General features: G+C 43.4%; 65 protein-coding genes and 1 pseudogene (2 of these 66 only partly in view). 64 read left to right on the top strand and 2 right to left on the bottom strand.

The window, feature by feature from the left end; all coding sequences use genetic code 11:
* The 13 genes and pseudogenes from B9L23_RS13540 to B9L23_RS13490 all read left to right on the top strand — a co-directional run.
* Positions 1-447: the 3' portion of a flagellar brake protein gene (locus tag B9L23_RS13540; RefSeq protein WP_089097857.1), read on the top strand. Its footprint begins 246 nt before the window's first position; 447 of the gene's 693 nt are visible here — the last part of the coding sequence; its start codon lies beyond the left edge, outside the window; the stop codon is at positions 445-447.
* A 38-nt stretch (positions 448-485) separates the two neighbouring features.
* Positions 486-665: a YpfB family protein gene (locus tag B9L23_RS13535; protein ID WP_041269932.1), complete on the top strand. Its 180-nt coding sequence runs from the start codon at positions 486-488 to the stop codon at positions 663-665.
* Between the two features lie 298 nt (positions 666-963).
* Positions 964-1155 (top strand): hypothetical protein, encoded by a 192-nt coding sequence (locus B9L23_RS21160; RefSeq protein ID WP_245842425.1) that lies wholly within the window; start codon positions 964-966, stop codon positions 1153-1155.
* Positions 1156-1220: 65 nt separating this feature from the next.
* The gene (locus B9L23_RS13530; protein WP_245842423.1) at positions 1221-1805 is read left to right on the top strand and encodes an IS200/IS605 family accessory protein TnpB-related protein; all 585 of its coding nucleotides are present in this window, start codon (positions 1221-1223) and stop codon (positions 1803-1805) included.
* Between the two features lie 218 nt (positions 1806-2023).
* Complete coding sequence (gene cmk, locus B9L23_RS13525) at positions 2024-2698, top strand: (d)CMP kinase (protein WP_081189598.1); 675 nt, start codon at positions 2024-2026, stop codon at positions 2696-2698.
* A complete protein-coding gene (locus B9L23_RS13520; protein ID WP_041269700.1) occupies positions 2695-3282 on the top strand; it encodes a lysophospholipid acyltransferase family protein in 588 nt (195 codons plus the stop codon). The genes cmk and B9L23_RS13520 overlap by 4 nt, the downstream gene beginning before the upstream one ends.
* A gap of 153 nt (positions 3283-3435) precedes the next feature.
* A complete protein-coding gene (rpsA, locus tag B9L23_RS13515; protein ID WP_015864304.1) occupies positions 3436-4599 on the top strand; it encodes a 30S ribosomal protein S1 in 1164 nt (387 codons plus the stop codon).
* A 13-nt stretch (positions 4600-4612) separates the two neighbouring features.
* Positions 4613-5662, top strand: coding sequence for a type 2 isopentenyl-diphosphate Delta-isomerase (gene fni / locus B9L23_RS13510; protein WP_081189600.1), 1050 nt, complete (start codon positions 4613-4615; stop codon positions 5660-5662).
* A 361-nt stretch (positions 5663-6023) separates the two neighbouring features.
* Complete coding sequence (locus tag B9L23_RS13505) at positions 6024-7646, top strand: spore germination protein (RefSeq protein WP_089097856.1); 1623 nt, start codon at positions 6024-6026, stop codon at positions 7644-7646.
* 2 nt (positions 7647-7648) lie between these two features.
* Positions 7649-8752 (top strand): GerAB/ArcD/ProY family transporter, encoded by a 1104-nt coding sequence (locus B9L23_RS13500; RefSeq protein WP_211278829.1) that lies wholly within the window; start codon positions 7649-7651, stop codon positions 8750-8752.
* Between the two features lie 33 nt (positions 8753-8785).
* Positions 8786-9988: a Ger(x)C family spore germination protein gene (locus B9L23_RS13495; protein ID WP_081189981.1), complete on the top strand. Its 1203-nt coding sequence runs from the start codon at positions 8786-8788 to the stop codon at positions 9986-9988.
* Positions 9984-10142, top strand: a pseudogene (locus B9L23_RS20125) (spore germination protein); the annotation flags it as partial. The gene B9L23_RS13495 and the pseudogene B9L23_RS20125, both read left to right, overlap by 5 nt.
* A gap of 102 nt (positions 10143-10244) precedes the next feature.
* On the top strand, positions 10245-11348 hold the full coding sequence (locus tag B9L23_RS13490; RefSeq protein WP_171698720.1) for a GerAB/ArcD/ProY family transporter: 1104 nt from the start codon (positions 10245-10247) through the stop codon (positions 11346-11348).
* A gap of 512 nt (positions 11349-11860) precedes the next feature.
* Here the strand turns inward: B9L23_RS13490 and B9L23_RS13480 are convergent.
* A complete protein-coding gene (locus B9L23_RS13480) occupies positions 11861-11995 on the bottom strand; it encodes a YpzI family protein (RefSeq protein ID WP_015864298.1) in 135 nt (44 codons plus the stop codon).
* Positions 11996-12116: 121 nt separating this feature from the next.
* On the opposite strand from B9L23_RS13480, the gene B9L23_RS13475 reads away from it, so the two are divergent.
* From B9L23_RS13475 to ypjB, 37 genes are all read left to right on the top strand, one after another.
* Complete coding sequence (locus B9L23_RS13475; RefSeq protein WP_089097855.1) at positions 12117-12713, top strand: YphA family membrane protein; 597 nt, start codon at positions 12117-12119, stop codon at positions 12711-12713.
* On the top strand, positions 12710-13597 hold the full coding sequence (locus tag B9L23_RS13470) for a YIEGIA family protein (RefSeq protein WP_089097854.1): 888 nt from the start codon (positions 12710-12712) through the stop codon (positions 13595-13597). Before B9L23_RS13475 ends, B9L23_RS13470 begins: the two co-directional genes overlap by 4 nt.
* 6 nt (positions 13598-13603) lie before the next feature.
* A complete protein-coding gene (locus B9L23_RS13465; protein ID WP_015864295.1) occupies positions 13604-13789 on the top strand; it encodes a capping complex subunit for YIEGIA in 186 nt (61 codons plus the stop codon).
* A 101-nt stretch (positions 13790-13890) separates the two neighbouring features.
* Entirely contained in the window at positions 13891-15201 is a 1311-nt protein-coding gene (gene der / locus B9L23_RS13460; protein WP_089097853.1) for a ribosome biogenesis GTPase Der, read from the top strand.
* Positions 15202-15376: 175 nt separating this feature from the next.
* The gene (locus B9L23_RS13455) at positions 15377-16414 is read left to right on the top strand and encodes an NAD(P)H-dependent glycerol-3-phosphate dehydrogenase (protein ID WP_041269699.1); all 1038 of its coding nucleotides are present in this window, start codon (positions 15377-15379) and stop codon (positions 16412-16414) included.
* Positions 16415-16614: 200 nt separating this feature from the next.
* The gene (locus B9L23_RS13450; protein ID WP_015864292.1) at positions 16615-16818 is read left to right on the top strand and encodes a DUF2768 domain-containing protein; all 204 of its coding nucleotides are present in this window, start codon (positions 16615-16617) and stop codon (positions 16816-16818) included.
* Between the two features lie 24 nt (positions 16819-16842).
* Positions 16843-17565 carry a hypothetical protein gene (locus B9L23_RS13445; protein ID WP_089097852.1) on the top strand — a complete coding sequence of 241 codons (723 nt, stop codon included), beginning with the start codon at positions 16843-16845 and terminating at the stop codon, positions 17563-17565.
* A 156-nt stretch (positions 17566-17721) separates the two neighbouring features.
* Positions 17722-19200, top strand: coding sequence for a stage IV sporulation protein A (gene spoIVA, locus B9L23_RS13440; RefSeq protein WP_062677576.1), 1479 nt, complete (start codon positions 17722-17724; stop codon positions 19198-19200).
* 316 nt (positions 19201-19516) lie between these two features.
* Complete coding sequence (locus tag B9L23_RS13435; protein WP_015864289.1) at positions 19517-19789, top strand: HU family DNA-binding protein; 273 nt, start codon at positions 19517-19519, stop codon at positions 19787-19789.
* Positions 19790-19924: 135 nt separating this feature from the next.
* Entirely contained in the window at positions 19925-20491 is a 567-nt protein-coding gene (gene folE / locus B9L23_RS13430; RefSeq protein ID WP_015864288.1) for a GTP cyclohydrolase I FolE, read from the top strand.
* Positions 20492-20524: 33 nt separating this feature from the next.
* A complete protein-coding gene (mtrB, locus tag B9L23_RS13425) occupies positions 20525-20749 on the top strand; it encodes a trp RNA-binding attenuation protein MtrB (RefSeq protein WP_015864287.1) in 225 nt (74 codons plus the stop codon).
* A gap of 69 nt (positions 20750-20818) precedes the next feature.
* Positions 20819-21655 (top strand): heptaprenyl diphosphate synthase component 1, encoded by an 837-nt coding sequence (locus B9L23_RS13420; protein ID WP_015864286.1) that lies wholly within the window; start codon positions 20819-20821, stop codon positions 21653-21655.
* A gap of 4 nt (positions 21656-21659) precedes the next feature.
* Entirely contained in the window at positions 21660-22364 is a 705-nt protein-coding gene (gene menG / locus B9L23_RS13415; RefSeq protein ID WP_015864285.1) for a demethylmenaquinone methyltransferase, read from the top strand.
* 17 nt (positions 22365-22381) lie between these two features.
* Positions 22382-23344 (top strand): heptaprenyl diphosphate synthase component II, encoded by a 963-nt coding sequence (gene hepT, locus B9L23_RS13410; protein WP_015864284.1) that lies wholly within the window; start codon positions 22382-22384, stop codon positions 23342-23344.
* A gap of 101 nt (positions 23345-23445) precedes the next feature.
* Positions 23446-23892 (top strand): nucleoside-diphosphate kinase, encoded by a 447-nt coding sequence (gene ndk / locus B9L23_RS13405; protein ID WP_062677611.1) that lies wholly within the window; start codon positions 23446-23448, stop codon positions 23890-23892.
* Between the two features lie 129 nt (positions 23893-24021).
* The gene (locus B9L23_RS13400; RefSeq protein ID WP_089097850.1) at positions 24022-24795 is read left to right on the top strand and encodes a CheR family methyltransferase; all 774 of its coding nucleotides are present in this window, start codon (positions 24022-24024) and stop codon (positions 24793-24795) included.
* 118 nt (positions 24796-24913) lie between these two features.
* Positions 24914-26080 (top strand): chorismate synthase, encoded by a 1167-nt coding sequence (gene aroC / locus B9L23_RS13395; protein ID WP_015864281.1) that lies wholly within the window; start codon positions 24914-24916, stop codon positions 26078-26080.
* 2 nt (positions 26081-26082) lie between these two features.
* On the top strand, positions 26083-27210 hold the full coding sequence (aroB, locus tag B9L23_RS13390) for a 3-dehydroquinate synthase (RefSeq protein WP_089097849.1): 1128 nt from the start codon (positions 26083-26085) through the stop codon (positions 27208-27210).
* Positions 27176-27556: a chorismate mutase gene (gene aroH, locus B9L23_RS13385; RefSeq protein ID WP_062752725.1), complete on the top strand. Its 381-nt coding sequence runs from the start codon at positions 27176-27178 to the stop codon at positions 27554-27556. Before aroB ends, aroH begins: the two co-directional genes overlap by 35 nt.
* A 194-nt stretch (positions 27557-27750) precedes the next feature.
* Positions 27751-29277, top strand: coding sequence for an anthranilate synthase component I (trpE, locus tag B9L23_RS13380; protein ID WP_081189538.1), 1527 nt, complete (start codon positions 27751-27753; stop codon positions 29275-29277).
* Entirely contained in the window at positions 29270-30289 is a 1020-nt protein-coding gene (gene trpD / locus B9L23_RS13375; protein ID WP_089097848.1) for an anthranilate phosphoribosyltransferase, read from the top strand. The genes trpE and trpD overlap by 8 nt, the downstream gene beginning before the upstream one ends.
* The gene (gene trpC, locus B9L23_RS13370; RefSeq protein WP_062752719.1) at positions 30282-31058 is read left to right on the top strand and encodes an indole-3-glycerol phosphate synthase TrpC; all 777 of its coding nucleotides are present in this window, start codon (positions 30282-30284) and stop codon (positions 31056-31058) included. The genes trpD and trpC overlap by 8 nt, the downstream gene beginning before the upstream one ends.
* On the top strand, positions 31045-31683 hold the full coding sequence (locus B9L23_RS13365; RefSeq protein ID WP_015864275.1) for a phosphoribosylanthranilate isomerase: 639 nt from the start codon (positions 31045-31047) through the stop codon (positions 31681-31683). The genes trpC and B9L23_RS13365 overlap by 14 nt, the downstream gene beginning before the upstream one ends.
* On the top strand, positions 31676-32890 hold the full coding sequence (gene trpB / locus B9L23_RS13360; protein ID WP_062677570.1) for a tryptophan synthase subunit beta: 1215 nt from the start codon (positions 31676-31678) through the stop codon (positions 32888-32890). The genes B9L23_RS13365 and trpB overlap by 8 nt, the downstream gene beginning before the upstream one ends.
* A complete protein-coding gene (gene trpA, locus B9L23_RS13355; RefSeq protein WP_062752715.1) occupies positions 32844-33659 on the top strand; it encodes a tryptophan synthase subunit alpha in 816 nt (271 codons plus the stop codon). The genes trpB and trpA overlap by 47 nt, the downstream gene beginning before the upstream one ends.
* A gap of 38 nt (positions 33660-33697) precedes the next feature.
* Positions 33698-34795 (top strand): histidinol-phosphate transaminase, encoded by a 1098-nt coding sequence (hisC, locus tag B9L23_RS13350; protein ID WP_015864272.1) that lies wholly within the window; start codon positions 33698-33700, stop codon positions 34793-34795.
* 56 nt (positions 34796-34851) lie between these two features.
* Positions 34852-35955 carry a prephenate dehydrogenase gene (locus B9L23_RS13345; RefSeq protein WP_062752714.1) on the top strand — a complete coding sequence of 368 codons (1104 nt, stop codon included), beginning with the start codon at positions 34852-34854 and terminating at the stop codon, positions 35953-35955.
* Between the two features lie 15 nt (positions 35956-35970).
* A complete protein-coding gene (aroA, locus tag B9L23_RS13340; protein ID WP_015864270.1) occupies positions 35971-37257 on the top strand; it encodes a 3-phosphoshikimate 1-carboxyvinyltransferase in 1287 nt (428 codons plus the stop codon).
* An 88-nt stretch (positions 37258-37345) separates the two neighbouring features.
* On the top strand, positions 37346-38248 hold the full coding sequence (locus tag B9L23_RS13335) for a hypothetical protein (protein ID WP_089097847.1): 903 nt from the start codon (positions 37346-37348) through the stop codon (positions 38246-38248).
* Positions 38249-38264: 16 nt separating this feature from the next.
* Positions 38265-39521 carry a tetratricopeptide repeat protein gene (locus B9L23_RS13330; protein ID WP_169712572.1) on the top strand — a complete coding sequence of 419 codons (1257 nt, stop codon included), beginning with the start codon at positions 38265-38267 and terminating at the stop codon, positions 39519-39521.
* Between the two features lie 56 nt (positions 39522-39577).
* Positions 39578-40111: a ReoY family proteolytic degradation factor gene (locus B9L23_RS13325; protein WP_015864268.1), complete on the top strand. Its 534-nt coding sequence runs from the start codon at positions 39578-39580 to the stop codon at positions 40109-40111.
* A gap of 86 nt (positions 40112-40197) precedes the next feature.
* A complete protein-coding gene (locus B9L23_RS13320) occupies positions 40198-40653 on the top strand; it encodes a YpiF family protein (RefSeq protein ID WP_089097845.1) in 456 nt (151 codons plus the stop codon).
* A 149-nt stretch (positions 40654-40802) separates the two neighbouring features.
* On the top strand, positions 40803-41309 hold the full coding sequence (locus B9L23_RS13315; RefSeq protein ID WP_062752708.1) for a QcrA and Rieske domain-containing protein: 507 nt from the start codon (positions 40803-40805) through the stop codon (positions 41307-41309).
* A 3-nt stretch (positions 41310-41312) separates the two neighbouring features.
* Positions 41313-41987 (top strand): menaquinol-cytochrome c reductase cytochrome b subunit, encoded by a 675-nt coding sequence (gene qcrB / locus B9L23_RS13310; protein WP_015864265.1) that lies wholly within the window; start codon positions 41313-41315, stop codon positions 41985-41987.
* Positions 41988-42034: 47 nt separating this feature from the next.
* Positions 42035-42802 (top strand): menaquinol-cytochrome c reductase cytochrome b/c subunit, encoded by a 768-nt coding sequence (locus B9L23_RS13305; protein WP_081189441.1) that lies wholly within the window; start codon positions 42035-42037, stop codon positions 42800-42802.
* A 78-nt stretch (positions 42803-42880) separates the two neighbouring features.
* A complete protein-coding gene (gene lhaT, locus B9L23_RS13300; RefSeq protein ID WP_089097844.1) occupies positions 42881-43474 on the top strand; it encodes a lipoprotein heptaprenylglyceryl N-acetyltransferase LhaT in 594 nt (197 codons plus the stop codon).
* A gap of 58 nt (positions 43475-43532) precedes the next feature.
* The gene (gene ypjB, locus B9L23_RS13295) at positions 43533-44321 is read left to right on the top strand and encodes a sporulation protein YpjB (RefSeq protein WP_089097843.1); all 789 of its coding nucleotides are present in this window, start codon (positions 43533-43535) and stop codon (positions 44319-44321) included.
* A gap of 28 nt (positions 44322-44349) precedes the next feature.
* Here ypjB and B9L23_RS13290 read toward each other — a convergent pair whose 3' ends face one another.
* Positions 44350-45219, bottom strand: coding sequence for a YitT family protein (locus tag B9L23_RS13290; protein WP_081189443.1), 870 nt, complete (start codon positions 45217-45219; stop codon positions 44350-44352).
* Between the two features lie 143 nt (positions 45220-45362).
* Here B9L23_RS13290 and B9L23_RS13285 point away from each other — a divergent pair, with 143 nt between their 5' ends.
* From B9L23_RS13285 to B9L23_RS13220, 14 genes are all read left to right on the top strand, one after another.
* Positions 45363-45701, top strand: coding sequence for a nucleotide pyrophosphohydrolase (locus tag B9L23_RS13285; RefSeq protein ID WP_015864260.1), 339 nt, complete (start codon positions 45363-45365; stop codon positions 45699-45701).
* Complete coding sequence (dapB, locus tag B9L23_RS13280; RefSeq protein WP_015864259.1) at positions 45701-46501, top strand: 4-hydroxy-tetrahydrodipicolinate reductase; 801 nt, start codon at positions 45701-45703, stop codon at positions 46499-46501. Before B9L23_RS13285 ends, dapB begins: the two co-directional genes overlap by 1 nt.
* Before the next feature lie 26 nt (positions 46502-46527).
* Complete coding sequence (gene mgsA, locus B9L23_RS13275) at positions 46528-46950, top strand: methylglyoxal synthase (protein WP_081189444.1); 423 nt, start codon at positions 46528-46530, stop codon at positions 46948-46950.
* Complete coding sequence (bshB1, locus tag B9L23_RS13270; RefSeq protein ID WP_081189445.1) at positions 46940-47650, top strand: bacillithiol biosynthesis deacetylase BshB1; 711 nt, start codon at positions 46940-46942, stop codon at positions 47648-47650. Before mgsA ends, bshB1 begins: the two co-directional genes overlap by 11 nt.
* Before the next feature lie 2 nt (positions 47651-47652).
* Entirely contained in the window at positions 47653-48780 is a 1128-nt protein-coding gene (bshA, locus tag B9L23_RS13265; RefSeq protein WP_015864256.1) for an N-acetyl-alpha-D-glucosaminyl L-malate synthase BshA, read from the top strand.
* Between the two features lie 4 nt (positions 48781-48784).
* On the top strand, positions 48785-49999 hold the full coding sequence (locus B9L23_RS13260; RefSeq protein ID WP_062752700.1) for a CCA tRNA nucleotidyltransferase: 1215 nt from the start codon (positions 48785-48787) through the stop codon (positions 49997-49999).
* Positions 49957-50946: a bifunctional biotin--[acetyl-CoA-carboxylase] synthetase/biotin operon repressor gene (locus B9L23_RS13255; RefSeq protein ID WP_015864254.1), complete on the top strand. Its 990-nt coding sequence runs from the start codon at positions 49957-49959 to the stop codon at positions 50944-50946. Before B9L23_RS13260 ends, B9L23_RS13255 begins: the two co-directional genes overlap by 43 nt.
* Before the next feature lie 263 nt (positions 50947-51209).
* Positions 51210-52049: a 3-methyl-2-oxobutanoate hydroxymethyltransferase gene (gene panB, locus B9L23_RS13250; RefSeq protein WP_089097842.1), complete on the top strand. Its 840-nt coding sequence runs from the start codon at positions 51210-51212 to the stop codon at positions 52047-52049.
* A complete protein-coding gene (gene panC, locus B9L23_RS13245) occupies positions 52046-52894 on the top strand; it encodes a pantoate--beta-alanine ligase (RefSeq protein ID WP_015864252.1) in 849 nt (282 codons plus the stop codon). The genes panB and panC overlap by 4 nt, the downstream gene beginning before the upstream one ends.
* Positions 52895-52936: 42 nt before the next feature.
* Positions 52937-53320: an aspartate 1-decarboxylase gene (gene panD, locus B9L23_RS13240; protein ID WP_015864251.1), complete on the top strand. Its 384-nt coding sequence runs from the start codon at positions 52937-52939 to the stop codon at positions 53318-53320.
* Positions 53321-53391: 71 nt separating this feature from the next.
* A complete protein-coding gene (gene dinG / locus B9L23_RS13235) occupies positions 53392-56157 on the top strand; it encodes an ATP-dependent DNA helicase DinG (protein WP_089097841.1) in 2766 nt (921 codons plus the stop codon).
* A 271-nt stretch (positions 56158-56428) separates the two neighbouring features.
* Entirely contained in the window at positions 56429-56599 is a 171-nt protein-coding gene (locus B9L23_RS13230) for a YpmA family protein (RefSeq protein ID WP_073967870.1), read from the top strand.
* A gap of 12 nt (positions 56600-56611) precedes the next feature.
* Positions 56612-57088 carry a cell wall elongation regulator TseB-like domain-containing protein gene (locus B9L23_RS13225; protein WP_171698697.1) on the top strand — a complete coding sequence of 159 codons (477 nt, stop codon included), beginning with the start codon at positions 56612-56614 and terminating at the stop codon, positions 57086-57088.
* Between the two features lie 21 nt (positions 57089-57109).
* Positions 57110-57671 carry the start of a pyridoxal phosphate-dependent aminotransferase gene (locus B9L23_RS13220; protein ID WP_089097839.1) on the top strand. Its footprint extends 629 nt past the window's final position, so only the first 562 of its 1191 coding nucleotides appear in the window; it begins with the start codon at positions 57110-57112; its stop codon lies beyond the right edge, outside the window.

Below are 57671 nucleotides of genomic sequence, written 5' to 3'. Positions count from 1 at the left end.
GTTGTTCTTTCCTATCCAGGAGTAGATAAGTTAGTGCGCATTCAGCGTCGTCGATATGTAAGAGTGGAAGCGAATACGGATGTGGCGATTCATCCTCTCCATCAAGAATTTATGCCGTTTACAACGATGACGACTGATATTAGCGCTGGCGGAGCCGCGATCGTATTGCCAGAGCATAAGCAAAAGCAGCTGCTTCCTGGAATGGTGGTAGAGGCATGGTTTGTACTTGCTATGAAATCAGGAGAATATCATTATTTAAAAGTGAAAGCAAAAATCGCTCGTATATTTCAAGCGGAAAACAGTGATATATATAAAGCGTCCTTACAATTTTTGGATGTATCTCCGCAAGATCGCGTACGATTGATTCGATATAGTTTTGAACAGCAGTTAGAGATAAGAAAAAGAGAGGAAGATATTGCGAATAAATGGCGAAAAAGCGTGGAATAATGGCTATATAAAAAACGGAAAGCGGGCTGTTGGTTCCAATGAAACGAGTGGAATCTATTTTACTAAAGCTTGTTATTATTCAGTTTGTTTTTTTAATCATTGCTCAATGGCTCATTTTATATACTCCACTTAGCCCTTATTTAGGAAAAATTTATGAATATGAAGGCGTTAGCAGACAAGAAAAGACAAAAACAATCGAAACAATCATCGACCGCTAGCGGCCTATATGGTAAAATGGCATCGAAGCACGCAGGAGTTTCCTGCTTTTTTCTTTGATAAAAAAATATGTAGATAACGGGTAGGAGGAATAAGCAGTTTGTTAAACATCTATAAAAATATATGAAATCATGTAAATATCTCCTGTTATTGAACGTGGAGAGGCGGATGTTCTCCATCTTTTCCATCATCTCCTGTCTGATGATAAAAAATCTTCCCCCTTCCTCACGTAAAGAGGAGATGAAGAAGATTTAGCGAATATATGTTCTTAAGGATCCAAACAAGGGGGAAGGCAAGGGGATGAAAACGGTTCGGGAGATGAAAATCGTTTCTCATGATGAAACACAACTTTACTCATTAGACGAGTTGATGCGCGTCTTTGGTTCCGCGAAGCTCTATGAAGAAGAGGTATCAGGGAACTTGCCTATGATGAACCGATTCAAGCGGAACGAATCGCTGGGATTGACATCAACATTGACCGCATCGCCGTAAGCATCGTTTCGAAACAAGGAAATTTCATTAAATCAAAGGTGTTTTACTGTCATGAACTTGAATATGTGAAATCGAATAAACGAAACAATCTCATTGGAGAAACCGTACGAGATGTGTATGACTGGCTGCTTCAAGAGAATGTGGGGGCGGTGGTCATCGAAAACATTCAACTAAGACAGCGGCACGATACGGACAAACGATTCAATCGCTTCACCCATCATTTTAAAAAGAAAAAGCTGACAGAAACGATCATTCGCCCGGGCTTAAGGCTTGGGTTTTGCATCAAAATTGTGAATCCGGTGTACACCAGTGTTATCGGACGTTTCAAATATATGAAAAAGTATGGGTTATCCGTTCATGAAAGCGCCGCTTTGGTGATTGGCAGGCGGGGATTAGGGTATCAGGAACGGTTGCCAAAAGAACTCATGGACATCATAAAAACGAAAGTGAAACGCCATTGGATTGCCATGTTAGGGTCGATGGAAGAATCCTACAAGCAATCGAAAAGCGGCAAGAAACAACGCCAATATATCGCAATGATGTTATGCAAAATCGAGAATTTCAAACAAGAACATGAATGGTCATTATGGAACATCTTGCACAAATGTTGTTGGCTGAACCAGTACCAAATTCAACTAAAGGAGGTGTAAACCTGGTTGCTAAAATCATTGTCGTGTACTGACCAATGGAAGGAATGGTGCACGACAGATGCCGTCGCTAACCGCGATCCACGGGTTGTCTTTCACAGCAGGTGAATGACAAGGGAAATTCCCTTCCTGATGGAACTCAGGTGTTTCCTGAGCGGCAAGCAGTTTTACTGGTTCCATCGCGATGAATCGATTTTTATAGATTTTAGTAACCAGGAATTATGAGCAAAAAAATCAGCATTGCCATTGATGGACCAGCTGCAGCGGGGAAAAGCACTGTTGCGAAAATTATAGCGAAACGGCTTTCTTATATTTATATTGATACTGGCGCGATGTACCGGGCACTAACGTACGTGGCGCTGCAACAAAAAGTTGCGCTTGATGACGAACAAGCATTAATTTCTTTGTTAAAAAATACATATATTGAATTAAAATCATCTGAACAAGGGCAGCTTGTATTTGTCAATGGAGAAGACGTTACAAACATTATTCGCAGTGAAGAAGTAACCAATGCAGTATCGCTAGTCGCAAAACACCCGTCAGTGCGGGAAGAAATGGTGGCGCGCCAACGCGCTCTCGCAAAAAATGGCGGTGTCGTAATGGATGGCCGTGATATTGGCACATATGTTCTTCCGAATGCAGAAGTAAAAATCTTTTTGAAAGCATCTGTGGAAGAAAGAGCAAAGCGTCGTCATGCGGAAAACATTGCTAGAGGATTTCCATCTGACTTAGAAACGTTGAAAAAGGAAATTGCACGCCGTGATCAAATCGATTCGGAGCGTGAAGTAGCACCGCTTAAGAAAGCGGAAGATGCGATAGAAATTGATACTACGTCACTGTCGATTGAAGAAGTGGTGGATCGCATTATGGAAATTGTAAACGAAAGGATTGGGTGACGGTGGATTTTTATTCGTTTGCCAAGGGAGTTGTAAAAAGCATTTTAACCCCTCTTTACCGTATTGAGGTGATAGGGGCGGAGAAGTTTCCGAAAGAAGGAGGAGTACTTCTTTGCGCAAACCATATTAGCAATCTCGATCCGCCAATCCTTGGAATTACTGCTCCAAGACCGATTCATTTTATGGCGAAAGAGGAATTGTTTCGTGTTCCGCTCTTAAAAAACTTAATTACGACTTTGCATGCGTTTCCGGTAAAAAGAGGAATGAGCGATCGCCAAGCATTGCGAACCGGCTTAGAAGTGTTAAAACAAGGGCATGTGTTAGGCATTTTCCCAGAGGGAACACGAAGCAAAGATGGAAAATTAAAAAAAGGGCTGCCTGGCGTCGGTTTTTTTGCGCTTCGAACAAGTGCCGCTGTTGTTCCATGCGCCATTATTGGTTCATATCGTCCGTTTGTGCCGCTTAAGGTTGTTTACGGATCACCGATTGATATGACGCCACTAAGAGAGAAAAAAGCATCACCGGAAGAAGCGACAGCTTATATTATGCAACATATCCAAGCGTTATTAGATCAGTATCGATAAGCATTCAGTTACATGTCTATTGAGAAAATATGGTATACTAAATAGAAAAACGGTCCTATTGTACATCATGGTTTGGATTGATATAGCGATGATGTAGGTGGTGCTTTCTTATGGAGGAAGCACGGACCGTCAGTCGATTAAGGAGGGTTTAACATGGCAGAGGATATGAATTTAGAAGTGAATGTATATAAGGTAGGTGATATCGTCCGAGGCAAAGTGGTAAAGCTAGAAGATAAACAAGTGCTTGTCGATATTGAAGGAAGCAAACAAAGCGGGATTATTCCAATTAGTGAATTATCTAGTTTGCATATTGAAAAAACAAGTGATGCTGTCTCTGTCGGCGATGAAGTGACGGCGAAAGTCAAAAAAGTAGAAGAAGGCGAAAACGAAGAGGATGGATTGTTAATTTTATCAAAAAAAGCGGTAGACGCAGACCGCGCTTGGGAAGAGTTAGAGAGAAAATTTGCCAGCGGAGAAACGTTTGATGTCGTCGTAAAAGACATCGTCAAAGGCGGGCTTGTTGCTGATGTAGGAGTGCGTGGATTTATACCCGCTTCTCTTGTAGAACCTCACTATGTTGAAGACTTTTCTGATTATAAAGGGAAGACGCTTGCAGTAAAAGTGGTAGAGCTTAACCGTGAAAAAAATCGCATCATTTTATCACATCGTGCTGTTGTGGAAGAAGAGCAAGAACGCAAGCACAAGGAGGCGCTTAGCCGTTTAGAGCCGGGACAAGTGCTTGAGGGAACCGTACGCCGCGTCACCGACTTTGGCGTGTTTGTTGATGTTGGCGGCTTTGATGGACTTGTACATATTTCGCAGCTTTCCCATACACGTGTCGCCCATCCGTCTGAAGTCGTAAAAGAAGGAGAAACCGTAAAAGTAAAAGTGCTTGCGGTTGACGAAGAAAATGGCCGCGTCTCCCTTTCGATCAAAGAAGCAATGCCGGGCCCTTGGGAAGGGATTGCTGAAAAAGTCGCCCCTGGCGATATCGTCACTGGCAAGGTAAAACGGCTTGTACCGTTTGGCGCGTTCGTTGAAATTTTCCCAGGCGTCGAAGGTCTTGTCCACATTTCACAAATCTCTAATAAGCGCATCGGCACCCCTCATGAAGTGCTAAAAGAAGGAGAAGAAGTAAAAGCGAAAGTGCTTGATGTAAACGAAGCGGAGCGCCGCATTTCGTTAAGTATGCGCGAGCTGATCGAAGAAGAAACAGCACCCGAAGAAGATTATAGCCAATATACAAAGCCGTCTAATGAAGTAAGAGGTTTTCAAATTGGCGAAGTCCTCGGGGAACAGCTGAAAAAATTAAAATAACGAGGATGAAGCAATGAGCAGAGCAAAGCGGAAAATCGAACATATTCAGCATGCGCTCTCTACTGCCGATCAAGGTGCAAGCGGATTTGATGACATTACGTTTGTTCATCAAAGTTTACCTGATGTACGCATGAACGATATTCACTTGCATACTGCTTTAGGCGAACTTTCGTTAAGTTCGCCTTTCTTTATCAATGCGATGACCGGCGGCGGAGGAAAACAAACGTTTGAAATTAATAAAGGATTAGCGGAGGCGGCAAAACATTGCCGAATAGCGATGGCCGTTGGTTCGCAAACATCGGCGCTAAGAGACAATAAACAGCGAGGAACGTTTGAGATTGTACGAAAAGTAAATAAAAACGGCATTATTTTTGCGAATATTGGCAGTGAAGCAACTGTCGATGATGCGAAGCGTGCTGTAGATATGATTGAGGCGGACGGTCTGCAAATTCATTTAAATGTGGTGCAAGAGCTTGTGATGCCGGAAGGAGATCGTGATTTTACGGGAGTACTGCTTCGCATCGAACAAATTGTTCAAGCCGTTCAAGTCCCTGTTATCGTAAAAGAAGTAGGATTTGGCATGAGCAAGGAAACTGCTTCGCGCTTAGAAGAAGTAGGCGTGAAAATCGTCGATGTTGGAGGCTTGGGCGGCACCAATTTTGCCCGTATTGAAAATAAACGACGTTCCAACATAATAACGTATTTTAATGATTGGGGGATTCCAACGGCGGCATCAATCGTAGAGGTAGCGCAAACCTCTCCTTCTTTAGTCGTGATCGGCAGCGGCGGTGTCCGTACAGCGTTGGATGCTGCGAAAGCGATCGCCCTAGGAGCATCCGCTGTTGGAATGGCGGGACCATTGTTGCGAACGCTTGTCGAACAAGGAGTGGAAGCGTTAGTCGCCTATATCGAGGAGCTTCATCACGATTTAACGTTGATTATGGGAGCGCTGGGGGCAAAGACGATCGATAAGCTGCAGCGTGTGCCGCTTGTCATTCGCGGCGATACGCATCATTGGTTAACGGAAAGAGGCTTTGACACGAAAGTATATAGTTGCCGATAAATTCCCCCTTCATCCCGATGACCAAAATCACGGGACGAAGGGGTTTTTCATTAACCCCCTCTGAGTAAAGCGGGGAGATGAATCGCGGTGTTTTTTTATTCTTTAAATCGAACATATATTCTATAAAAAGATCAACAAAATCTATGCTCCATGGACAAAAAAGGTTCTTTCGCACGCCGAAAGCTGGCCTCGTTTGGCTGTACACCTGCAACCGTGAGTTGGAATAAGTGCCTCCGGCTAGCGAAGGAATGCTTTTTTCATGTTTTAAATAACTTTATTGTCAAAAAAGGGGTTATCGTATTTTAAAAATGGAAAAAATAAAAGTTGAGAACGCCTGCTTGTTAGAAAGAAGGGGAATTGGATGTTTTTTTTTAAAGAAAGGAAGAAAAGAAAACAAATCATAAAGAAACAAGAACAAGACCAAAAACAACAGAACCAAAATCAGCAACAACAGGACTTTCTTTCTACCGACTTAAATAAAAATCTGCAAAAACTGCAAAATATCTATCAAAATTGTATGGATGTCGTTTTTCGCCCATTTCAAATTGGTGGAAAAACAAAGGCAGCCCTTATTTATATCGACGGTTTAGCTAACATCGAAGAAATCGATGCGGGCGTACTCACCCCTTTGATGAAAGAAAATAATGCCAAGGAGAATACCGATCAGTTCATTCATGTCAATCATATACTAGAACAAAAATTGACCGTTTCTAAGGTAAAGAGAGTACAAACGATAACAAAGTGCATTGAACAGATCTCTGGTGGAAATCCGGTCTTGCTTATCGATCAACAAAGCGAAGGATTCGCTTTAGGTTTGCCACATTGGGAAAAACGTTCCATCGAAGAACCGGTGGGGGAATCCGTGATAAGGGGGCCGAGGGAGGGCTTCACCGAATCATTAGGGACTAATCTTGCTTTGTTGCGCAGAAAAATAAGAAGCCCGCAGCTGAAAACAAAATCAATGAAAATTGGGGAGTACACCCAGACTGAAGTAGTCATCTCTTATATTGAAGGGATTGCTGAGCAAACGTTAATCCAAGAAGTAGAGGCCCGGCTTAACCGTATCAAGGTAGATGGCATTTTGGAAACGAGTTATATTGAAGAGTTAATTGAGGACAATCCTTACTCTCCGTTTCCTCAAGTTTTGGATACCGAACGGCCTGATGTGGTGGCGGCAAACCTGCTTGAAGGACGAGTAGCGATTTTTCAAGATGGCACTCCTTTCGTTTTGATTGTGCCGGTTTCTTTTTATTCCTTGCTGCAATCAAATGAAGATTACTATCAACGATCCTTAATGAGCACGGCAACCCGCTGGCTGCGTTACATATTTCTTTTGATATCTCTTTTACTGCCGTCGTTGTATGTGGCGCTCCTTACTTTTCATCAGGAAATGCTTCCTACTACACTTTTGATAACCATTGCTGCTTCTCGGGAGAAAGTTCCCTTTCCGGCGCTGGTCGAAGCGGTGCTCATGGAATTAGCATTTGAGGCCATACGTGAAGCGGGGGTGAGGCTTCCTAAACAAGCGGGTGCCGCGGTTAGTATCGTTGGCGCGCTGGTGATTGGGCAAGCTGCGGTTCAAGCAGGCCTCGTTTCTGCTCCACTGATCATGGTAGTTGCTTTGACAGGGATTGCTTCTTTTACCGTCCCGCGCTATACGACTGGAATGGCATTAAGGTTGCTGCGCTTTCCGATGATCTTCCTGGCAGGGACTTTAGGGCTTCTCGGGATTATGCTTGGGCTGCTTATGATTGTTACTCATATGGTGACGCTTCGTTCTTTCGGCGTTCCCTACTTATCTCCGATGGCTCCAATACAAGGGGGCGAAATGAAAGACGTGCTGCTGCGCGCACATTTGTGGAAGTTCAATACACGCCCTCATTTAACGGGAGCGGATAATAACATCGAGCGGCAAGGTCCGAATCAGAGACCGAGTCCTGATTACGGAGATAACGAGACGAGTAAAGGGAAAGGAGGGTCATGATGATGATCGAGAAAGGAAAAATATCTGCGGCGCAAATGGCGATGATGATGTATCCTACGATTATCGCAACAGCCATTCTCTTAGTCCCTGCAATCACCGCCCGGCATGCGAATCAGGATATGTGGCTCTCTCCTCTTTGGGCTTCTTTCGTTGGTTTTTTGACGGTCTATATTGCCGTTCGGTTGCATCAGTTCTATCCACAGAAAACCCTTATCGAGTATAGCGAGGATATTCTCGGCAAATTTCTAGGAAAAGCGGTTGGGTTGATCTTTTTATTTTTCCATTTGCATATAAGCGGGATTATTGTCCGAGAGTATGGCGAATTTGTTGTAGGCAACTTTCTTTTTCATACTCCATTAGTTTTTGTAATGGGAAGTATGATCCTAGTGTGCTCCTTTGCTGTCCGCGGTGGTGTAGAAGTGATAGGCAGGCTTGCGGAATTGTCCGTACCTGTTGTGGTGATGTTTATATTGATCATTATTATCCTTTTGATCCCGGATATGGAAGCAAAGAATATGTTTCCAATTATGGAAAAGGGAATAATGCCCTCGCTCATGGGCGCGATAGTCCCGCAAGGCTGGTTCAGTGAGTTTCTTCTTATCGCTTTTCTCCTTCCTTATGTAGCCGATCAAAATAAAGGAAAGAAATGGGGCATGATCTCGGTCACTGCGGTCATGTTGACTTTATCTTTCGTCAACATTGCCAGCCTTTTCGTTCTAGGAGGAATCACCGACCATTTTGTTTATCCCGTAGCGAGCGCCGTCCGTTACATTAGCATTGCGGATTTTCTTGAACACCTTGAAGCCTTCTTAACGGCTCTTTGGGTAGTGGGTGTATTTTTGAAAATTTCTGTTTTTTATTATGTTTTGGTGTTGGGAACGGCGCAATGGTTGAATTTGTCGGATTATCGCCCGATCGTTTTTCCCATGGGATTTTTCATACTGTTATTTGCCGTCTGGTCGGCGCCGAATTTAATAGAATTGACCCGCTTTCTAGGAGGTTCTTCCTTGTTTTACCGGTTTTCGATTCAAACGGGACTTCCTCTCCTTCTCCTATTGATCGCAAAATGGCGCAAAAGAACCAATAACCAAAAATTAATAGGATAGCATGAAACAAGGGGAGAAAGGAGATAAACAAAAATGGGCATCTTGCAAAAAGCAGCAAAACTTCTTTTCGTTTGTGTTCATCTTATTTTGTTAAGCGGCTGTTGGGACAGGAAGGAAGTCAATGATTTAGCGCTAATCGTAGGATTAGGGATTGATCAAACAAAAGATGGGAAAATCATGCTTACAGCGGAAATAATCGTCCCGAAAGCTGTCGGTGGAGGAGGTCAGATGATAGGTGGCGGCGATGGCGGTGGCGGTGGCGGGGCTGAAACGATAGTAAGATCGGGAACGGGTACCACCGTGGCTGATGCGATCTCAAACCTGCAAGAGAAGCTTCCTCGACGTATTTTCTGGGGACACACGGAGGTGATCGTGTTCGGGGAGAAAGCAGCAAAAGCAGGGATTCGCCAGCATCTCGACTTTCTGGGCCGCAATCCAGAAACTCGCCTTCGTGCCAATGTATTCGTGAGTAAAGGAACCGCGAAAAGTGTGCTTGAATTGTCCCCCCTAGTGGAGCAAAGCTCAGCAGAGGTGCTGCGGGAATTGTCAGAATCGAAGCTTTTACTGCGGGTAACGGCAAAAGATGCTCTGCAAATGCTAAGCGGCGATGCCGGCGCAGCGGCTCTTCCCATGGTGAAGATTTTGCCCCCGGAAAAAGGGACACAAGAGTTGCAGACCATTGCGTTTATCCAACGTACCGCCATTTTTAAGAAGGATAAAATGGTCGGGGATATTAATGATAAATTGACTCGGGGCGTGCTTTGGCTCAGAGATGAGATCAAACACGCGGATGTCACGGTTACGCCAAAAGGGGGAAAGGGAAAGATCACGGCCACGCTGATCAGAGCGCGTACGGAACTTATTCCTAAATATGAGAAAGGCAAATGGAAGATGATCGTAAAGGCGACCGCGGAAGACGATATCATATTAAATGGAACGAAATTGAATTTGATGAATCCTAAGTATACGAAAATAATCGAAAAAGAATTGGCAAAGGAGACGGAGAAGCGTATTAGAGACACATTGAAAAAAGTACAAAAAGAAATGAAGGCCGATATTTTTGGCTTTGCAGAGATTTTTCACCGAAAATATCCAAGAGAATGGAACCGGGTAAAGGATCGCTGGGAGGAAATCTTCCCTGACGTTGAAGTGGTTGTGAAGACGAAGGCATACGTCCGTAGACCAGGCATAGGCACCACTCCGCAAGGATTGCCTGAACAAGAGGTGAAACAATAAGGTAAAGAAGGTACAAACGATGACAGATTGCATCGAACAGATTTCCCTTGGAACCCCGGTCTTGTCTATCGATCAACAAAGCGAAGGTTTTGCTTTAGGTTTGTCCAAGTGGGAAAAACGTTCTATCGAAGAACCGATTGGGGAATCCCCCGTTTAACAGGAACAGATAGCACCCGGCGGCAAGGTCCGGATCAGAAAACTGAATCCTGATTACGGAGATGACAGGGCGGGGAAAGGAAAAAGGAGGGTCATGATGATGATCGAGAAAGGAAAAATATCTGCGGCGCAAATGGGGATGATGATGTATCCTACGATTATCGCAACAGCCGTTCTCTTAGTCCCTGCAATCACCGCCCGGCACGCAAAACAGGATATGTGGCTCTCTCCTCTTTGGGCTTCTTTCGTTGGTTTTTTGACGGTCTATATTGCCGTTCGGCTGCATCAGTTCTATCCACAGAAAACCCTTATCGAGTACAGCGAGGATATTCTCGGCAAATTTTTAGGGAAAGCGGTTGGGTTGATCTTTTTATTTTTCTATTTGCATGCAAGCGGACTTATTCTTCGGGAGTATGGCGAATTTGTTGTAGGCAACTTTCTTTTTCATACTCCACTAGTTGTTGTGATGGGAAGTATGATCCTAGTGTGCTCCTTTGCCGTCCGCGGAGGTGTGGAAGTGATAGGCAGGCTTGCGGAATTGTCCGTACCTGTTGTGGTGATGTTTATATTGATCATTATTATCCTTTTGATCCCGGATATGGAAGCAAAGAATATGTTTCCAATTATGGAAAAGGGAATAATGCCCTCGCTCATGGGCGCGATAGTCCCGCAAGGCTGGTTCAGTGAGTTTCTTCTTATCGCTTTTCTCCTTCCTTATGTAGCCGATCAAAATAAAGGAAAGAAATGGGGCATGATCTCGGTCACTGCGGTCATGTTGACTTTATCTTTCGTCAACATTGCCAGCCTTTTCGTTCTAGGAGGAATCACCGACCATTTTGTTTATCCCGTAGCGAGCGCCGTCCGTTACATTAGCATTGCGGATTTTCTTGAACACCTTGAAGCCATCATAACGGCTCTTTGGGTAGTGGGTGTATTTTTGAAAATTTCTGTTTTTTATTATGCTTCGGTGTTGGGAACGGCGCAATGGCTGAATTTGTCGGATTATCGCCCGATCGTTTTTCCCATGGGATTTTTCATACTGTTATTTGCCGTCTGGTCGGCGCCGAATTTAATGGAGTTGACTCGTTTTCTAGGAAGTTCGTTCCCGTTTTACATTCTTTCGGTTCAAGCAGGAATTCCTCTCCTTCTCCTATTCATCGCAAAATGGCGCAAAAGAACTAATAATCAAAAATTAACAGGATAGCAATGAAACAAGGGGAAAGAGGAGATAAACAAAAGCGGTCATCTTGCAAAAAGTAGCAAAAATGGTTTTGATTTATATTTATCTTCTTCATACGTCCATAGACCAGACATAGGCACCATTCCGCAAGGATTGCCTGAACAAGGGGTGAACACAATAATGAAGGCTGCTTTTATACTGGGCACTCTTGTCTTGGTTGCCCTCATCTTTCTATACGAGTGGCCGCGAATAAACCGGACGCAGAAAAAAGAAAAAGTCGTTTTTGTTGTACTTTTAAGTCTGGGAACGATTCTTGCGATAGTGTTAATATGGAATCCCGATCTTCCAGGGCCGACGCAGATGGTCGACTACATTTATAAACCACTCGGGCGAATGATGGAAAAATAAAAGTTCTTGATGTTCTGCTTTTTCAATTTGAAAGCTGACTCCATTTGTAATCATGGAGTCAGCTTTTTTGATGCTATCCTTTTTAATCTTTCTGCACTTGTCGCGGATAAATGCGGTGCGTCTACTTTTTAGTGTTGATTTCGTTCTCTTGCTGCTTCTGGGTCTTCGAGTCTTGTTGCGCCTTTGTGTTCGATAGATTGATCACGGTCGGACTCGACGCGGTGTGATTGTTTTAGCTTTTTTTCTTGCCGGTCTTTGCCCACTTTGTTTTCGCTCCTTTCTTTTTCTATGTCATTCTTTACTATAACTATTTTTTATTTTCCTTATGCGCGAATGAATGTTCATAAAAGATGAAATAATGAACATAATAAGGGGGTGGAAGGTATGGAAGGTATTTATTTTTACTCCTTTTTTTGGATAATATGGATGATCGCAACTTTTTTTATGAAAAAAACACGCCAACGGACGATGTTGGCCGCGATCGCATTGATTACCATTATCCTCTCATCTGTTTCGCTGTATATAGGCAGTTTTTGTGTAACGCTTTCTTTTTTATTTCTTTTTTTCTTATCCTGTTATTTCACGGCAAAGCAAACTCGCCGGAAGCTTCTATATTTAGTGATCGCCGCATTGACGATTGCCTTTGCCTATACATCTTTCCAATTGCTCGTTCTTTTTGACCCAGTATGGATATGGATGGATCGTACATGGATGCTTGCAGGGATGCTATTCATAATATGTTTTCTATTTTACGAAAATATTCAATCACGTTTAGTATGCTTGATCGTTGGAAGCTGCCAAGGAGAAATATTGTACTCCATCATTTCCAAAAGAGTAGCGTTTTCATATATCATTGGTTCTTTTTCTTTTTTAGACACAATATCCATTAGTGCGTTTTGCTTGCTTATTTGGACGCTATTCGAGCAGATTGCAGTGTATGTCGATGGGAAAAAACAAATAAGGGGGACAAGACAGCCATGAATGAATATACTTTTCCCATTCTATATGGAGTTGTGGTTGGAGTGCTGACACGGTTATATTTATTACGGACAGACTATCGTCAATATCCGACATATTTGCACGGAAAAACCATTCACATCGCTCTTGGTGTGATTGCTGCTGGCCTCGGCACCATTGCCGTTCCGGCCATTATGGAAAAAGAATTTACAGCCATCACTTTTTTAGCGCTTGCTGCGTCGCAGTTTCGTGAAGTGCGCAATATGGAACGCAATACATTGAACGAACTTGACCAATATGAACTTGTGCCGCGCGGAAAGACATATATTGAAGGAATTGCCATTGTTTTTGAAGGGCGCAACTATTTAGTTATTTTTACTTCTTTCTTTTCCACACTTGCGTATTTAATATGGAATGTTTGGGCAGCAATGGTTGTCAGTGTGATTTGTTTGTTCATTGCGCACCGGTTTATGACCGGGAATCGCTTAAAAGATATTGCAGACGTGGAATATGTAAAGCCGCATTTTGAAGGAGCGGGATTATATGTTGATAACATTTACATTATGAATATCGGGCTGCAAGCACGCCGCGAAGAGATTTTGCGATATGGGATGGGGTTTATTTTAACGCCGAAAAATTTTAATGCGCGCACAACGATTGCAAACCTGGGACAACGGCAGGCGATTTTGCATGACGTATCTTCCGCGCTTGGAGTATATCGCGATTCAGGGACGCCGGCGCTTGTGCCCCTAGCCAAACGGGATTTAAATGATGGGCGTGTGGGTATTTTTATTTTGCCGCAGGTGAATGACATCGAAAAGGCAAAAAAGATTATTGAGAATGCACCGATATTAGAAAATGCTATTCGTATGCCAAAAAAACGGCAGTTCATTCGAAGGGGAGAATAGAAGAATATGACACATGAGAAAATGATCCTAGCTGTCATTACAACGAATGCGCAAAAAGTTGCGGGAGGGGCTCCGATTTTTACATGTGAAACAAAAGAAGAAATGGAGAGGATCGCCGCCAATTTAGAAGCGATTCTTGATGGGATTGCTCATGAGCTGGCAGAAGAATTATTCATCATTGTCAAGCATTAGATTATTGTTGGCGAATGGTGTTTTTGATAAAATAAAACAGCTGTACTCTTCCTTGAAGGGTGCTTTTTTACAGTCGCGATACGTAAAGAAAGGGTGATAGCATGACCAATCCAGTTGTAGCAATTGTTGGACGTCCGAATGTTGGAAAATCAACGATTTTTAACCGAATCGTTGGTGAGCGTATTTCTATTGTGGAGGATGTACCTGGGGTGACTCGCGACAGAATTTACAGCAGCGCGGAATGGTTAAATCATAAATTTTACTTAATTGATACAGGCGGGATCGATATTGGCGATGAGCCGCTTTTAGTGCAAATTCGCCAACAAGCGGAAATCGCGATCGATGAAGCAGACGTTATTATTTTTATGGTAAACGGCCGTGATGGAGTGACAGCGGCTGATGAGGAAGTAGCGAAAATTTTACACCGTTCTAACAAACCTGTTGTCCTTGCGGTGAATAAAATTGATAATCCAGAAATGCGCGATCTCATTTACGATTTTTATGCACTTGGGTTTGGCGATCCATATCCGATTTCCGGTTCGCACGGAACGGGGCTCGGTGATTTATTGGATGCAGTAGCACGTCATTTTCCAAAACGCGGTCAAGAAGAATATGAAGAAGATGTAATTAAGTTTTGTTTAATTGGACGGCCGAACGTTGGCAAATCATCCCTTGTTAATGCCATTTTAGGAGAAGAGCGCGTCATTGTCAGCGATATTGCCGGTACGACACGGGATGCTGTCGATACAACGTTTGTGAGGGAAGGACAAGAATATGTTATTATTGATACAGCAGGAATGAGAAAAAGAGGAAAAATTTATGAAAGCACCGAAAAATATAGTGTATTGCGCGCGTTAAAAGCGATTGAGCGCTCTGATGTCGTTCTCGTTGTTTTGAACGCCGAAGAGGGGATTATCGAACAAGATAAAAAAATTGCCGGATATGCCCATGAAGCGGGGCGAGGTGTAATCATTGTTGTAAACAAATGGGATGCGATTGAAAAAGATGACAAAACATTGATCGAATTTGAGCGGAAAATTCGTGATCATTTTCCATTTCTTGATTATGCGCCAATTATCTTTGTTTCTGCAAAAACAAAACAACGCTTACATAAATTATTGCCGCTCGTTCGCATGGTGAGTGAAAAACATGCGATGCGCGTGCAAACAAATGTGTTGAATGAAGTGATTATGGATGCAGTAGCAATGAATCCGACACCAACGCATAACGGACGGCGCTTAAAAATTTATTACATGACGCAAGTGGCTGTAAAACCGCCAACGTTTGTTGTTTTTGTCAACGACCCAGAATTGATGCATTTCTCCTATGAACGCTTTTTAGAAAACCGCATCCGCGATGCGTTTGGCTTCGAAGGCACACCAATAAAAATCATCGCCAGACCAAGGAAATAAGAAAAGCGAAGGGCGCCCAGAGCTAGACAATAAGAAAAGCGGAGGCGGCGAAGCTGGACAATAAGAAAAGCGAAGGCGCCGAAGCTAGACAATAAGAAAAGCGAAGGGTGCCTGCTTATCGGCGACACCGAAAAGCGGAGGCGGCAAGCAATTTTATAAAAGGAAGTGAGAAACGATGGAGCAAATTACAGTGCTAGGAGCAGGAAGCTGGGGGACAGCGCTTTCCATTGTTTTAGCAGATAACAAATATCTTGTTCGTCTTTGGGGGCACCGTTCGGAGCAGATTGAGGAAATAAACACAAAACGGACGAATGAAAAATATTTGCCAGGGATTCAGCTGCCTGAAGGAATTGTTGGTTATGATGATCTTTGTCGGGCGCTAGATCATATTCAAACGGTTGTGTTAGCTGTACCGACAAAAGCAATCCGAGAAGTATTACGGAAAGTGGGCAATTGTATTCATGAACCAATCACCATTGTAGCAGTGAGTAAAGGAATTGAACCAGACACACATAAACGTGTCTCTGAAATCATTGAGGAAGAAATGGGAGAGCTTTTGCAAGATGTTGTCGTCTTATCTGGCCCGAGCCATGCCGAGGAAGTAAGCTTGCGCCATCCGACGACCGTAACCGTTTCTTCGAAAAACATGAAAGCGGCGGAGCGCATTCAAGATTTGTTTATGAACCACCAATACTTTCGCGTTTACACCAATCCGGATTTAATTGGGGTTGAACTCGGTGGAGCGTTGAAAAATATTATCGCTTTAGCTGCCGGTATTACGGATGGATTAGGATATGGGGATAATGCAAAAGCGGCCCTTATTACAAGAGGTCTTGCAGAAATTGCCCGCTTAGGCTGCGCGCTTGGTGCCAATCCGCTGACCTTTGCCGGATTAACAGGCGTCGGCGACTTAATTGTCACATGTACAAGTGTTCATTCACGAAATTGGCGCGCTGGTCATATGTTGGGAAAAGGAAAAAAGCTGGATGAAGTGCTTGAAAGCATGGGAATGGTTGTAGAAGGGGTAAGAACAACGAAAGCGGCTTATCAGCTTGCCAAAAAACTCGGAGTAAAAATGCCAATCACGGAAGTGCTTTATGAAGTACTGTTCGACGGAAAAGATCCAAAAGATGCGGTGGATTCGTTAATGTCGCGAGGGAAAACGCAAGAGATGGATGATTTAATGAATATTCTTACGGAATCGCAACAGTAAAAATAAAGAAAATAGGCGTTCGATGATACAAGTTGTTTGTACTTCGCATACAATACTACGAACAACTATAGACTTGAGCTTCCGGAACAAGGGTATTATTGTTAAACTGAAGTAAAGAAAGCCCCGCTTTACTTCAGTTTTTTTTGCGCCGTGTATTAGGTGATATGCTATAATAAGTGTCGAAAAAAGGAGGAAAAACGATGTCACCGGCGTTGGCGAAAATGTGGATTGCCATTACCTCAATGGTATTCATGTTTATTTCGGTATTTTCAATTTATATTAGCCGTTATAAAGCAAAAAACAAGATTATTCGATTTATTTTGGCATTTATCGCTTATGTCCTTATGATTTTAGCAGGAATTATTATTATTTTTGTCGTATTTAGCGGACCTACACCAGAATAGACACGGTTAAAGGATGGATTGTAAATGAAATGGATTGTTCGTTGCATGGCATTGTGCTTGATGTTATTCTCTCTCTCAGGCTGTCTGTATCCAGAAGAACGGTTAAAACAAAATCAAATTCCGTACGAAGACCAAGTGGCTGCGGTGCAATCGGCAGTTAATCAATACCGTGAAGCGACGGGAGGGCTTTTGCCGATAAAAACGCGCGATATGAAAACTCCGATTTATCAAAAGTATCCTATTGATTTTAATAAATTAATACCACGTTATATGCAGGAACCACCAGGAAACGCCTATGAAAGCGGCGGGATTTTTCAATACGTCATTGTAGATGCCGAAAACAATCCAACCGTTAAGTTGCTTGACTTGCGCTTAGCCGAACAAATTCGCGAACTGAAATTGCGTTTGAAAATGTATCAAGATCAACATAAATATCCTCCGTTTAAGAAAATGATCGCAAAAGGAGTATTTACACTTGATTATAAAAAACTCGGTTATAAAGAACCGCCGCATGCTGTCAGTCCATTTTCGGGAAACAATTTGCCATTTGTCATTGACTATAATGGAGAAATTTATATCGATTATCGCATTGATTTATATAATGCGTTAAGAAAAGAAAAACACTATTATCGCCCAGGTGATGATATTCGCGATATATTAGTGAAACATTCGTTGTTTGTGCCGGCTTACTCCCTTCCATATACGATTGATCCCAAAACAAATGAACCAATTTTTTTAACGAATTAAGTCATGAACCCTTCTCTAGGAAAATACATTCTAGAGAAGGGATTTTTTATATTTTAGTCATAAATGAATAGGACAACATCATATTCATATAGTGTCCTACAATACTAGCAAATTCGGTTGTTAACTATAACGACCCAAAGACTGGAGGGGAGTCATTTGGAAAAAGTCGATATTTTCAAAGATATCGCCGAGCGAACTGGTGGCGATATTTATTTAGGAGTAGTCGGAGCGGTCCGGACCGGTAAATCTACTTTTATAAAAAGATTTATGGAACTTGTCGTCATCCCTAACATTAAAAACGAAGCAGATAAAGCGCGTACGCAAGATGAACTGCCGCAAAGCGCCGCTGGAAAAACGATTATGACGACGGAGCCAAAATTTGTACCGAACCAAGCTGTTACCGTAAAAGTCGATGAGGGATTAGAAGTAAATATTCGCCTCGTTGATTGTGTAGGATATGCTGTTCCAGGCGCAAAAGGCTATGAAGATGAAAACGGCCCGCGTATGATTCATACCCCATGGTACGAGGAGCCGATTCCGTTTCACGAAGCGGCGGAAATCGGCACACGAAAAGTGATTCAAGAACATTCTACGATCGGTGTGGTCATTACGACCGACGGCACAATCGGCGAGATTCCGCGCCAAGATTATGTGGAAGCAGAAGAGCGCGTCATTAATGAGCTGAAGGAAGTCGGTAAGCCGTTTATTATGATTATTAATACCGTTCGCCCTCATCATCCTGATACAGAAGTTCTTCGTCGCGAGCTTGCGGAAAAATACGATATTCCAGTGTTGGCAATGAGCGTAGAAGGCATGCGGGAAGCGGACGTTTATAACGTGCTTCGTGAAGCATTATATGAGTTTCCGGTATTAGAAGTGAATGTGAACTTACCGAGCTGGGTCATGGTGCTCCGCGAAGATCATTGGCTTCGCGAAAGCTATCAAGAAGCTGTGCGCGATACGGTAAAAGACATTAAACGGCTGCGCGATGTCGACAGAGTTGTGCAGCAATTCAGCGAATATGATTTTATTGAAAAAGCCAGCCTTGCCGGCATTGAAATGGGGCAAGGAATTGCGGAAATTGACTTATATGCACCAGATGAACTGTATGATCAAATTTTAAAAGAAGTCGTTGGTGTAGAAATTCGCGGAAGGGATCATCTATTACAGCTCATGCAAGATTTTGCCCATGCAAAAGCCGAATATGATCAAATTGCTGATGCGCTGAAAATGGTTAAACAAACCGGTTACGGTGTTGCAGCGCCGGCGCTTTCCGATATGAGCCTAGAAGAGCCGGAGATTATTCGCCAAGGATCTCGCTTCGGTGTTCGGCTAAAAGCGGTAGCTCCGTCCATTCATATGATTAAAGTGGACGTCGAATCGGAATTTGCGCCAATTATCGGTACGGAAAAACAAAGCGAAGAACTTGTCCGTTATTTAATGCAAGATTTCGAAGATGATCCTCTCTCCATTTGGAATTCAGACATATTTGGCCGTTCGCTTAGCTCGATCGTCCGCGAAGGCATTCAAGCAAAACTTGCCCTGATGCCGGAAAATGCGCGTTACAAGTTAAAAGAAACGCTAGAGCGTATTATTAACGAAGGCTCTGGCGGTTTAATCGCAATTATTTTATAAAAAAGGCTCCATGTTTGGAGTCTTTTTTTTACTGCCCGCATTACTATGTGAGAAAATGATAGAAACCCTTGAAAACAAGGATTTTATCTTGATAACGTATAGGACATATGATAATCTTTTATCAGAAAAAGTTGCTTTCTTTGGTGAAATGTGCCTAAATTTTATTGATTTGTTGAAAATGTGTTGAATTATAGCGATAAATTGTTTAATATTAGGCATGTCACCGAATTTTATACGTATAGAAATATGAGAAAATGTGAAGAAATGGAATTAGTAAGAAATTTTTTTACAACTCTCTTGGGAGGAGGTGAATGGTATGAATAAAACGGATTTAATCAACGCAGTTGCTGAAACTAGCGGTCTTTCCAAAAAGGACGCAACAAAAGCAGTAGATGCTGTATTTGAATCTATTACGGAAGCGTTAAGAAAAGGTGATAAAGTTCAATTAATTGGATTTGGGAACTTTGAAGTGCGTGAGCGTGCAGCTCGTAAAGGGCGCAATCCGCAAACAGGAGAAGAAATGGAAATTCCTGCGAGCAAAGTTCCTGCTTTCAAACCAGGTAAAGCTCTTAAAGATGCTGTAAAGTAAGCTTACATAATAAAGCAATCAAGAGCTTTTAAGGAAGGGTAGCGATATGCTTCCCTTCTTTTTTGCTTTTTTTTCGTTATATATGCTAGAATCGGATTACATTCAGCTTTTATGATGCAGGAGGATGTTGTTTGTATGCCACACGTGAATTATGAACAAATTGAATATGCAGTTCGGTTGATTTTAGAGGCGATTGGGGAAGATCCGAATCGTGAAGGATTGGTCGATACGCCAAAACGAGTTGCGAAGATGTATGCCGAAGTATTTGCGGGATTGCATGAAGATCCAAAGCAGCATTTTCAAACCGTATTTAGTGAAGACCATGAGGAGTTAGTGCTAGTCAAAGATATTCCGTTTTACTCTATGTGCGAGCATCATTTAGTTCCGTTTTTTGGAGTTGCTCATGTCGCATATATTCCTCGCGGCGGAAAAGTCACAGGGTTAAGCAAGCTGGCACGAGCGGTGGAAACAGTAGCTCGCCGCCCGCAATTGCAGGAACGCATTACAGCGACAGTGGCTGATTCGATTATGGAAACACTCGATCCATATGGAGTAATGGTAGTGGTCGAGGCAGAACATATGTGCATGACGATGCGCGGCGTGAAAAAACCAGGAGCAAAAACAGTGACAACGGCGGTGAGAGGAGTATTTGAAACGGACCAAGTCGCCCGTGCAGAAGTGCTTTCGCTCATAAAAGGATAAAATATACGAATAACTAAAAAGGAGGAGAGAGTTATGAATATAAACAGCGACTATATCGTTATTAAAGCACTCGAGGATGGTGTGAACGTCATCGGGCTAACAAGAGGAGCGGATACACGTTTTCACCATTCGGAAAAGCTCGATAAAGGCGAAGTGTTGATCGCTCAATTCACTGAACATACATCAGCCATTAAAGTAAGAGGAAAAGCGTATATTCAAACGAGACATGGAGAAATTGAGTCAGAAGGAAAAAAGTAATTTAACGATTTTCTATTGAAACTAGAGCGTTTACAGAAAAATTATGTTATAATTACTCCGTTATATTGTATGCAAATTTTTGGGGCAAGGGTGATTATATTGAAAAACATCATGATAAAAATCGCATTGTTAAAAGAGCAAATTGAACGATTTCTTCACCATTCTTATTTGCTTCAGCATATACCGTCAAGACCAATCGACGAAGATCGCATTTTGCTATCATTATCCATGTTAGAAGATGCGCAAATTTCCCCAGAGAAAGCTGACCATTATATTATTCCAATGATGCTTGTCCAAATCGCCCTTGATACCCATGACGAAGTAACAAATTCTGTTTCCAACCATGAAGACGATGATTTGAAAACAAGACAACTGGTGGTCCTTGCAGGGGATTTATATAGCGGTTTATATTACGATTATTTAGCAAAGTTGAATGAAATTTCGATGATTCGTCTGTTTGCAGAGGCCATTAAAGAGATTAATGAGCATAAAATTCGATTATATCAAAAAGATATTGAACGAATTGAAACATTATTCGACAGTGTTGGAACGATTGAGTCAGCATTAATTTGCAAAATGGCAGAGCATTTTTCTGCGCCGTTATGGGTAAATTTTTCGTATGATTACTTGCTGTTAAAACGGTTAAACAAGGAAAGAGAGACGTTTATCCATTCTGGTTCTTCCGTTTTGTTTGAGCAAATGGCAAATATCGTATTTCCAAAAACAAAAACGGTGACAAAAGAGCAAAAACATTATTTGCTCCATATTTGTAATCGCTATATTGACCATTGCAAAGAGAAATTGCTAAAAATAAAATTAGAAGTCAATGAGGCGTTGCAAATCCGCATTTCCGAGTTAACTGGCGGTTTTTCAGCCATCGCGAAAAAGACGGTGGAAGAAGGGTAGAAGTATGTATCAATCAAAAGAAGAACGGGTTCATCATGTATTTGAAAAAATTTATAAACATTACGATCGAATGAATTCGGTCATTAGTTTCCGGCGTCATCTCAAATGGCGTGAGGATACGATGAAGCGAATGAATGTACAAAAGGGGAAAAAGGCGCTCGACGTTTGCTGCGGTACTGCCGATTGGACGATTGCGCTTGCTGAAGCGGTCGGACCAAGCGGTGAAGTATACGGGCTTGATTTCAGCAAAAATATGTTGCAAGTTGGCGAACAAAAAGTAAAAGAACGCCAGTTGGCAAACGTAAAACTGATTCACGGCAATGCGATGAACATACCATTTCCTGATAATACGTTTGATTATGTAACGATTGGCTTTGGTTTGCGCAATGTACCTGACTATATGACGGTGCTGAAAGAAATGTATCGCGTTGTAAAGCCAGGCGGCAAAGTCGTTTGCCTTGAAACATCGCAGCCGACGTTAATTGGTTTTCGTCAGTTATACTATTTTTACTTTCGCTTTATTATGCCTCTATTTGGAAAGTTATTTGCAAAGAGTTATGAGGAATATTCGTGGCTTCAGGAATCGGCGCGCGATTTTCCTGGAAGGGATGAGCTTGCACAGATGTTCCGCGACGCCGGCTTCGTCGATATTGAAGTCAAATCGTACACATTTGGAGTTGCTGCAATGCATTTAGGTCATAAACGATAATAGTTAAGGTGAACAGGATGAAGTTAAAAGCAATGTATTCGTTTTTGAATACGGATTTACGTGCAGTTGAAAAAGAATTAGAAAAAACGGTCCAGTCCGATTACTCGCAATTGAGCGAGGCTGCGCTACACTTGTTGCAAGCGGGCGGAAAACGGATCCGTCCCGTTTTTGTATTGCTTGCCGCAAAATTCGGTACATATGATATTGAACGAATTAAACATGTGGCAGTGGCGTTGGAGTTAATCCACATGGCTTCACTCGTTCATGATGATGTGATTGATGATGCGGAGCTAAGGAGAGGAAGAAAAACGATTAAGGCAAAATGGAACAATCGTTTTGCCATGTATACCGGCGACTATATGTTTGCCCGTTCTCTTGAACAGATGGCACGCCTTGAGAATCCGCTTGCTCATCGCATTTTAGCGAATACGATTGTCGAAGTATGCCGTGGTGAAATTGAACAAATTAAAGATAAATATCGTTTCGATCAAAACCTTCGTTGTTACTTGCGGCGCATCAAACGAAAAACAGCGCTATTGATTGCGGCAAGCTGCCAGCTCGGAGCGATTGCCGCAAACGCTGCAAAAGATGTGGCAGAGCGTCTTTACTTATTTGGCTATTATGTTGGCATGTCATTTCAAATTACGGATGACATTCTTGATTTTACCGGCACGGAAGCAAAGCTCGGCAAGCCGGCGGGAAGCGATCTATTGCAAGGAAATGTAACGCTTCCTGCGTTATTCGCGATGGAGGATAAACATGCAAGAGAGAGAATTACAGCTGTTCATCCGAAAACAACGCCAAACGAAATGAAAGAAATTATTACGTTGATTAAACAAACTGGTGCGATCGAAAAATCGTATGCGCTTAGCGACCGCTATCTGCAAAAAGCGTTTCGTGTATTAGAAACGCTGCCAAACAATAAGGCGCGTTCCACATTATATGACATAGCAAAATATATCGGAAAAAGGGATTTCTAGCGCTTTCAAGGACATTATTGCTAATGCGCGAAAACAATGGTACTATTTTGTTGGGGATCCGATTTCCTAGTACATATCACAGTAGGGGTGGAGAATTGATGATGCAAAGAACGTTTATCATGGTCAAACCTGACGGGGTTCAGCGCAACTTAATCGGCGAGATTGTTGCTCGCTTTGAGAAAAAGGGCTTCCAGCTTGTCGGTGCAAAGTTAATGCAAGTATCCCGAGAGTTAGCAGAACAGCATTATGCGGAACATAAAGAACGTCCATTTTTCGGAGAGCTAGTAGACTTTATTACATCAGGCCCTGTATTTGCAATGGTATGGGAAGGCGAAAACGTTATTGCGGCGGCTAGACAAATGATGGGAAAAACAAACCCGCAGGAAGCAGCGCCTGGCACGATTCGCGGTGATTATGGTCTGACTGTCGGGAAAAATGTCATTCACGGTTCCGATTCCCCGGAAAGCGCTGAACGGGAAATTCGCTTATTTTTCAAAGAAGAAGAGCTTGTCAATTATTCAAAATTAATGAACGAATGGGTATATTAGAAAGAAGACCGGTCAGTGACATGGCCGGTTTTTTATTTCTAATTTTCTGTTCTCTTTTTAGCTGGTTTTACGATATACTAGGGCATAGGCGCACTCGTTTGGAAATGAGAAAAGAGAGGAAAAACGAGAATGAACGACTACCAGTGGTTTATTGAGAACATCAAGCGAAAAACAGGCATTGACCTTGCTCAGTATAAAGAAGCGCAAATGAAAAGACGCTTAACGTCGCTCTATGAAAAAAGAGGATTAAAAAATTTTCAAGAATTTTTTCAAGCAATGGAAAAAGACGAGGCATTGTTTCATGAATTTCTTGACCGAATGACGATTAACGTGTCGGAATTTTATCGAAATGCGAAACGGTGGGAAGTGCTTGAAAAAAAGATTTTGCCGAAACTCTTCGAACAAAACCGCCGCTTAAAAATATGGAGCGCTGCCTGTTCTACCGGAGAAGAACCTTATACGGTAGCGATGATTTTATCGAAATACATACCGCTAGCCCATGTCTCCATTTTAGCAACAGATATCGATGAAAACGCGATTGCCCGCGCGAAAATAGGGCTGTATACGGAACGGTCATTGCAAGAAATTCCGGAAGAAATGAAAAAAAAGTTTTTTAAGAAAGAAGGAATGTATTATCAAATCGACGAAAAGATAAAAAGAGCGGTGACGTTTAAAAAGCATAACTTGCTTGCCGATCCATTCGGCCGTCAATTTGATTTAATTGTATGCCGCAATGTGCTTATTTATTTTACAGAGGAGGCAAAACAACAACTCTACTATAAATTTAATCAAGCGTTGCGGCCAGGCGGAATACTGTTTGTCGGCAGCACGGAACAAATTTTTAACCCAGCCTTATACGGTTTTGAAATAGAAGACACATTTTTTTATCGCAAAATAAAATAGTTTATGAAAGAGTTCATCGGCAAGATGAATTCTTTTTTTATCAAAAACTATTTTCATTTTTTTAATTTATGATATATTGTTACTTAACCGCGTTAAAGAGTTGAAGGGAGAGAACAGGATGAGATATTTAACAGCGGGAGAATCACACGGACCACAGTTAACGACCATTTTAGAAGGAGTGCCGGCTGGGCTGACGTTGCTTGCTGAACATATTAATAAAGAGCTGGCAAGAAGACAAAAAGGGTACGGCCGTGGTCGGCGGATGCAAATTGAAAAAGATGAAGTGAAAATTTTCAGCGGTGTGCGCCACGGGAAAACGTTAGGCTCGCCAATCACGCTTGTCGTAGAAAACCGTGATTGGAAACATTGGCAAAACATTATGTCAATTGAGCCGATCGATTCAGCAGAAGAAGTAAAACGGAAGGTGACGCGTCCGCGTCCTGGGCATGCCGATTTAAATGGTGCATTAAAATACGGGCATCGTGATATGCGCAATGTATTAGAACGATCGTCAGCCCGGGAAACGACGGTGCGAGTTGCGGCGGGAGCGGTGGCAAAGCGGATTTTAGAAGAGCTTGGCATTCGCGTCGCCGGACATGTGATAGAAATTGGCGGAGTTCGTGCGGAGCGAATGGATTATCGTTCGCTTGAGGAATTGCAGCAAGTGACAGAAGAGTCGCCGGTGCGCTGTTTTGATGAAAAAGCGGCAGTCAAAATGATGGAAGCGATCGATGAAGCGAAGAAAAACGGCGACTCGATCGGCGGCATTGTGGAGGTCATTGTCGAAGGCGTCCCTGCAGGGGTCGGCAGCCACGTTCATTACGACCGGAAGCTTGATGCGAAAATTGCCGCGGCGATTGTGAGCATTAACGCATTTAAAGGCGTTGAATTTGGCATCGGCTTTGAAGCGGCGCGACGCCCGGGAAGCGAAGTACATGATGAAATTATTTGGAGCAAAGAAAAAGGATTTACGCGCCGGACAAACCGCGCCGGTGGATTTGAAGGCGGGATGACAACCGGGATGCCAATTGTCGTACGCGGGGTAATGAAGCCGATTCCAACGCTTTACAAGCCATTGCAAAGCGTGGATATTGAAACGAAAGAGCCGTTTACAGCAAGCATCGAGCGTTCGGACAGCTGTGCGGTACCAGCGGCAAGCGTTGTCGCCGAAGCAGTAGTCGCTTGGGAAGTTGCTTCGGCAATCGTTGATCAGTTCGGTCAAGACCGAATGGATCTCATTAAAGAAAACGTAGAAAAAATGCGCCGTTATGCAAGGGAGTTTTAACGATGGAACAAATCGTTATTGAAACGAAAACAAAACAGTATCCGTTATTTCTCGGTGAAGGAATCATTGAGTCTCTTCCGGACATTCTCCGGCAATTGTCTTTTTCCAAAGGGACGAAATTGCTTATTATCACCGATAAAACGTTGGAACAATTGTATTTATCGAAACTTCGCGCATTGCTTGCCAATGATTATGATGTGTACACATATGTCATACCGAGCGGGGAAGAGGCGAAATCATTTGAGCAATACTATGCATGTCAAACCGCTGCGCTTCAATACGGGCTTGACCGCAAATCACTTATTCTTGCCTTTGGCGGCGGCGTTGTCGGCGATTTAGCTGGATTTGTCGCTGCCACTTATATGCGCGGCATCCCATACATTCAAATCCCGACGACGCTTCTTGCGCATGACAGCGCCGTTGGCGGAAAGGTGGCGATCAATCATCCGCTTGGAAAAAACATGATCGGAGCGTTTTACCAGCCGGAAGCGGTCGTTTATGATATTGCTTTTTTGCGTTCCTTGCCGGAAAAAGAATTGCGCTCCGGTTTTGCCGAAGTAATTAAGCACGCGCTTATTCGCGACCGCGATTTTTATCAATGGCTGCGGCAAGAAATCCGCGAGCTTGCGGACTTAAAAGGGGAGCGATTGCAATATTGCATTAAAAAAGGAATTGAAGTAAAGGCAAGCATCGTGCGGGAAGATGAAAAAGAAACTGGCGTTCGCGCGCATTTAAATTTTGGGCATACGCTTGGGCATGCGCTTGAGAATGAACTTGGCTATGGAGCGATGACGCATGGCGATGCGGTGGCGCTTGGGATGCTCTTTGCGATTTTTGTAAGCGAGCGGGTGTATAACATATCGCTGGATTACGATCGTTTTTCTTCTTGGTTTCGTACATATGGATTCCCTGTTTCCATTCCGAAACAACTAAATATAAACCGTCTCCTTGAAAAAATGAAAGGGGATAAAAAAGCAAGAGCAGGAACGGTCCGCATGGTGCTTTTGAAAGACATTGGCATGGCAGAAATAAAACCGCTCGATGATGAAACGCTGCTGGCATTGCTTCGCAAATTTCAGCGGGAGGAGGGAGAGAATGATCCGCGGAATTCGAGGTGCCATTACTGTTGAACGTAATGAAGCGGAGGAAATTGTCGATGCTACAGAAACATTGCTGAAAGAAATGATTCGCGCCAATGACGTAACCGCAAGCGACGTATCGTTCGTTCTTATATCTGTTACCGAAGATATTACCGCGGCGTTTCCAGCACAAGCGCTGCGCCGCATAGAAGGATGGACGTACGTTCCGGTTATGTGTATGAGAGAAATTCCGGTTCCCAACTCATTGCCGCGTTGCATACGTGTGATGATGACTGTTGAGACAACGAAGAAACAAGAGGAAATTTCCCACATTTATTTACGAGATGCCGTCACATTGCGCCCAGATTTGTCATTGACAAAAAAACCAGAAATGTAATATCATAGGAAACAAAAGTAATAAGCAGAGTAAGAGCAGAGCTTAGGGTAGATGAGAATGAGTGAGTTTAGTTGAGGTGAGTTTTTGTACGTGTGATGAGAAATCTACCCAAAGACATCTGTCTTTGGGTTTTTTATTCCCCTTTTTCGCCTCATAAACCCTCATTCTCCATCCGAATGAACGGAGGAGAGATAATGAAAAACTGCACAATCACCACTTTTTTGGAAGATGCGGTTCATTTCCAGACCATTCCGATTGTACGCCGCTTTTTTGCAGATGTGTTTGAACCGGTGAAAATATTTGAAAATTTAAAAAGTGAAGCGGTGTTTTTGCTAGAAAGCAAAGATGATCAATCGCCATGGGCCCGCTATTCCTTTATCGGTTTATCGCCGTTTTTAACGATTGAGAGTGAAACCGGCCATACGTTTTCTGTGATGGATGAGCGCGGCGAAGAAATGATGAAAGCTTCTTCGTTAAAAGAAGCATTTCTGTTCATTGAGCAGAAGCTGCGCGTCAAGCAGCTTGCAAGCGAGATACCATTTACCGGCGGCGCGGTCGGTTTTTTAGGATATGATTTCATTTCCGCAATCGAAAAAGTCCCAATTCATTCCAATCGCGATATTTCCTTGAAGACGGGTTATTTTACGTTTTGTGAATCGTTGATCGTGTTTGACCATCATAAGCGTGAGATTGTGTTTATTCATTATGTCCGCATATCCGACAAGGACACAGAAGAAGCGAAGAAGAGAAAGTACGGGGAAGGGTTAAAGCGGATCGAAACATTGATGAAAAAAGCAGCAAGCGGAAGGGAAGAGCCATTGTTATTGCTTCATCACGATGACGAAGAAACGCGTGTTTCCTTTCAAGGTGTCATATCCAATTATGACAAAGCATCATTTATGAGGGATGTAGAAACCATTAAAAGCTATATCGCCAGCGGAGATGTTTTTCAGGCGGTATTGTCCCAGCGATTTACCGTTCCGATTCAAGTGAGCGGGTTTCACATTTATCGAATGCTGCGTCATATTAATCCGTCGCCATATATGTTTTATTTTCAGCTAGACGGTATCGAAATTGTCGGAAGCTCTCCGGAAAAGTTAATTCAAGTGCATAACCGTCATATGGAAATCCACCCGATCGCCGGGACTAGAAGAAGAGGACGGTCGGCAGAAGAAGATGAGCATCTTCAAAGGGAGCTTTACAATGACCCGAAAGAGAGAGCCGAACATTATATGTTAGTAGATTTAGCCCGCAACGATATCGGAAAAGTAGCGAAATATGGTACAGTCGAGACGCCAGTGTTAATGGAAATTGGAAAGTTCTCCCACGTCATGCATCTGATTTCGAAAGTAACGGGTGTGTTAAAGGAAGGAATTCATCCGATTGACGCGCTGTTAGCGGCCTTTCCAGCCGGAACGGTAAGCGGTGCGCCGAAAGTAAGGGCGATGCAAATTTTACAGGAGCTAGAACCGACGGCAAGAAATTTATATGCTGGAACGATTGCCTACATCGGTTTTGACGGCAATATTGATTCATGTATCGCGATTCGCACCGCGATTGTAAAAGACGGTTATGCTTACGTGCAAGCAGGCGCGGGAATTGTCGCGGATTCCGTTCCAGAATTGGAGTGGAAAGAAACGCGCAATAAAGCGAGCGCCTTAATCAAAGCGATGGAACGTGCCGAACGATTGTTTGTGAAAGGAGAGAATATATATGTTTAAGCAACTTCTTGCCAAATGTATTGACGGGTATACGTTGACAGAAGAAGAAGCGTATGAGGCGATGATGATGATAATGTCTGGAGAAGCCTCTGCCAGCCAGATTGCCAGTTTCTTATCCATTTTGCGGTTGCGCGGGGAAACGGTCGATGAATTGACAGGATTGGTGAAAGCGATGCGCAGCCGAATGATGACGCTCGATTATGAAGAAGAAGCCATTGATACGTGCGGAACAGGGGGAGACGGGGCATCGACATTCAACATTTCCACTGCGGCGGCGATCGTCGTATCATCGCTTGGTGTCAAAGTGGCCAAACATGGCAACCGGGCGGTTTCCTCAAAAAGCGGAAGCGCGGACGTATTAGAAGCGCTTCATATTGATATTCAAGCAACCCCGGAGGAAGCGAAACGAGCGCTAAAAACGAAAGGATTGGCTTTTTTGTTCGCGCCTCTATATCATTCCGCCATGAAATATGCTGCATTGCCGCGTAAAGAAATCGGGTTTCGCACTGTATTCAATTTAATTGGACCACTTTCGAATCCAGCACGGTGCAAGCGGCAAGTAATCGGTGTTTATTCGACACAATACGCGGAAAAACTTGCGGAAACTCTTCACCGACTTGGCTCGGAACACGTTTTATTGGTAACCGGAAAAGACGGACTTGATGAATGCAGCATTTCGGCGGAAACAGATGTAGTCGAACTGAAACATGGTGAAATTCGCCGTTTCACGATCGCGCCGGAACAATATGGGCTCGCGCGTGGAAAGTTAGAACACGTTCAAGTTCGTACGGTTCAACAAAGTGCTGAACTATTAAAGGCAGTAGTGGAAGGAAGAGCAAACGAAAGCGCGATCAATATCGTCATTCTTAATGCTGGCGTCGCGTTATATGCGGCGGGGAAAGCAGCGACGATTCGCGAAGGGGTCGAAATGGCAAAAGAAGCGATGATGACAAAGAAAGCCTATGAACAATTTGAGCGACTGCGCATGAAAGAGGTAGAAAAGTATGCTTGAACAAATTATTGCAACAAAAAAGAAAGAAATAGAAACACTCACATTGCCAAAGCCTTTGCAAAACGTACAGCGTCGTTCATTATCGGCGGCGCTGAAAAAACCAAACCGTTCTATCGGTCTTATTGCGGAAGTGAAAAAGGCTTCCCCGTCAAAAGGGTTAATTCGACCGGATTTTCATCCTGTGGCGATCGCAAAAGCGTATGAAAAAGCGGGGGCGGATGCGATCAGCGTATTGACGGATGAACGATATTTCCAAGGACACCGCGGCTATTTAAGCGATATAAAACAAGCGGTACAGCTTCCGATTTTGCGCAAAGATTTTATTATTGATCGCATTCAAATCGAAGAGAGCGTACGAATTGGAGCTGACGCGATTTTATTAATCGGCGAAGCGCTGCCGGCAAAAACGTTGTATGAGCTATATCAGGAAGCATACGACAAAGGATTGGAATGTTTGGTCGAAGTGCATGAGCGTAAAACGCTGGAAAATATTTTAGATATTTTTATTCCAGAAATCATTGGGATTAACAACCGCGATTTGCATACGTTTGTCACCTCTTTGGAAACGACAAGCAAGGTCATTCCGTTTGTACCAACCGCAAGCATCATTGTCAGCGAGAGCGGCATTGGCACTTCTCTTGATTTAAAAACGGTGCAAACATACGGTGCAGACGCCGTGCTCGTCGGAGAATCGCTGATGAGAAAAGACGACGTGGAAGCAGCGATTTACGAATTATTTCGGGAGGTTGAATCCATTGCCGGTCCTTAAATATTGCGGCAACCGCACCGCGTCTGATTTACAAAAAAGCGTTCGAAGCAGAGCAAATTATGTTGGGCTGATTTTTGCGGAAAGCAAACGAAAAGTGGAAGTGGAAATGGTAAAACAATGGCTCCAATATATATCGCTTGGCGGCAAACAGCTTGTCGGCGTGTTTGTCAACGCGCCAATCGATCAAATCATCCACGCGGCGTCACAACTTCCGCTTGCGGTGATCCAATGCCACGGCCATGAAACAGTCGAACACATTGCAAAAATAAAAGAAATGACAGATCTTTCCGTTTGGAAGGCGATTCATCACGATGAAAAGGCGCTCGCGAAGATGAAGCAATATGCCGGTGTTGCGGACGGATATGTAGTAGATAGTCGTGTAAACGGGGCGTGGGGCGGAACAGGAATGACATTCGATTGGGAAAATGTTCCGTTTTATTTAGAGGAAGCTGCGCGGCAAGCAGTTCCTTGTTTCATTGCCGGGGGAATCACCCCGGAAAATATTGAAAAGCTGCTTTCGTACCGTCCTTACGGCATCGACATCAGCAGCGGCATCGAAGAAAACGGAGAAAAAAGCATAAAAAAAATGAAAGAAATTGAAGAGAAGGTGGCGAATTATGTATAACGTTCCAAACGAGAATGGCAGATTTGGCGATTTTGGCGGAAAATTCGTTCCGGAAACATTAATGCGGCCGCTTGAGGAAATAGAAGAAGAGCTTGCCAAGGCACTTGCCGATGAGGAGTTTAAAGCAGAATACGTCCGAATTTTACAAGAGTATTCTGGACGTCCAACACCGCTTACTTTTGCGTCTAATTTAACGAAAAAACTAAACGGTGCAAAAATTTACTTAAAACGAGAAGATTTAAACCATACAGGCGCCCATAAAATCAATAACGCGATTGGGCAAGCATTGCTTGCAAAACGAATGGGAAAGAAAAAGATTATTGCGGAAACGGGAGCAGGTCAGCACGGTGTTGCCGCGGCGACGGTAGCGGCTCATTTCGGGATGGAATGCATCGTATTTATGGGGGAAGAAGATATAAAACGTCAGGAATTAAACGTATTCCGGATGAAATTATTAGGTGCCAAAGTCGTTCCTGCATATAGTGGAAATCGTACCTTAAAAGACGCGACAAACGAGGCGATCCGCTATTGGGTGCAACATTGCGACGATCATTTCTATATGATCGGTTCTGTTGTCGGCCCGCATCCATATCCGAAAATGGTGCGCGAATTTCAGCGTATTATCGGTGATGAGGCGAAACAGCAATTCCTCGAACGGGAAGGAAAACTTCCGGATGTGATTGTGGCGTGCGTGGGCGGCGGAAGCAACGCAATTGGCATGTTTTATCCGTTTTTAGAAGATAACGTGACGCTTGTTGGTGTAGAAGCGGCGGGAAAAGGAATCGATACGCCGCACCATGCTGCAACGATCACAAAAGGGACAAAAGGAGTCATTCATGGGTCGCTGACGTATTTATTGCAAGATGAACATGGGCAAATTATTGAGCCATATTCTATTTCCGCAGGCCTCGATTATCCAGGTGTTGGACCGGAACACGCTTATTTAGCCAGCATCGGCCGCGTTCGTTACGAAAGTGTTACGGATGAGGAAGCGATTTGGGCATTTCAATTGTTATCTCGGGAAGAAGGGATCATTCCGGCGATCGAGTCAGCGCATGCTTTAGCGAAGGCGGTTCAACTTGCGAAAACGCTTCGAAGCGATCAAACGGTGCTCGTATGTTTATCTGGCCGCGGTGATAAGGATGTGCAGACAATGATGAATGTTGCAAAAGGAGGAAACGGCATTGCAGTTGCTAACCGTAACTAAACCGATGTTTATTCCGTTTATTGTCGCCGGAGATCCCCGGCCGGATATAACGATCGAACTCGCATTGGCGCTTCAGGAAGCAGGGGCTGACATTCTTGAACTAGGCGTTCCGTATTCCGATCCGTTAGCGGACGGACCGATTATTCAACGGGCGGCAAAAAGAGCGCTTCGCCAGCAAATGACATTAAAAAAAGCAATTGAATTAGTTCCGGAAATGCGAAAAAAAGGAGTAAAAATTCCGATTATTCTCTTTACGTATTACAATCCTGTGTTACAATTAGGAGAAGAATCCTTTTTTGCTTTAGCGCGAAAAAATGAAGTGAACGGCATTTTAATTCCAGATCTGCCGTTTGAAGAAAGTGAGCTGATTCGTAAACTCGGCGAAGCGACGGGAATTCCGCTTATTTCTCTCGTAGCACCGACGTCGAAAAAACGAATTGAAATGATTGCCTCCAATGCGCAAGGATTTTTATATTGCGTTTCATCGCTCGGTGTGACCGGCGTGCGTGATACATTGCCGGAAACATTAAACGACTTTTTAACCGAAGTAAAGCGGCATAGCCGCGTTCCTGTCGTTGTTGGATTTGGCATTTCGACAAGCGAACAAGTTAGCATGCTAAAAAACTATTGTGACGGGGTCGTCATTGGCAGCGCGCTTGTTCAAAAAATTGAACAGCTTAACGACCTTTTGCAAACGGAAGAGAAAAAAGAGGAGGCGCTTGCCGAGTTTCGCCGTTACGCTCGCTCGCTAACAGCACCGTTGCGATAAATACGGCATGCAATAACTGAAGGATAGGGAGTGTCATCATGGAAATTAAAACACAGTTGCGGGGGCTTCCCCCTTATCAGCCGGGAAAATCTATTGAAGAAGTAAAACGAGAGTACGGGCTTACCGATATTATTAAACTAGCATCCAATGAAAATCCATATGGTTGTTCACCTGCTGTGAAAGAGGCGGTGATGAAACAATTAGATCATCTTGCCATTTATCCCGATGGATACGCACGTCTGTTGCGCGAAAAAGTTGCCACACATTTAGGGGTCAACGAAACACAGCTTATTTTCGGCAACGGGTCGGATGAAGTCGTGCAAATTATTTGCCGCGCGTTTTTATCTCCGAATACGAATACGGTGATGGCTGCGCCGACGTTTCCACAATATCGTCATAACGCGGTGATTGAAGGGGCGGAAATTCGTGAAATTCCGCTGGTGGATGGGCGACACGATCTAGAAGCAATGCTGAATGCAATTGATGAACAAACGCGCGTCGTTTGGATATGCAACCCGAACAACCCGACAGGGACGTATGTGAACGAGCAGGAATTAACCTCTTTCCTTGAGCGAGTTCCTAGCCATGTCCTTGCCGTTTTGGATGAGGCGTATTATGAATACGCAACGGCGAATGATTATCCGCAAACCGTTCCACTTCTCCGCCAATATGATAATTTAATGATTTTGCGTACGTTTTCAAAAGCATACGGTTTAGCAGCGCTGCGGGTTGGATACGGTATTGCCAGCGAAACGCTCATTCGTGAGATCGAACCGGCGCGCGAGCCATTTAATACATCAAGCGTCGCGCAGGCAGCTGCCATTGCTGCTTTAGATGATCAAGCATTCATTCGCGAATGTGTCGAAAAAAATAAACAAGGGTTAGAGACGTTTTATCGTTTTTGTGAGGAAAATGGGCTGCGCTATTATCCGTCACAAGCGAACTTTATTTTAATTGATTTTGGTATCGAGGGAAACGAAGTGTTTCAATATTTGCTTGAGCGGGGCATCATCGTTCGCTCCGGCAATGCGCTCGGTTTTCCGACATCGGTGCGCATTACGGTTGGTTCCAAAGAGCAAAACGAACGAATCATTCATGCATTAACGCAAATGTTGAAAGAAAAGCAGCTTATATAAGGCCGTCCCGTTGCTTTTAAGCAACGGGAGCATTTTTACACAAGAAGGTGAAGCAGTTGGAAGGAAACGTCTTTGTTGTTGGACTTGGTTTAATCGGTGGTTCGATGGCGCTAGCGATAAAAAAAGCGCATCCGAACGCCGTCATTATCGGATATGATGTAAATGAGAATGAGCTGAAACTTGCTCGTTCATTAAAAGTGATTGATGAAATTGCTTCTTCCCTTGAACAAGGGTTGAGACAGGCTGATCTAATCATTTTAGCCACTCCTGTTATGCAAACGGAAAAAATCTTGGCGGAGATGCCTTTCAGTGTATTAAAAGAAAATGTAATTGTCACGGATGTTGGAAGCACAAAGCAACGAATTGTCAAACATGCAAAACAGTTAGGAAAGCAAGGAATAACGTTTATCGGCGGCCATCCGATGGCAGGTTCGCATAAAAGCGGCGTTGCTGCAGCAAGGGCGCATTTGTTTGAAAACGCCTTTTACGTTTTGACGCCGACGAATGATGTAGCGGCAAGGGATGTGGAACGGCTAAAAGAGTGGCTAAAGGGAACGAAAGCACAGTTTGTTGTGCTGTCGCCAGAAGAACATGATCGCATTACTGGAGTGATTAGCCATTTTCCGCATATTATTGCAGCAAGTCTTGTCCATCAAGCACAACAGTATGAAAAAGAAAATCCGCTTGTCAGCCGTCTTGCCGCAGGGGGGTTCCGCGATATTACGCGCATCGCTTCAAGCAACCCGGAAATGTGGCGCGATATTTTTATACATAATAAAGACGAAATGTTGGCGCTATTTGATGGCTGGATTTCAGAGATGCAAAAGCTTCGTTCCATTGTGGAAGAGGAAAATAGCGAAGCGATTTACCGGTATTTTTTACAAGCAAAACAATTTCGCGACGGGCTTCCAGCGCGAACGAAAGGGGCAATTCCATCTTTTTACGATCTATATGTCGATGTTCCTGATTATCCTGGGGTTATTTCCGAAATTACCGGCTATCTTGCAAAAGAACAAATTAGCATAACAAATATTCGTATTATTGAGACAAGGGAAGAAATTTACGGTGTGCTCCGCCTTAGCTTTCAAAGCGAGGAAGATCGGGCGAAGGCGAAAGCCTGTATTCAAAGACATACGAATTACGAAACATATGAAGTGTAAACGGAGGGGGAAGATGTGCAACCGTTGCGAACCAATATTTCATCATTACGAGGAACCATCAATGTTCCAGGGGATAAATCGATTTCCCATCGCGCTGTGATGCTTGGAGCAATTGCTAATGGAACAACGACCATCGCGAATTTTTTACAGGGAGAAGATTGTTTAAGTACGATCGATTGTTTTCGAAAATTGGGAGTGTCGATTGAGCAAAACGGAAGCGATGTTGTTGTCGAAGGAAAGGGATTAAAAGGTCTTAAGGAGCCATCTGACATTTTAAATGTTGGCAATTCCGGGACAACGGCAAGATTATTGCTCGGGATTCTAGCGGGATGTCCGTTCCATTCTTGCTTAATTGGCGATGAATCGATCGCCAAGCGGCCGATGGGTAGAGTGACAAAGCCGCTAAAAATGATGGGTGCGCACATTGACGGCCGCGAGCATGGGAACTATACCCCGTTATCCATTCGCGGCGGCGAACTTCAGCCCATTCATTACGAGTCTTCTGTCGCGAGCGCACAAGTGAAGTCGGCGATTTTATTGGCGGGATTGACAACAAATGGAACTACGACAGTAACGGAACCTCATCGTTCTCGCGATCATACCGAACGAATGATTCGGTTGTTCGGTGGAAGCGTAACAGTGGACGACCTTACAGTTTCTATTACCGGACCGCAGCAGCTAATAGGCGCAAATATATACGTTCCGGGAGATATTTCGTCGGCAGCCTTTTTCTTAGTAGCTGGCGCAATTGTACCAAACAGCGAAATTACGTTAAAAAATGTCGGGCTCAATCCGACAAGAACGGGAATTATCGATGTGCTACAAAAAATGGGTGCGGAAATGACGATCGAAAACATTCGTAACGAGCAAACAGAACCGCTTGGCGATATTACCATTCGCACCTCCAATTTAACAGCGACGGAAATCAGCGGCGCTCTTATTCCGCGATTAATCGACGAAATCCCGATCATTGCCTTGCTTGCAACGCAGGCGGAAGGTACGACCGTTATTAAAGATGCGAGCGAATTGAAAGTGAAGGAAACGAATCGAATTGATACGGTTGTGACAGAGCTGCGAAAACTTGGCGCGGATATTAAAGCGACAGCTGATGGCATGGTCATTCATGGAAAATCAGCGTTAAAGGCAAAGGACGTTGTCGTTGATAGCTACGGTGATCACCGTATTGGCATGATGCTAGCGATTGCTGCCTGCATTACGCAAGGAACTGTCTGTTTAAAACGTCCAGAAGCGGTGGCAGTCTCTTATCCATCGTTTTTTGATCATCTTCATTCCTTAATGTAGAAGCAAGAAACCAAATACAGGTTTCTTGCTTTTTTATTCATATGTCTTTTCATTCCTTCATAGCTTGTCGTAAAGGGGGAATGAAGACATGCCATATGTGATTGAAGGAGCGTACGTCATTCGCCAAGAACAGCTGCAACGCTGCTCGCTCGTGATTGATAGTAATCGCATTGATTATATAAGCGAGCAGGCGGATCGGTATACATGGATGCGAATGGAAATAGGGGAGATGATCGTAACACCCGGTCATGTCATGCTCGATTTTTCGTTTCAACAGCCGCGGACGTTTTTGCAATTTAAACAATATGTTCAACAGCAATTAATCGCACAAGGATGCACTACACTGCTCGCTGTTTGCGATGTTTCTTTTGAAAGCCAGCTTGCTCCCGCGTTGCAACGCTTGCGTCAGCATTTATTAAATAGCCCCATTGATTATTTCATCGGTGTGAAAGTTCCGCTTCGTACGCTTACTCCGTCATTAATGATCGCTTGCAGACGATGGAAAGTTCCTGTCATTTTTGTCGAAATGCAAGAAAATGATATGTTGCATTCCGTCCCATGGCATTGGATCGCAGAGGTGTTAAAAACATATCGGCCTCCATTTGTGCCGTATTGGCCAAATGGAAGCCGAACGAAAAAACAAGAAGCGACGTGGCGAAAACTGCTTGCTGCTCATCATATTCCATTTATCCCATTTCCATTACAGGAACGAACGCCGCTTTCGCTTGATGTGTTAAAGAAAATTGGGATTTATCCGCAAAAAGGAGATCTTCGTATCGGTGGAGAAGTAGATTATAATTTATATAAAAAAGAATCTGTGAGCCGTTTAGTTGCCGAAACGCCTATTGTCGATTATGATAATCATGTTCCTGTTATTACGGTTCATAAAGGAAGATTGCTTAAAGCAGGAAATCAAATATACTTTTATCCCGGATTTGGCATGGAGCGGGTGATCCGCGCACCGGGAATGTTTGTTGCACATCTTCAGTAGGAAAGGGTTTATGCATATGAAACGAATCGAGGAAATCGTTCGTCTTGTGGAAAACGGAGAAGTAGACAAAGCATTAGGACTTGTGCCTGACATCAAAAAAAATGGCAGTGATGAAGAAAAATACGAGCTTGCGGATTATTTATATTCATGGGGAATGTTAGAAGAAGCGAAAGAATTGCTTGAGGAGCTATCGCTTCGTTATCCTGATGAAGGAGAAGTGCGGCTATTTTTAGCTGAAGTATACACAGAGCTGGAAGAGGAAGAAAAAGCGCTTGAAATTTTAGAACAAATCGATGAAGATGATCCCCTTTTTGCCCGTGCGTGTCTGATTGCCGCTGACTTGTATCAAATGCAAGGGCTCGAGGAAGTAAGTGAACGAAAGCTCCAACAAGCATATGAAAAAATGCCGGATGAGCCGATTATTCAGTTTGCGTTAGCAGAGCTATATTTTTCGATGGGACAATATCCAAAAAGCATACCGTTTTATGAAAAAGTATTAAAAAAAGAAAAGACGATTGCCGGTACTCACATTCCAGAACGGCTCGCCGAAGCGCTCAGTTTATGCGGGGAATTTGAGCAGGCATTGCCATATTACGACGAAGCGCTGCAAGAAAAAATCGACAGCCGGACATTATTCGGTTATGGATTTACGGCGTTTCAAGCGGAGTATTACCGAACCGCAATCGAAAAGTTAAGCGAGCTAAAAGAGCTTGACCCTGAATATGTGCCGCTTTATCTATATTTAGCCAAAGCATATGAGCAAGAAGGACAGCTTGAGAAAAGCTATGAAATTGCAAAAGAAGGGATTCACGTTGATGAGTGGAATAAAGAATTATTGTTATATGCCGGAAAAGTCGCATTAAAACTAAAAAAACCGGATGAAGCAGAGTCGTGGCTGCGCAAAGCCATCGAGATTGACCAAGGATATATCGAGGCGCTGACTACGTTATGTGCGTTGCTATTGCATCAAGAGCGATATGAAGAAGTCGTTTCCTGCTTGGAAGAAGCGATGAAACAAGGGGAGTATGATCCTCAGTTTGAATGGGATTTAGCGCGCGCGAAACATAAGCTTGAGATGTATTCTGATGCATTAAACCATTACCGGGAGGCATATACTTTCTTTAAGGATAATGTTGATTTTCTTGAAGAATATGGCTATTTTCTGATCGAAGAAGGAAATAGAGAGAGAGCGAAAGAAATATTTCAACAAATCGTACGTCTCGATCCTGGGCACATAGAGGCAGCAGACATATTGCTTCAATTGGAGGAGTAGGGGATTGCGGTGAATATCACCTCTTTCTTGGAAAACGATTGAGGGGGAAGCGCATAATGACGCATGTATCCGTGAATGAGAAAAAAGAGTTTATTCGTTGGTTTTTAAATCATTACCAGTTAAAACGCCGGGAATGTGTCTGGATTTTAAACTATCTAATGAGCCATGATCAGCTGATGCAAAAGGTTCATTTTGTGGAAAATGCCCAATATTGTCCGCGCGGCATCATTATGTCAACTCATTGCGTCGATGATGTCCCGTTCCGTTTTTATAAAGGCAATGTCATGACGACAGATGCGGAAAAATCGTTTCATGATATTCGTTTAAATCGGGATGAAGATATTTATATCCAGTTGAATTTCCGTGCTTCTTTCCATTCTCCGCAATATGTCGCAGTATTGGAAGAAAATCCATATGCTCCAAAACAAGTGCAAGTAAATGAAAACGATCGGCGGTTGGCTGAGCAATTTTTAAAAAAATCGCTTTATGAATTTCAACGAGAACGGTTAATGAAACTCATTGACGACGCGCTAGACCGTCAAGATGAAGAGGCATTTCGCCGCCTTACTGATCAGTTGAAACAGTTGTGAAACCTTGCGGAACGCAAGGTTTTTCTTTTTGCAAAAAATATGGTATGGTGATAAAGAAAATGACGTTGAAAAGAAGGGGAATGTGCATGAAGTGGGCAGCAGCAGATGTGGAGATATATGTGAAAGAAAAAGATTATATTGACACAGCTTTAATTCCGCTTATTCCGATTACGATTGCCGATGGCGCCAAAGAGGCTGCATCCGGAGGAGAGTTTGTGCAGCTAATTGTTCATGAGGCGGAACGTCAACTAAAGGGGAGGTTGTTTTTATTTCCGCCATTTACGTATTTTATGAGCGAACAGTGTGAAGAACTCATTCGGCGGCTTGGGGATTGGACAAGACAGCTGATGGAACATGGGATGAAGCATGTTTTTTATGTGACATGTGACCGCACATGGAAAGAATATGAAAATCAGCTTTCCGGCAGGCTGTGGATGGTGCCAGCGATTCCACTGCAGGATATGGATGAATCATATAAGCAAGAAGTCATTCGCGAACAAACATCTCAGTTGCTGAACTTTTTCATTTCGCAATGGGCATGAAGCAGCGTGATGAAGAAGTTGAAAGGTTAAAGCGATGACGATATTGACCTTGCACGCTGAATGAGCTATCATTAGAATGTCCTAGTTTTATATTGTGTTATACAAATACCGTCCGGTTGGACTTCATTTTGTATAGAGGGGGGAAGACGATGAGTGAAAAAAATCGCGTAACAAGACGCCAATTTTTGAACTACACGTTAACTGGTGTAGGCGGCTTTATGGCTGCTGGCATGCTAATGCCGATGGTCCGTTTTGCCGTTGATCCGATTTTAAAGGATGAAGCGGGGACGGACATGGTAGCGGTAGCGGATGTAAAGGACATTACGACCGAACCAAAGCGTTTTGATTTCAAAGTAAAAATAAAAGACGCTTGGTATGAGTCGGAAGAGCCGCGATCCGCATGGGTGTATAAAGACGAAAAAGGAGAAATCGTAGCGCTGTCTCCGATTTGTAAACACCTTGGCTGTACGGTAGACTGGAATACGGACAAGGAACATCCAAATGAATTTTTCTGTCCTTGCCATTACGGGCGTTACACCAAAGACGGTACAAATGTTCCTGGAACGCCGCCAATAGCTCCGCTAGACCGTTACGAGTACAAAGTGAAAGACGGCAAATTATACTTAGGTAAAGCGAAACCACGAGGGGAGGCGTAATACGTGTTAAATAAGCTTTATGACTGGGTTGACGAGCGTTTAGATATTACGCCTTTGTGGCGGGATATCGCTGACCATGAAGTTCCGGAACATGTTAACCCGGCCCATCACTTTTCCGCATTTGTTTATTGTTTTGGCGGATTAACGTTTTTTGTTACTGTTATCCAAATTTTATCTGGGATGTTTTTAACAATGTATTACGTTCCGGATATTAAAAACGCTTGGGAATCGGTTTATTATTTACAAAATGAAGTGGCGTTCGGACAAATCGTCCGCGGTATGCATCACTGGGGAGCGAGCCTTGTTATTGTCATGATGTTTTTACATACGTTGCGTGTCTTTTTCCAAGGTGCATACAAAAAGCCGCGCGAATTAAACTGGATCGTTGGTGTGCTTATCTTCATGGTCATGATGGGGCTTGGTTTTACCGGCTACTTATTGCCATGGGATATGAAAGCGCTATTTGCGACAAAAGTAGGCTTGCAAATCGCTGAAGCGACGCCGATTATTGGCCCGGCCATTAAAACGTTGCTCGCAGGAGACCCGGAAATTGTTGGTGCGCAAACGCTAACAAGATTCTTTGCGATCCACGTTTTCTTCTTGCCTGCTGCATTGCTCGGCTTAATGGCTGCGCACTTCTTAATGATTCGCAGACAAGGTATTTCTGGTCCACTGTGATTCGCATAAACGCTGTTTAGTGAGAAGAAAAAGGAGGGAAACATGCAATGCATCGCGGAAAAGGAATGAAATTTGTCGGCGATTCCCGCGTGCCCGCAGTGAGAAAGCCGAATATTCCAAAAGATTATTCGGAATATCCCGGGAAAACGGAAGCGTTTTGGCCGAACTTCCTATTAAAAGAATGGATGGTTGGCGCCGTCTTTTTGATCGGTTTTTTATGTTTGACGGTCGCACATCCATCTCCATTAGAGCGTATTGCTGATCCGACGGATACGGCATATATTCCGCTTCCGGACTGGTATTTCTTGTTCCTCTATCAATTGCTTAAATATTCGTATGCATCAGGTCCTTATACGGTGATCGGAGCAATTGTGATACCAGGGTTGGCATTTGGTGCGTTATTGTTAGCGCCGTTTTTGGATCGCGGTCCGGAACGTCGCCCATGGAAGCGTCCTGTCGCTACCGGAATGATGCTTTTAACGCTTGCGTCAATAGTATATTTAACTTGGGAAGCCGTTGTTACGCATGACTGGAAACAAGCTGCTGAACAAGGAAAAATCCGCGCAGAAGTGGAAATTGACAAAAACGCAGAAGGATATAAAATTGCCCAAGCTAACACATGTACGTCCTGCCATGGTGAAAATTTATCCGGTGGTGCAGCTGCGCCATCGCTTATTGGCACAGGCTTAACACCGGAAGAAATCGCGAAAATTTCAAAAGAAGGTAAAGGCGGCATGCCTGCAGGCATTTTCAAAGGTACGGACGAAGAGTTGAAAAAACTCGCTGAATTCATTGCAGGATTAAAAGAGGAATAAACGGTTCATCGAGAAAAAAGCTGGCTATGATTAGTCAGCTTTTTTCATTCATGAAAAGTAGAGAGCAGGTGTGTATTCATGAAATGGGTTTTTCCGTTGCTTGCCCATCGTTCCGTGTTATGGTTTTTGCTTATAGTCAACGTGATCGGGACGATTTACGGATATATATGGTATCGTTATCAATTAGCGGAGACGCCGCCAATTTTTTTGCCGTTTGTTCCAGATAGCCCAACCGCAAGTTTATTTTTTGTGCTAGTTCTGATTGCGTTTTTGCTCGGCCGTCATTTTCCGCTGCTTGAAGCGTTGGCAATCGTGACATTAGTGAAGTATGGCGTTTGGGCGGTCGTGATGAACTTGTTAGTATGGAAAGTGACGGGAACGCTTGATGTCGCAGGATGGATGTTAATCATTTCTCACGGAGCCATGGCGGTCGAAGGAATATTATATGCTCCGTTTTATCGGTTTCGCTTGCCTCATTTAGCGTTCGCGGCGGTTTGGACGTTACATAATGACATCATCGATTATGTTTTTGGAATGATGCCGCGTTACAGCGTTTTAAATCAATATATGCCGCCAATCGGCTATTTTACGTTTTGGCTTAGTATCATTTCGATCGCGATTAGTTATATGTTATGTGTACGAAAAGGGAGACTTTTTCTTTCATTAAATTAATGGTCTACTCTTGTCCACTCCTTCATACATTGTAATAGTTAATGGAGGAGGGACAAGAATGAAGCGAATATGGCTATTTGCTTTTATCACGCTCATTTGTTTATTTCCATCGCATAATTACGCCGCCGAAAATGATGGCGGTTGGAAAAAACTAGATCAAATTTCTGATCAAGCGTTACAGTTGGCGAAAAATGGACGTTTCGAAGAAGCAAAGGAAGTATTGACGTATTTTTCCGATCAGTTTTTTCAAATGAACGCCCGGGACCGGCTTAAAACAGCAGATGAACTTCGCGCGATCACGATTACTCACGAAAATGCACTGAAAACGGTAACAGCATCCTCATTGCCGGAGGAGGAAAGAATTGATAAAGTAACACAGTTTCGCCTTGTCGTTGATGCGATTCATTCGACACATCAACCTCTTTGGTCAGAGATGGAAACAACAGTGATGGGGTCGTTTGATCAGCTTGAGAAAGCGGTAGAAGAAGGAAAAGAGGAAGCATTTACCGCCTCTCTGCGTCAATTTTTAAACCATTATGAGCTGATTGAGCCAAGCGTCAAAATTGATGTGCAGCCTGAGGAAGCGAAAAAAATAGATAAAGAGATTGAAATGTTGCAAACACCGGCATTTCAACAATTAAGCCAAGAAGATCAGCAAAAACATTTAAAAAATATGCGCGCAGACTTACAGACGTTATTTGACGGCGTCAAAAAAGACGAAGCCGATCCATCTTTAATATGGGTGATCATTTCTACTGGAGGAATGATTGTATTGACACTATCTTATGTTGGATGGCGGAAATATCGCGGGGAGAAAGAAAAAAACCGCACCCATGAAAATGAATAGGGAAAAGGGGGGCGAGTGGCGCCCCTTTTTATTGTTCTAGCGGCTGCTTCCGTTCATCGAGTGTGAAACCTTCACCAAGCACATCATGGACGTCGGTGACAGCGACAAACGCATGGGGATCAACGGAAATAATGACGTTTTTTAAACGAGGCAGTTCGTTTTTCGCCACCACACAATATAATACATCCCGATCGCGTTTCGTATAAGAGCCCCGCCCTTTTAAAATCGTTACGCCGCGATCCATTTCCGTTAAAATTTTGCTGGCAATTTCCTCGCTTTTTTCTGAAATAATCGTTGCTCCCTTCGCCGCATATCCACCTTCCTGCATAAAGTCGATGACGCGGGCGGCGATAAACACTGCAACGAGCGTATACATTGCCTCGCGGTAAGAAAGGTAAAGCAATGAAAGAGTAATAACGGCGGCATCAAACGTAAACATCGTTTTTCCCATGCTAATCCCTTTATATTTATGGACAAGTCGCGCGATAATGTCGACGCCGCCTGTGGTTCCGCCGTAACGGAAAATAATGCCCAGACCGACGCCGATAAATACGCCAGCAAATAACGCCGCTAGCGTCATATCATGCTTTAGCGGCATATGAATGGCGTAACGTTGAAAAATCCAGAGGAAAAGAGAAAGGCCTACCGTTCCGATAATCGTATATAAAAACGAATTGCGCCCAAGCAATTTCCAACCGATAAAGAAGAGAGGAACGTTTAACGCTAAGTTTGTAATGGATGGATCAATGTCAAATAAAAAGTAGAGAAGCAGCGTAATTCCTGTAAAGCCGCCTTCTGCTAAATTATTTTGCATGTTGAAATGGACAAGTCCAAACGCAAAAATGGCAGCACCAAGTAAAATGAAAATAATATTTTTTATTTTTAGCCCGAAAATCATATGGCTACCTCCGTTTTCATAGTAGTCAGTGTCCTTAATTATAGATGAAGTTGTTTGTGTAAGCAATGTGCGCGCATTAGACACAAAAATATTTGTCAAAAACGTTGCTTTTAGCTAACATGAAAACATGAGAGGTGACGTTTATGCAAGAAAAGACGATGAAGCAGCTGCAACAAGAGGTAGACGAATATATTAGCCAATTTAAAGAAGGGTATTTCAGCCCGCTCGCCATGCTTGCGAGACTTACCGAAGAGCTTGGCGAATTGGCGCGGGAAGTGAATCATTATTATGGCGAAAAGCCGAAAAAACAGACGGAAAAGGAAAAAACCATTGAAGAAGAGCTAGGGGATTTGCTATTTGTCCTTATCTGTTTTGCCAACTCTCTCCATATCGATTTGCAACAAGCACATGATATGGTGATGGAAAAGTTTCGTACCCGTGATAAAAACCGCTGGACGCGAAAAGAAGAGGAGGAAGCATAATGGAGACAATCCGTATCGTCATTGCCGGTCCGCGTGGCCGAATGGGACGCGAAGCGGTTTCCCTTGTACAAAAGACCGATCATTTTCAGCTTGCTGCCGTCATTGACCGTAAAAATGACGGGGGAAATTTAGCGGATGTCGAAGGATTTTCCGGCATTCACGCCCCGATATATACCGATGCTGCCCGCTGTTTTGAAGAAATCAAACCGGATGTACTCATCGATTTAACGACACCGGAAGCAGGAAAAAAACATGCTGAAATCGCGCTTCGCTACGGAGTCCGTCCTGTCGTTGGCACGACCGGTTTTACGGATGAAGATATTCAACGTCTTACCACGTTAGCAGAAGAAAAAGGAATTGGAGCGATCATTGCGCCTAACTTTGCGATTGGGGCCATTTTAATGATGAAATTTGCGCAAATGGCGGCGAAATATTTTCCTGATGTTGAAATTATCGAATTACATCACGACCAAAAACTCGATGCTCCATCCGGAACCGCAGTGAAAACGGCACAGCTTATTTCGATGGTACGCCCGACAAAAAAACAAGGCCATCCGGATGAGAAAGAGACGCTTGCCGGAGCGCGCGGCGCGACATATGACGGCATACCGATTCATAGTGTCCGCCTCCCGGGGCTTATCGCTCATCAAGAAGTGATTTTCGGCGGAAATGGACAAGCATTAACGATTCGCCATGATTCGTTCAACCGCGCTTCGTTCATGTCTGGAGTAAAATTGTCAGTAGAAACAGTCATGAAATTGCATACGCTCGTATACGGTTTGGAACACATTATCGAGTAAAACGGCCACTAAGCGGGGGTGCTATCGTGAAGATCGCGTTAATCGCGCATGATAAAAAGAAAGAGGATATGATTGAGTTTGTTACTGCCTATCAGCCGATTTTAGAACAGCATGAATTGTATGCGACCGGGACAACAGGTCTTCGCATTCAAGAGGCGACAGGACTGAAAGTGCATCGCTTTCAATCAGGACCATATGGTGGAGATCAAGAAATTGGCGCAATGATTGCCCGAAATGAAATGGATATGGTGATATTTTTCCGTGATCCGCTGACCGCGCAACCGCATGAGCCGGATGTCAGCGCATTAATTCGTTTATGCGATGTATATTCGGTGCCGCTTGCGACAAATATGGGGACGGCGGAAATTTTAATTAAAGGGTTAGAGCGCGGCGATTTTGCATGGAGAAACATTGTTCGTGGAAGAAAAGGTGAAATAAATGGATTATGAGCAATTACATATGTTAGCGTTCGGCGCTCATCCGGATGATGTCGAAATCGGGATGGGTGGAACGATTGCCAAATATGCCGAAAAAGGCTATCGCATTGGCATTTGCGATTTAACATTAGCCGAATTATCGTCAAACGGAACGGTGGAATTGCGGCAAAAAGAAGCAAGGGAGGCTGCGGATATATTAGGAGTGGCTACAAGAATAAATCTTGTCCTTCCGGACCGCGGCTTATATGTGACAGAAGAAGCGGTTAAAAGCATTGTTTCAGTGATTCGCCGATACCGCCCGCACGTTGTGTTTGCCCCTTATTGGGTGGACCGGCATCCGGATCATGGCCGCTGCGCACATCTTGTGGAAGAGGCGGTGTTTTCCGCTGGCATCCGTCGCTATAAAACAGAGCCGGACTTGCCGGCACATCGCGTTCATTCTGTCTATTACTATATGATTAATGCGTGGGAACGCCCGCATTTTGTCATCGATATTAGTGATACGATCGACAAAAAAATAGCCAGTTTGCGCTCCTATGAAAGCCAATTTACAAAAGCGGCTGGATCTGTCGATACACCGCTTACAGACGGTTATATTGAAATGGTGGAAAGCCGTGAGCGGTTATTAGGAAAAGAAGTCGGAGTGACGTTTGCCGAAGGGTTTTTTACGAAAAAACCAATAAAGATTTTCAATGATTTACTAGGAGTGTGAAAATGAAGCTAAAAATAGGGATTGTTTGTTATCCAACAGTAGGCGGTTCTGGTGTCGTTGCGACCGAATTAGGGAAATTGCTGGCAGAAAAAGGGCATGAAATTCATTTTATTTCTTCGAGCATGCCGTTTCGTCTCAATAAAGTGTATGGCAACATTTATTATCATGAAGTGGGCGTCAATCAATATTCTGTATTTCAATATCCGCCATATGATTTAGCTCTGGCAAGCAAAATTGCTGAAGTGGCGAAGCGGGAGCGGCTCGATGTGTTGCATGCCCACTATGCCGTTCCGCATGCGGTTTGCGCTGTATTGGCGAAGCAAATGGTAGGCGGGAAATTAAAGATTGTTACGACATTGCACGGAACGGATATTACGGTGCTTGGATATGATCCATCGTTGAGCGATATGATTAAATTTGGAATTGAGCAATCAGATGTTGTCACCGCCGTTTCGAATGCGCTTGTCAAGCAGACGTATGAGCTTCTTGACGTACAAAAACCGATCCAAACCGTCTATAACTTTGTGGACGAGCGTGTATATCACAAAAAAAATGCCAATCATTTAAAGAAAGAATATGGGATTGATGAGAACGAAAAAGTCATCATTCATGTATCCAACTTTCGAAAAGTCAAGCGGGTTCCTGATGTTGTGCGCGCTTTTTCTCTCATTCGCAAGCATCTGCCTGCGAAACTGCTGCTTGTCGGCGATGGACCGGAAATGACTGTCGTCAGCCGCCTTGTGACAGAGCTTGGACTTAGTGATGATGTACGCTTTTTAGGAAAACAAGACAAGCTCGATGAATTATATTCGATTAGCGATGTGAAGATGCTATTATCAGAAAAAGAAAGCTTTGGTCTTGTGCTATTAGAAGCGATGGCCTGCGGCGTTCCTTGCATTGGTACGACGATCGGCGGCATTCCTGAAGTGATTGAAGACGGTAAAACAGGGTTTTTATGTGAGCTTGGAAATGTGGAAGAAGTGGCAAATAAAGCGCTTCGCATTTTAACAGACAAACATCTTCACATGTATATGGCCAAGCAGGCGGTTCAAACGGTATATCAAAAATTTTATTCGGAACAAATTGTGGAACAATATGAAGATATTTATTTTTCATTGGCAAAGGGGTGAGGTGATGAAAGAACCATTTCAAAAAGCGCTCGGCATTATTCAAACATTGCAGCAGCACGGATATGAAGCGTATTTTGTAGGCGGTGCGGTGCGCGATCTTTTATTAAATCGAGAAATTGGCGATATTGATATTGCAACATCCGCGCTGCCAGATGAAGTGATGCAATTATTTCCGAAAACGATTGATATCGGTTCGCAACATGGAACGGTAGTGGTTGTTCATAACGGAATTTCCTACGAAGTGACAACGTTTCGAACAGAAAGTGAATATGAAGATTATCGTCGGCCGGGGGCGGTTACGTTTGTCCGATCCCTTTATGAAGATTTACAGCGCCGTGATTTTACGATGAATGCGATCGCGATGGATGCAGAAGGAAAGTTGATCGATCCATTTGGCGGGCAAGAGGCGATTGCAAATCGTATCATTTGTACGGTCGGTGATCCAAAAGCGCGTTTTTCAGAAGATGCGTTAAGGATGATGCGCGCGATCCGGTTTGTTGGTCAATTAGGATTTTCCCTTGACGAAGAAACAAAGCAGGCGATTATAGAAAACGCTGCGCTTCTTGCCCATATTTCGGTGGAACGGATGACGATGGAGTTTGAAAAGCTGCTTGAGGGTCCGTTTGCCAGCCGAGCTTTGTCTTTACTAGTAGAAACAGGGTTGTTTTTATATTTACCGATGCTGCGTGACAAAGAGAATGAATTGCAGGCAGCTGCCCGCTATAATTGGAGGCTGCTTGATTCACGCGGGCAGCGGTGGGGATTTTTATGCTATATCCTTTGCGTCGATTCGGCCGCTGACTTTTTACGAGCGTGGAAGCTGCCGAATCGGCTGATCAAAGAAGTGGAGATGGCGTTACGGATTTTACAAACGATTCCTTCGAGCAGTGATTGGACGAAAGAACGATTATTTGAATTCGGACTTGAGCATGCGATTGCCGCGGAAACGATTCGTTCAGTGGCAAGCGGCGAAAATGTGGAGGAACATCGAAAGAAATTGAACGAATTGTTTATGTCTCTTCCGATTAAAACAAAGAAAGAATTAGCAGTAAGCGGAAACGACATCATGAAATGGTTTGGCAAACCGGGAGGGCCTTGGGTAAAAGAGATATTGACACTCATTGAACGAGCGGTTATTCATGGAGAAGTAGATAATCATAAGGAGCGGATTCACGAATGGCTCATTCATCGCAATCTGATACGCGGAGAAAATTGTTAGAGCTATTTTCAGAGGCGAATGGAGATTTTATTTCTGGACAAAAAATTAGTGAAGTGCTAGGTTGTTCACGTACGGCTGTTTGGAAACATATCGAAGAATTGCGGAAAGAAGGGTTTGAATTAGAAGCGGTGCGCCGTCTCGGCTACCGCATTGTAAAAACTCCTGATAAAGTGACAGCAAATGAAATTCAACTTGGTTTAAAGACGGAAACGTTCGGCCGCTATATTCATTTTGAAGAGGAAGTAACATCTACGCAAAAGATCGCTTTGCGCCTTGCGTATGAAGGAGCAAAAGAAGGGACGCTTGTGATCGCGGAACAGCAAACGGCGGGACGCGGACGGATGGACCGCAAATGGTTTTCTCCAAAAGGAACGGGAATATGGATGAGTCTCATTTTGCGTCCGCCAATTCCGCCGCAAAAAGCGCCGCAGCTTACTTTGTTAACAGCAGTTGCGATTGCGCAAGCGATCCAAGAAAAAGCGAACATCGTCCCGGATATTAAATGGCCCAACGATATTTTAATCAATGGAAAAAAGTGTGTCGGTATTTTAACGGAACTGCAAGCAGACCCTGATCGGATTCATTCGGTGATTATCGGCATGGGCATTAATGTCAACCAAACATTGGATCAATTTCCAGAAGAAATTCGCACGATTGCTACATCGCTCGCCATTGAAAAAGGGGAGCGCATTCAACGTGCACAGCTGGTCCAAGAAATTCTGCTGCGGCTTGAAAGATTATATCAACAGTATTTACAATATGGCTTCCGTCCCATTAAACTATTATGGGAAGGATATGCGACAAGCATCGGAAAAGAAATTACCGCCCGAACGTTAAACGGGACGATCAAAGGAATTGCACTGGGCATTACCGATGAAGGTGTGCTCATGCTTGAAGATGAAGAAAAACATATCCATTATATTCACTCTGCCGATATTCAATTATAAACATTCATCTAGAAAAAATGTAACAATTTTGTTAAAATACGAACTAACAAGGAAATGGGCAGTATCTTTTGCGAAAGAACTGCACCGGGCAAGAAGGAACAATCAAATAAAAAACGATCTGCCTTGATCCTTAGAAGGACTTGGACAGAGGGATGAACTCAGCCGATTGCTGCGATAAGCGTCCTTCTTTCTCAAGGTAGAGAAAGAAGGTTTTTTTGTTCGGTGATTCATCTCCTCTGCGACAAAAGAGGAGGGAATAGATAATGAAAACGAAAACCGATTTTTTCAAAATGAAGCAAGAAAATGAACCAATTGTCATGCTGACTGCTTACGATTTCCCGTCGGCGAAACTGGCGGAGGCGGCGGGTGTTGACATGATTTTAGTCGGCGATTCGCTCGGAATGGTCGTTTTAGGGTATGATTCAACGATACCTGTTACCGTCGAAGATATGATTCATCATACGAAAGCGGTTCGTCGCGGAGCGCCGAATACGTTTATCGTAACCGATATGCCGTTTATGTCTTATCATTTATCCATGGAGGAAGCGCTCCGCAATGCTCAACGCATAATGCAAGAATCAGGAGCGAACGCAGTGAAAGTGGAAGGCGCCGATGACGTTGTAAACGTTATTCGCGCCTTTACAAAAGCAGGGGTTCCAGTTGTTGCCCATCTTGGACTTACTCCGCAGTCCGTTGGAGTGCTTGGTGGTTATAAAGTGCAGGGGAAAGATGCGGAAAGCGCACGAAAATTAATAGAAGACGCTAAGTTATGCGAGGAAGCCGGCGCAATCGCCCTCGTTTTGGAATGTGTGCCGAAACAAATTGCCGCGGAAATAACGAAACAGTTGACGATTCCAACGATCGGTATCGGCGCTGGTGACGAAGTGGATGGCCAAGTGCTAGTATATCATGATGTTCTTGGATATGGGGTAGATCGTGTTCCAAAATTTGTAAAAAAATACGCTAATATTCAAGAAACCATTTCTCACGCGCTCGCAAATTACATCGCTGATGTGAAATTACGGCAGTTTCCAGAAGCCGCTCATATGTTTACGATGAAAGAAGAAGAATGGATTGCGCTATATGGGGGAAAACGATCATGATTGTGACAACGAAAATACAGGATATGCAAACAATGATGCAGCAATATCGCCTTGAAGGAAAAACGATCGGTTTTGTACCGACGATGGGGTATTTGCATGAGGGGCATATTGCTCTGTTAAAAAAGGCGCGCGAGGAAAATGATATCGTTGCATTAAGCGTTTTTGTGAATCCGCTTCAGTTCGGTCCAAATGAAGACTTTGCGCGATACCCGCGCGATATAGAACGTGATGAGCGCATTGCAAAAGAAAACGGTGTAGACGTTTTCTTCTGCCCCAGTGTAGAGGAAATGTATCCACACCCATTGAGCGTACAAGTGACCGTGAAAGAACGCGTTGATGTGCTTTGCGGAAAATCAAGACCTGGTCATTTCGATGGAGTGGCTACCGTTTTAACGAAATTATTTCATATTGTCATGCCGACCCGTGCTTATTTTGGAATGAAGGATGCGCAGCAAGTTGCTGTTGTGGATGGACTTATTCGGGATTTTCATTTTCCGATCGAATTAGTGGCTGTGCCGACCGTTCGCGAAGAAGACGGCCTTGCAAAAAGCTCTCGTAATGTTTACTTATCGCCGGAAGAACGGAAGGAGGCGCCGGCGTTATATCAAGCGCTGCAGCAGGCAAAAACAGCGATTGAGAACGGAGAGCGCAATCCAGAGACGATTTGTGCATTAGTGAAAAATTATATTCAAACACATACACATGCAGAGATTGATTATGTAGAAGTTTATTCTTACCCAGATTTAAAGCCGCTTGAAAAGCTGCATGGAAAAGTGATTATCGCGGTTGCGGTTCGCTTTGCAAGCGCTCGCCTCATCGATAATATTACACTGGACATCGTGTAATTATGATTTTGCTATTTGCTTTCTTTAGGAGGGGATTTCTTCATGTTTCGTACATTAATGAACGCGAAAATTCATCGCGCACGTGTAACAGAAGCAAATTTGAACTACGTTGGCAGCATTACGATCGATGCCGATATTTTAGATGCGGTTGGCATGGTGCCTAATGAAAAAGTGCAAATTGTCAACAATAATAACGGGGCGCGATTTGAAACATATATTATTCCTGGTGAACGCGGCAGCGGAGTATTTTGTTTAAATGGCGCAGCTGCTCGTCTTGTGCAAAAGGGTGATATCATTATTGTTATTTCTTATGCGATCGTTCCTGAGGAAAAAATTGCCCAGCATCGTCCGAAAATTGCCATTATGGACGAGAACAACCGCATTCAGCAGCTGATTGTGGAAGAACCGGCACATACCGTTTTATAAAGGGAGAGGGGGCTGTTTTGATAGCGAAAGGGAGCCCCCTTTCGTTACGCTTTTTATTTTGAGGTGACAACATGAAAGACCGTTTTGTCATTATTGATTTAGAAACAACGGGGAATGTTCCGAAAAAAGGCGACCGCATCATTCAGCTTGGCATGGTGGTCATTGAGAACGGGAAAATTGTTGATCGTTTCTCTAGTTTTTTTAATCCAGAACGAGACATTCCTCCATTTGTTCAGCAATTAACAAATATTACTGAACAAATGGTCGCGGATGCACCTAGTTTTGCTGAGGAAGCTGCAAAAGTGGCTGACATGTTGCAACAGTCTTATTTTGTTGCTCATAACGTCTCTTTTGATTTGCAGTTTTTGCAGGAAGAATTGCATATGGCAGGATTGCCCCCGTTTTCAGGACCAACGATTGATACGGTCGAACTTGCTCGCATTGTCTTTCCGACTGCCGAAAGCTATAAATTAGGAGATTTAGCAAAACAGCTGCATATTGACCATGACCAGCCGCATCAAGCCGATAGCGATGCGGAAGTGACAGCTAAATTGTTCATTGCGTTACTGAACCGTTTGCGTCAACTGCCGCTTATAACATTGCAGCATCTAAAGAGATTGTCTCCTTATCTTAAAAGTGATTTATATCCATTGTTAGACAATATCATTATGGAAAAGATGGCGTCTTTAGCGGATGAAAAGTCGTATATATTTTACCGCGGCATTGCGCTGAAAAAACCTGTTTCGATGCAAAGAAAAGAGGAAGATCATCATAAAGACGCCTCATTTGCCGCGTTTTTTGCTGGCCCGCATACGCTTCCGCTTGATCATTATGAAAGACGAGATGGGCAATGGGAAATGATGAAGCTCGTTTATGAGGCGCTCGAAACGTCTCAGCACGCTTTAATCGAAGCGGGGACAGGAATTGGCAAATCGCTGGCGTATTTAATTCCAAGCGCTTTTTTTGCATATGAACAGCAAAAACGTGTTGTGATTAGTACACATACGCTTCAGTTGCAACAGCAGCTTCTTGAACGGGATATTCCTTTTTTAAAAGAGGTCGTTCCGTTTCCGCTTCGCGTAGCGGTGCTGAAAGGAAAGCGCAATTATCTTTCATTGGACAAGTTCATCGCTTTTTTGCAGGAACATCATCAAAATTACGATGTTGTGTTATTAAAATGTCAGCTTCTTGTTTGGTTGACGCAAACGGAAACGGGAGATATGGATGAATTGAATGCATCGTCCGGCGCGCGTTTATTTTGGCCGCTGTTAGTTATGGATGAGGAAGATAATGGCGGCAAATATAATTTCTTTTGGAGAGCGAAGCAGCGAGCGGAAGAAGCTCATATTGTGATTACGAATCACGCTTTTTTATTGCATGATGTTACTGCTTCTACTCCGCTTCTGCCTGATTATGAGCATATGATTATTGATGAAGCGCATCATTTAGAAGAGGTAGCGTCCCATTATTTTGGGCAGCAAGTGGATTATGTTTCGATTCGTTTAATACTAACAAGAATTGGAAAAGTGAATGAAAATGGTTCGCTCGCAAAATTAATGAAATTATTTGCCGGGCGCCATTGGAATGCGGATAATCATTTTTTACGCTGCGGGCAGCTTGTAGAAGAGCTTCAGTTTGAATGTGATGAACTGTTTCGCATGATACGCCGTTATGCATTAGAAAGGAAATCAGCGGAATCTGGACGCTGCCGCTACCGATTTGAACCACAAAAAGAAAGCGGCCGCCAATGGAGCGCAATGAAAGAATTGCTTTGGCGCATCCGCGGCCATGTTGCCAACCTTGTCGATGAAACAAAACAGTTGCAAACGTTTTTTTCAGAAAACAACATGGAATCGTCCATATCTGCCCAGCCCTATTCCTATTTTTCCGACGTTTCATCCTTGAACCAAATCATTGATACATTATACGATTTAATCGAAAGCGATGACCCAATGGTGGTCCGGTGGATTGAAGCGGAAGAAAAAGGAGCAGCTAATGCAACGGCTGTTTACTCACAGCCCATTCAGTTGGATGAATTTTTTGCCGAACGGCTGTTTATGCCGAAAAAAAGTATTGTGCTTACCTCGGCAACATTAACGATGAATGGCAGCTTTGCATATATAATATCCCGTTTTGGATTAAGCGATTTTTATCCGATTTGCCAAACGATTCCGTCTCCGTTTTCGTATAAAGAACAGGCAATGTTAATGATTCCAAGCGATTTTCCGCCGATTTCTTCTGTATCTTTGGAAGAATATGCTGCCGTAGTTGCTGAAGGGGTATCACAAATTGCCGAACGAATCAAAGGAAAAATGCTTGTTCTCTTTACGTCATATGAATTGCTCAAATTGACGGCAGCCGCGATGAAGATGGAGGAACGGAATGAAGACTATGTATTGATTGCTCAAGGGGTGCAAAGCGGGAGTGCGACAAAACTGACAAGAGCGTTTCAACAGTTTGATCAAGCCATTTTGTTTGGAACAAGCAATTTTTGGGAAGGTGTAGATTTGCCTGGTGACGAATTGTCGGTAGTAGTGATCGTCCGCTTGCCATTTGCACCTCCAGATGATCCGTTGATCGAAGCAAAAAGCGAGTATATTCGCGCTAAAGGCGGAAATCCTTTTTACGAGTTGTCTCTTCCGGAGGCTGTGCTTCGTTTTAAACAAGGATTTGGAAGACTAATTCGAACGAAAAAGGATAAAGGGGCGGTATTTGTTTTTGATCGCCGTCTTACATCTGCTTCATATGGAAAATACTTTTTAAACTCGTTACCGTCGCTTACGATTTATGAAGCATCGCTTGATCAACTTTTGCAAAAACTTGAAAAATGGCTATGATAAATGAGCGGAAAATGGCGTAATCTATAGCTAGGCTATTTTGATCCAATTACTGAAAAAAGCGCCTTGCCGCATGCGTATAAATGCAAAAGCAAGGCGCCTGTTAAAATTATGGTGTAGGTGGGCAATTTTTTATGAAATAAACAGGCAAACCTGTTATAATTAGTGAAGAAATACAACATGTCAAATTGTTGTTGTATTTGTATTGTTGCCGTTGTACCTTATTCATATAAGTAACAAAATTTGTGTCACACAGGAGGAAACGACGTAAATGGAAAGTAAAATTGAAGTGCTCGCTACCGTAAAAATCCAACATTCCGAGGACTTGTATAAAATTGTTGATTGTCTGAACCGAACATTGAAACGAGACAATCTTATGTTTGGACTAGCTTTGGATGAAAATGATAAAAAGCAGGCTATTTTTACTATTTATCGCACGTAAGATGTGATGGAAATGAAAAAATGGGGCGTTTTACTTTTCATTTTTTTATGCCTTGGAGTTTGGCAGGCGATATCCGTTTATCAAGATGCTTTGATGCCGAAACAGTCATTGGAGGAAAAAGCGTTAGAACGCGCGAAAGAAAAAATTGTTTTCACGCAGATTGAGCGCACTTATACATACTATGGCGAAAAAACTTATATTGTGTTTATCGGCAAGAATAAGCAAGGGAAAAAATATATTGTTTGGGTTCCAGAAAAGAAAGGGAAAATTGTTATAAAACGAGCGAAAAGCGGTATTACGGAATCGGAAGCGATCGCGAAATTAAAAGCGGAGCGTCATCCGAAAAAGCTCATTTCCGCTAAGCTTGGTATGGAAAAGGGCGTACCTCTTTGGGAGTTGACATATATTGATCAATATGATCGCTATTCGTTTTACTACTTAAGTTTTACTGACGGAACATTTTTAAAGAGGTACAGCTTTCAACAATGACGCAATTAGGGGGAAGAAACGATGAAACTTTCAAAAAGGGTTGCTTCACTCACGCCATCCGCGACATTAGCAATTACGGCAAAGGCAAAAGAACTAAAAGCAGCAGGCTATGATGTGATCGGCTTAGGCGCGGGCGAGCCGGATTTTAACACGCCGCAGCATATTATTGACGCAGCCGTAAAGGCGATGAATGAAGGATATACGAAATATACGCCATCAGGTGGCCTGCCAGCTCTAAAGGAAGAAATTATTAAGAAGTTCGAAAAAGATCAGCAGCTTCGTTATGAGCCGTCAGAAATTATTGTTTGTGTTGGAGCAAAATACGCGTTGTATACATTGTTTCAAGCTATTTTAGACGAAGGGGATGAAGTGATCATCCCGACTCCATATTGGGTTAGCTATCCAGAGCAAGTGAAGCTTGCCGGCGGTGTGCCAGTTTATGTCGAGGGGATGGAAGAAAATCAATTTAAAATTACACCAGAACAGTTAAAAGCGGCGATTACGGAGCGGACAAAAGCGGTGATTATCAATTCGCCAAGCAATCCGACAGGAATGATTTATACGGAAGAGGAGTTAAAAGCGC

The sequence above is a fragment of the Parageobacillus galactosidasius genome (assembly GCF_002217735.1).
GTDB classification, from domain to species: Bacteria; Bacillota; Bacilli; order Bacillales; family Anoxybacillaceae; genus Parageobacillus_B; species Parageobacillus_B toebii.
Note: the sequence above shows the minus strand (reverse complement) of the source record. Positions and strands in the feature narration are given on the sequence as shown.

Coding starts and splice junctions, on each gene's coding strand:
- bshB1 (WP_081189445.1), top strand. CDS start 46,940: ATGGATTATGAGCAATTACATATGTTAGCGTTCGGCGCTCATCCGGAT.
- B9L23_RS21160 (WP_245842425.1), top strand. CDS start 964: ATGAAAACGGTTCGGGAGATGAAAATCGTTTCTCATGATGAAACACAA.
- folE (WP_015864288.1), top strand. CDS start 19,925: ATGCCACACGTGAATTATGAACAAATTGAATATGCAGTTCGGTTGATT.
- fni (WP_081189600.1), top strand. CDS start 4,613: ATGAGCAGAGCAAAGCGGAAAATCGAACATATTCAGCATGCGCTCTCT.
- B9L23_RS13290 (WP_081189443.1), bottom strand. CDS start 45,219: ATGATTTTCGGGCTAAAAATAAAAAATATTATTTTCATTTTACTTGGT.
- panD (WP_015864251.1), top strand. CDS start 52,937: ATGTTTCGTACATTAATGAACGCGAAAATTCATCGCGCACGTGTAACA.
- trpE (WP_081189538.1), top strand. CDS start 27,751: ATGAAAAACTGCACAATCACCACTTTTTTGGAAGATGCGGTTCATTTC.
- trpD (WP_089097848.1), top strand. CDS start 29,270: ATGTTTAAGCAACTTCTTGCCAAATGTATTGACGGGTATACGTTGACA.
- B9L23_RS13445 (WP_089097852.1), top strand. CDS start 16,843: ATGAAATGGATTGTTCGTTGCATGGCATTGTGCTTGATGTTATTCTCT.
- B9L23_RS13420 (WP_015864286.1), top strand. CDS start 20,819: ATGCAAATTTTTGGGGCAAGGGTGATTATATTGAAAAACATCATGATA.
- B9L23_RS13315 (WP_062752708.1), top strand. CDS start 40,803: ATGAGTGAAAAAAATCGCGTAACAAGACGCCAATTTTTGAACTACACG.
- lhaT (WP_089097844.1), top strand. CDS start 42,881: ATGAAATGGGTTTTTCCGTTGCTTGCCCATCGTTCCGTGTTATGGTTT.
- B9L23_RS13225 (WP_171698697.1), top strand. CDS start 56,612: ATGAAAAAATGGGGCGTTTTACTTTTCATTTTTTTATGCCTTGGAGTT.
- dapB (WP_015864259.1), top strand. CDS start 45,701: ATGGAGACAATCCGTATCGTCATTGCCGGTCCGCGTGGCCGAATGGGA.
- B9L23_RS13330 (WP_169712572.1), top strand. CDS start 38,265: ATGAAACGAATCGAGGAAATCGTTCGTCTTGTGGAAAACGGAGAAGTA.
- panC (WP_015864252.1), top strand. CDS start 52,046: ATGATTGTGACAACGAAAATACAGGATATGCAAACAATGATGCAGCAA.
- cmk (WP_081189598.1), top strand. CDS start 2,024: ATGAGCAAAAAAATCAGCATTGCCATTGATGGACCAGCTGCAGCGGGG.
- B9L23_RS13490 (WP_171698720.1), top strand. CDS start 10,245: ATGATCGAGAAAGGAAAAATATCTGCGGCGCAAATGGGGATGATGATG.
- aroH (WP_062752725.1), top strand. CDS start 27,176: ATGATCCGCGGAATTCGAGGTGCCATTACTGTTGAACGTAATGAAGCG.
- rpsA (WP_015864304.1), top strand. CDS start 3,436: ATGGCAGAGGATATGAATTTAGAAGTGAATGTATATAAGGTAGGTGAT.
- B9L23_RS13335 (WP_089097847.1), top strand. CDS start 37,346: ATGCCATATGTGATTGAAGGAGCGTACGTCATTCGCCAAGAACAGCTG.
- B9L23_RS13470 (WP_089097854.1), top strand. CDS start 12,710: ATGAATGAATATACTTTTCCCATTCTATATGGAGTTGTGGTTGGAGTG.
- mtrB (WP_015864287.1), top strand. CDS start 20,525: ATGAATATAAACAGCGACTATATCGTTATTAAAGCACTCGAGGATGGT.
- dinG (WP_089097841.1), top strand. CDS start 53,392: ATGAAAGACCGTTTTGTCATTATTGATTTAGAAACAACGGGGAATGTT.
- B9L23_RS13325 (WP_015864268.1), top strand. CDS start 39,578: ATGACGCATGTATCCGTGAATGAGAAAAAAGAGTTTATTCGTTGGTTT.
- der (WP_089097853.1), top strand. CDS start 13,891: ATGACCAATCCAGTTGTAGCAATTGTTGGACGTCCGAATGTTGGAAAA.
- aroC (WP_015864281.1), top strand. CDS start 24,914: ATGAGATATTTAACAGCGGGAGAATCACACGGACCACAGTTAACGACC.
- B9L23_RS13450 (WP_015864292.1), top strand. CDS start 16,615: ATGTCACCGGCGTTGGCGAAAATGTGGATTGCCATTACCTCAATGGTA.
- B9L23_RS13435 (WP_015864289.1), top strand. CDS start 19,517: ATGAATAAAACGGATTTAATCAACGCAGTTGCTGAAACTAGCGGTCTT.
- B9L23_RS13400 (WP_089097850.1), top strand. CDS start 24,022: ATGAACGACTACCAGTGGTTTATTGAGAACATCAAGCGAAAAACAGGC.
- B9L23_RS13260 (WP_062752700.1), top strand. CDS start 48,785: ATGAAAGAACCATTTCAAAAAGCGCTCGGCATTATTCAAACATTGCAG.
- B9L23_RS13465 (WP_015864295.1), top strand. CDS start 13,604: ATGACACATGAGAAAATGATCCTAGCTGTCATTACAACGAATGCGCAA.
- B9L23_RS13285 (WP_015864260.1), top strand. CDS start 45,363: ATGCAAGAAAAGACGATGAAGCAGCTGCAACAAGAGGTAGACGAATAT.
- B9L23_RS13535 (WP_041269932.1), top strand. CDS start 486: ATGAAACGAGTGGAATCTATTTTACTAAAGCTTGTTATTATTCAGTTT.
- B9L23_RS13255 (WP_015864254.1), top strand. CDS start 49,957: ATGGCTCATTCATCGCAATCTGATACGCGGAGAAAATTGTTAGAGCTA.
- B9L23_RS13455 (WP_041269699.1), top strand. CDS start 15,377: ATGGAGCAAATTACAGTGCTAGGAGCAGGAAGCTGGGGGACAGCGCTT.
- hisC (WP_015864272.1), top strand. CDS start 33,698: ATGGAAATTAAAACACAGTTGCGGGGGCTTCCCCCTTATCAGCCGGGA.
- panB (WP_089097842.1), top strand. CDS start 51,210: ATGAAAACGAAAACCGATTTTTTCAAAATGAAGCAAGAAAATGAACCA.
- B9L23_RS13505 (WP_089097856.1), top strand. CDS start 6,024: ATGTTTTTTTTTAAAGAAAGGAAGAAAAGAAAACAAATCATAAAGAAA.
- bshA (WP_015864256.1), top strand. CDS start 47,653: ATGAAGCTAAAAATAGGGATTGTTTGTTATCCAACAGTAGGCGGTTCT.
- ypjB (WP_089097843.1), top strand. CDS start 43,533: ATGAAGCGAATATGGCTATTTGCTTTTATCACGCTCATTTGTTTATTT.
- B9L23_RS13230 (WP_073967870.1), top strand. CDS start 56,429: ATGGAAAGTAAAATTGAAGTGCTCGCTACCGTAAAAATCCAACATTCC.
- B9L23_RS13475 (WP_089097855.1), top strand. CDS start 12,117: ATGGAAGGTATTTATTTTTACTCCTTTTTTTGGATAATATGGATGATC.
- menG (WP_015864285.1), top strand. CDS start 21,660: ATGTATCAATCAAAAGAAGAACGGGTTCATCATGTATTTGAAAAAATT.
- B9L23_RS13500 (WP_211278829.1), top strand. CDS start 7,649: ATGATCGAGAAAGGAAAAATATCTGCGGCGCAAATGGCGATGATGATG.
- trpC (WP_062752719.1), top strand. CDS start 30,282: ATGCTTGAACAAATTATTGCAACAAAAAAGAAAGAAATAGAAACACTC.
- trpB (WP_062677570.1), top strand. CDS start 31,676: ATGTATAACGTTCCAAACGAGAATGGCAGATTTGGCGATTTTGGCGGA.
- trpA (WP_062752715.1), top strand. CDS start 32,844: ATGTTGCAAAAGGAGGAAACGGCATTGCAGTTGCTAACCGTAACTAAA.
- aroB (WP_089097849.1), top strand. CDS start 26,083: ATGGAACAAATCGTTATTGAAACGAAAACAAAACAGTATCCGTTATTT.
- B9L23_RS13495 (WP_081189981.1), top strand. CDS start 8,786: ATGGGCATCTTGCAAAAAGCAGCAAAACTTCTTTTCGTTTGTGTTCAT.
- B9L23_RS13305 (WP_081189441.1), top strand. CDS start 42,035: ATGCATCGCGGAAAAGGAATGAAATTTGTCGGCGATTCCCGCGTGCCC.
- hepT (WP_015864284.1), top strand. CDS start 22,382: ATGAAGTTAAAAGCAATGTATTCGTTTTTGAATACGGATTTACGTGCA.
- B9L23_RS13320 (WP_089097845.1), top strand. CDS start 40,198: ATGAAGTGGGCAGCAGCAGATGTGGAGATATATGTGAAAGAAAAAGAT.
- ndk (WP_062677611.1), top strand. CDS start 23,446: ATGCAAAGAACGTTTATCATGGTCAAACCTGACGGGGTTCAGCGCAAC.